Origin of the sequence: Jiella sp. M17.18 (genome assembly GCF_041027365.1) — a bacterium.
Taxonomy (GTDB): domain Bacteria; phylum Pseudomonadota; class Alphaproteobacteria; order Rhizobiales; family Rhizobiaceae; genus VKMB-3413.
The window spans coordinates 56694-110553 of sequence record NZ_JBFTEH010000009.1 but is presented as its reverse complement, the minus strand read 5'-3'; the positions used below and the strand labels follow the sequence as shown (position 1 = coordinate 110553).

The 53860-nt window shown below is 68.6% G+C and carries 54 protein-coding genes, 1 other RNA gene and 1 riboswitch (2 of these 56 only partly in view); of the genes, 25 read left to right on the top strand and 30 right to left on the bottom strand.

The annotated features are described in order from the left end of the window. Positions 1-560 carry the 5' portion of a LysE family translocator gene (locus tag AB5S17_RS17020; protein WP_369241527.1) on the bottom strand. It extends 85 nt beyond the left edge of the window, so 560 of the gene's 645 nt are visible here — the first part of the coding sequence; its start codon is at positions 558-560; its stop codon lies beyond the left edge, outside the window. A 164-nt stretch (positions 561-724) separates the two neighbouring features. Between AB5S17_RS17020 and bchI the strand changes: the two genes are divergently transcribed. The 3 genes from bchI to bchO all read left to right on the top strand — a co-directional run bounded on the left by bchI (position 725) and on the right by bchO (position 4691). Continuing rightward, positions 725-1750 carry a magnesium chelatase ATPase subunit I gene (gene bchI, locus AB5S17_RS17015; RefSeq protein WP_369241525.1) on the top strand — a complete coding sequence of 342 codons (1026 nt, stop codon included), beginning with the start codon at positions 725-727 and terminating at the stop codon, positions 1748-1750. Positions 1751-1881: 131 nt separating this feature from the next. Continuing rightward, the gene (locus tag AB5S17_RS17010; RefSeq protein ID WP_369241523.1) at positions 1882-3762 is read left to right on the top strand and encodes a magnesium chelatase subunit D; all 1881 of its coding nucleotides are present in this window, start codon (positions 1882-1884) and stop codon (positions 3760-3762) included. Further along, entirely contained in the window at positions 3759-4691 is a 933-nt protein-coding gene (gene bchO, locus AB5S17_RS17005) for an alpha/beta fold hydrolase BchO (RefSeq protein WP_369241521.1), read from the top strand. Before AB5S17_RS17010 ends, bchO begins: the two co-directional genes overlap by 4 nt. Here the strand turns inward: bchO and AB5S17_RS17000 are convergent. Then, a complete protein-coding gene (locus tag AB5S17_RS17000) occupies positions 4630-5121 on the bottom strand; it encodes a TspO/MBR family protein (RefSeq protein WP_369241519.1) in 492 nt (163 codons plus the stop codon). The genes bchO and AB5S17_RS17000 overlap by 62 nt on opposite strands. A 78-nt stretch (positions 5122-5199) precedes the next feature. Here AB5S17_RS17000 and AB5S17_RS16995 point away from each other — a divergent pair, with 78 nt between their 5' ends. Beyond that, positions 5200-5694: a lysozyme inhibitor LprI family protein gene (locus AB5S17_RS16995; protein ID WP_369241517.1), complete on the top strand. Its 495-nt coding sequence runs from the start codon at positions 5200-5202 to the stop codon at positions 5692-5694. A gap of 42 nt (positions 5695-5736) precedes the next feature. On the opposite strand, the gene phnL is transcribed toward AB5S17_RS16995, so the two are convergent. Further along, positions 5737-6447 (bottom strand): phosphonate C-P lyase system protein PhnL, encoded by a 711-nt coding sequence (gene phnL, locus AB5S17_RS16990; protein ID WP_369241515.1) that lies wholly within the window; start codon positions 6445-6447, stop codon positions 5737-5739. Positions 6448-6451: 4 nt separating this feature from the next. Then, positions 6452-7225, bottom strand: a complete 774-nt coding sequence (gene phnK, locus AB5S17_RS16985) for a phosphonate C-P lyase system protein PhnK (protein ID WP_369241513.1) — start codon at positions 7223-7225, stop codon at positions 6452-6454. Positions 7226-7294: 69 nt separating this feature from the next. Between phnK and AB5S17_RS16980 the strand changes: the two genes are divergently transcribed. Both AB5S17_RS16980 and AB5S17_RS16975 read left to right on the top strand, forming a co-directional pair. After that, the gene (locus AB5S17_RS16980) at positions 7295-7606 is read left to right on the top strand and encodes a BrnT family toxin (protein WP_369241670.1); all 312 of its coding nucleotides are present in this window, start codon (positions 7295-7297) and stop codon (positions 7604-7606) included. Beyond that, the gene (locus AB5S17_RS16975; protein ID WP_369241511.1) at positions 7539-7892 is read left to right on the top strand and encodes a BrnA antitoxin family protein; all 354 of its coding nucleotides are present in this window, start codon (positions 7539-7541) and stop codon (positions 7890-7892) included. Before AB5S17_RS16980 ends, AB5S17_RS16975 begins: the two co-directional genes overlap by 68 nt. A gap of 49 nt (positions 7893-7941) precedes the next feature. Here the strand turns inward: AB5S17_RS16975 and AB5S17_RS16970 are convergent, their stop codons facing one another. From AB5S17_RS16970 to phnG, 4 genes are read right to left on the bottom strand one after another with little or no spacing between them, the layout of a single operon-like run. Then, a complete protein-coding gene (locus AB5S17_RS16970; RefSeq protein WP_369241509.1) occupies positions 7942-8817 on the bottom strand; it encodes an alpha-D-ribose 1-methylphosphonate 5-phosphate C-P-lyase PhnJ in 876 nt (291 codons plus the stop codon). Further along, positions 8814-9929 (bottom strand): carbon-phosphorus lyase complex subunit PhnI, encoded by a 1116-nt coding sequence (locus tag AB5S17_RS16965; protein WP_369241507.1) that lies wholly within the window; start codon positions 9927-9929, stop codon positions 8814-8816. The genes AB5S17_RS16970 and AB5S17_RS16965 overlap by 4 nt, the downstream gene beginning before the upstream one ends. Before the next feature lie 5 nt (positions 9930-9934). Beyond that, complete coding sequence (gene phnH / locus AB5S17_RS16960) at positions 9935-10552, bottom strand: phosphonate C-P lyase system protein PhnH (RefSeq protein ID WP_369241505.1); 618 nt, start codon at positions 10550-10552, stop codon at positions 9935-9937. Further along, positions 10552-11025, bottom strand: coding sequence for a phosphonate C-P lyase system protein PhnG (gene phnG, locus AB5S17_RS16955; RefSeq protein ID WP_369241503.1), 474 nt, complete (start codon positions 11023-11025; stop codon positions 10552-10554). The genes phnH and phnG overlap by 1 nt, the downstream gene beginning before the upstream one ends. A gap of 111 nt (positions 11026-11136) precedes the next feature. Between phnG and phnF the strand changes: the two genes are divergently transcribed. Beyond that, the gene (gene phnF / locus AB5S17_RS16950; protein ID WP_369241501.1) at positions 11137-11850 is read left to right on the top strand and encodes a phosphonate metabolism transcriptional regulator PhnF; all 714 of its coding nucleotides are present in this window, start codon (positions 11137-11139) and stop codon (positions 11848-11850) included. 58 nt (positions 11851-11908) lie between these two features. On the opposite strand, the gene AB5S17_RS16945 is transcribed toward phnF, so the two are convergent. The 3 genes from AB5S17_RS16945 to AB5S17_RS16935 all read right to left on the bottom strand — a co-directional run bounded on the left by AB5S17_RS16945 (position 11909) and on the right by AB5S17_RS16935 (position 14788). After that, positions 11909-12952, bottom strand: coding sequence for a hypothetical protein (locus AB5S17_RS16945; protein WP_369241499.1), 1044 nt, complete (start codon positions 12950-12952; stop codon positions 11909-11911). A 127-nt stretch (positions 12953-13079) separates the two neighbouring features. Next, on the bottom strand, positions 13080-13979 hold the full coding sequence (locus tag AB5S17_RS16940) for a CehA/McbA family metallohydrolase (RefSeq protein ID WP_369241497.1): 900 nt from the start codon (positions 13977-13979) through the stop codon (positions 13080-13082). A gap of 239 nt (positions 13980-14218) precedes the next feature. Further along, positions 14219-14788, bottom strand: a complete 570-nt coding sequence (locus AB5S17_RS16935; protein ID WP_369241495.1) for a GcrA family cell cycle regulator — start codon at positions 14786-14788, stop codon at positions 14219-14221. A 384-nt stretch (positions 14789-15172) separates the two neighbouring features. Here AB5S17_RS16935 and AB5S17_RS16930 point away from each other — a divergent pair, with 384 nt between their 5' ends. The 5 genes from AB5S17_RS16930 (at position 15173) to AB5S17_RS16910 (ending at position 19173) form a co-directional block, all read left to right on the top strand. Beyond that, entirely contained in the window at positions 15173-16387 is a 1215-nt protein-coding gene (locus tag AB5S17_RS16930; RefSeq protein ID WP_369241493.1) for an aspartate aminotransferase family protein, read from the top strand. A gap of 13 nt (positions 16388-16400) precedes the next feature. Next, entirely contained in the window at positions 16401-17354 is a 954-nt protein-coding gene (gene argF, locus AB5S17_RS16925) for an ornithine carbamoyltransferase (protein WP_369241490.1), read from the top strand. Further along, positions 17347-18369, top strand: coding sequence for an Hsp33 family molecular chaperone (locus tag AB5S17_RS16920; protein ID WP_369241488.1), 1023 nt, complete (start codon positions 17347-17349; stop codon positions 18367-18369). The genes argF and AB5S17_RS16920 overlap by 8 nt, the downstream gene beginning before the upstream one ends. A 142-nt stretch (positions 18370-18511) precedes the next feature. Continuing rightward, complete coding sequence (locus AB5S17_RS16915; RefSeq protein ID WP_369241486.1) at positions 18512-18811, top strand: nucleotidyltransferase family protein; 300 nt, start codon at positions 18512-18514, stop codon at positions 18809-18811. Beyond that, entirely contained in the window at positions 18811-19173 is a 363-nt protein-coding gene (locus AB5S17_RS16910) for a DUF86 domain-containing protein (protein ID WP_369241484.1), read from the top strand. The genes AB5S17_RS16915 and AB5S17_RS16910 overlap by 1 nt, the downstream gene beginning before the upstream one ends. A 13-nt stretch (positions 19174-19186) precedes the next feature. Here the strand turns inward: AB5S17_RS16910 and apaG are convergent, their stop codons facing one another. Continuing rightward, on the bottom strand, positions 19187-19579 hold the full coding sequence (apaG, locus tag AB5S17_RS16905) for a Co2+/Mg2+ efflux protein ApaG (protein ID WP_369241482.1): 393 nt from the start codon (positions 19577-19579) through the stop codon (positions 19187-19189). Positions 19580-19680: 101 nt separating this feature from the next. Between apaG and AB5S17_RS16900 the strand changes: the two genes are divergently transcribed. Continuing rightward, positions 19681-20286 (top strand): CDP-alcohol phosphatidyltransferase family protein, encoded by a 606-nt coding sequence (locus tag AB5S17_RS16900; RefSeq protein WP_369241480.1) that lies wholly within the window; start codon positions 19681-19683, stop codon positions 20284-20286. 92 nt (positions 20287-20378) lie between these two features. Here AB5S17_RS16900 and AB5S17_RS16895 read toward each other — a convergent pair whose 3' ends face one another. Then, positions 20379-21575: an O-succinylhomoserine sulfhydrylase gene (locus tag AB5S17_RS16895; RefSeq protein WP_369241478.1), complete on the bottom strand. Its 1197-nt coding sequence runs from the start codon at positions 21573-21575 to the stop codon at positions 20379-20381. 57 nt (positions 21576-21632) lie between these two features. After that, positions 21633-21710, bottom strand: a riboswitch (SAM riboswitch). 77 nt (positions 21711-21787) lie between these two features. Here AB5S17_RS16895 and AB5S17_RS16890 point away from each other — a divergent pair. Beyond that, on the top strand, positions 21788-22873 hold the full coding sequence (locus AB5S17_RS16890; protein ID WP_369241668.1) for a 2'-deoxycytidine 5'-triphosphate deaminase: 1086 nt from the start codon (positions 21788-21790) through the stop codon (positions 22871-22873). Between the two features lie 132 nt (positions 22874-23005). Here the strand turns inward: AB5S17_RS16890 and AB5S17_RS16885 are convergent, their stop codons facing one another. Continuing rightward, the gene (locus tag AB5S17_RS16885; protein WP_369241476.1) at positions 23006-24235 is read right to left on the bottom strand and encodes an EAL domain-containing protein; all 1230 of its coding nucleotides are present in this window, start codon (positions 24233-24235) and stop codon (positions 23006-23008) included. A gap of 219 nt (positions 24236-24454) precedes the next feature. Here AB5S17_RS16885 and AB5S17_RS16880 point away from each other — a divergent pair, with 219 nt between their 5' ends. The 3 genes from AB5S17_RS16880 to AB5S17_RS16870 all read left to right on the top strand — a co-directional run bounded on the left by AB5S17_RS16880 (position 24455) and on the right by AB5S17_RS16870 (position 26693). Then, positions 24455-25720, top strand: a complete 1266-nt coding sequence (locus AB5S17_RS16880; protein WP_369241474.1) for a PAS domain-containing protein — start codon at positions 24455-24457, stop codon at positions 25718-25720. Positions 25721-25835: 115 nt separating this feature from the next. Next, a non-coding RNA gene (ssrS, locus tag AB5S17_RS16875) (6S RNA) lies at positions 25836-25992 on the top strand. 131 nt (positions 25993-26123) lie between these two features. Beyond that, positions 26124-26693, top strand: a complete 570-nt coding sequence (locus tag AB5S17_RS16870) for a 5-formyltetrahydrofolate cyclo-ligase (protein ID WP_369241472.1) — start codon at positions 26124-26126, stop codon at positions 26691-26693. On the opposite strand, the gene AB5S17_RS16865 is transcribed toward AB5S17_RS16870, so the two are convergent. Further along, entirely contained in the window at positions 26665-27336 is a 672-nt protein-coding gene (locus AB5S17_RS16865) for a CAP domain-containing protein (RefSeq protein ID WP_369241470.1), read from the bottom strand. The genes AB5S17_RS16870 and AB5S17_RS16865 overlap by 29 nt on opposite strands. An 88-nt stretch (positions 27337-27424) precedes the next feature. Here AB5S17_RS16865 and AB5S17_RS16860 point away from each other — a divergent pair, with 88 nt between their 5' ends. The 3 genes from AB5S17_RS16860 (at position 27425) to AB5S17_RS16850 (ending at position 29763) form a co-directional block, all read left to right on the top strand. Continuing rightward, entirely contained in the window at positions 27425-28069 is a 645-nt protein-coding gene (locus AB5S17_RS16860; protein WP_369241468.1) for a glutathione S-transferase family protein, read from the top strand. Beyond that, complete coding sequence (locus AB5S17_RS16855) at positions 28069-28890, top strand: TIGR00282 family metallophosphoesterase (protein WP_369241466.1); 822 nt, start codon at positions 28069-28071, stop codon at positions 28888-28890. The genes AB5S17_RS16860 and AB5S17_RS16855 overlap by 1 nt, the downstream gene beginning before the upstream one ends. A 192-nt stretch (positions 28891-29082) precedes the next feature. Next, positions 29083-29763, top strand: a complete 681-nt coding sequence (locus AB5S17_RS16850) for a hypothetical protein (RefSeq protein ID WP_369241464.1) — start codon at positions 29083-29085, stop codon at positions 29761-29763. A 99-nt stretch (positions 29764-29862) separates the two neighbouring features. Here the strand turns inward: AB5S17_RS16850 and AB5S17_RS16845 are convergent, their stop codons facing one another. The 8 genes from AB5S17_RS16845 to AB5S17_RS16810 all read right to left on the bottom strand — a co-directional run bounded on the left by AB5S17_RS16845 (position 29863) and on the right by AB5S17_RS16810 (position 37436). Next, on the bottom strand, positions 29863-30846 hold the full coding sequence (locus tag AB5S17_RS16845; protein WP_369241462.1) for an ABC transporter ATP-binding protein: 984 nt from the start codon (positions 30844-30846) through the stop codon (positions 29863-29865). Continuing rightward, complete coding sequence (locus AB5S17_RS16840; RefSeq protein WP_369241460.1) at positions 30843-31826, bottom strand: ABC transporter ATP-binding protein; 984 nt, start codon at positions 31824-31826, stop codon at positions 30843-30845. The genes AB5S17_RS16845 and AB5S17_RS16840 overlap by 4 nt, the downstream gene beginning before the upstream one ends. A 38-nt stretch (positions 31827-31864) precedes the next feature. After that, positions 31865-32431, bottom strand: coding sequence for a hypothetical protein (locus AB5S17_RS16835; protein WP_369241458.1), 567 nt, complete (start codon positions 32429-32431; stop codon positions 31865-31867). A 1-nt stretch (position 32432) separates the two neighbouring features. Beyond that, entirely contained in the window at positions 32433-33287 is an 855-nt protein-coding gene (locus AB5S17_RS16830) for an ABC transporter permease subunit (protein WP_369241666.1), read from the bottom strand. A 97-nt stretch (positions 33288-33384) separates the two neighbouring features. Next, positions 33385-34392 (bottom strand): ABC transporter permease subunit, encoded by a 1008-nt coding sequence (locus AB5S17_RS16825; protein WP_369241456.1) that lies wholly within the window; start codon positions 34390-34392, stop codon positions 33385-33387. After that, positions 34393-34911 (bottom strand): N-acetyltransferase family protein, encoded by a 519-nt coding sequence (locus AB5S17_RS16820; RefSeq protein ID WP_369241454.1) that lies wholly within the window; start codon positions 34909-34911, stop codon positions 34393-34395. Continuing rightward, positions 34908-35756, bottom strand: a complete 849-nt coding sequence (locus tag AB5S17_RS16815) for a hypothetical protein (protein ID WP_369241452.1) — start codon at positions 35754-35756, stop codon at positions 34908-34910. The genes AB5S17_RS16820 and AB5S17_RS16815 overlap by 4 nt, the downstream gene beginning before the upstream one ends. Before the next feature lie 78 nt (positions 35757-35834). Then, on the bottom strand, positions 35835-37436 hold the full coding sequence (locus AB5S17_RS16810) for an ABC transporter substrate-binding protein (protein WP_369241450.1): 1602 nt from the start codon (positions 37434-37436) through the stop codon (positions 35835-35837). Between the two features lie 329 nt (positions 37437-37765). Here AB5S17_RS16810 and AB5S17_RS16805 point away from each other — a divergent pair, with 329 nt between their 5' ends. Then, positions 37766-38404 (top strand): hypothetical protein, encoded by a 639-nt coding sequence (locus AB5S17_RS16805; protein ID WP_369241448.1) that lies wholly within the window; start codon positions 37766-37768, stop codon positions 38402-38404. A gap of 227 nt (positions 38405-38631) precedes the next feature. Further along, the gene (locus tag AB5S17_RS16800) at positions 38632-40122 is read left to right on the top strand and encodes an MDR family MFS transporter (RefSeq protein ID WP_369241446.1); all 1491 of its coding nucleotides are present in this window, start codon (positions 38632-38634) and stop codon (positions 40120-40122) included. 10 nt (positions 40123-40132) lie between these two features. Here AB5S17_RS16800 and choV read toward each other — a convergent pair whose 3' ends face one another. The 4 genes from choV to AB5S17_RS16780 all read right to left on the bottom strand — a co-directional run bounded on the left by choV (position 40133) and on the right by AB5S17_RS16780 (position 43645). Beyond that, entirely contained in the window at positions 40133-41185 is a 1053-nt protein-coding gene (gene choV / locus AB5S17_RS16795) for a choline ABC transporter ATP-binding protein (protein WP_369241444.1), read from the bottom strand. Further along, entirely contained in the window at positions 41182-42021 is an 840-nt protein-coding gene (gene choW / locus AB5S17_RS16790; protein ID WP_369241442.1) for a choline ABC transporter permease subunit, read from the bottom strand. Before choW ends, choV begins: the two co-directional genes overlap by 4 nt. A 92-nt stretch (positions 42022-42113) precedes the next feature. Next, positions 42114-43067 (bottom strand): choline ABC transporter substrate-binding protein, encoded by a 954-nt coding sequence (locus AB5S17_RS16785; RefSeq protein ID WP_369241440.1) that lies wholly within the window; start codon positions 43065-43067, stop codon positions 42114-42116. A gap of 116 nt (positions 43068-43183) precedes the next feature. After that, positions 43184-43645: an Lrp/AsnC ligand binding domain-containing protein gene (locus AB5S17_RS16780; protein ID WP_369241438.1), complete on the bottom strand. Its 462-nt coding sequence runs from the start codon at positions 43643-43645 to the stop codon at positions 43184-43186. A 130-nt stretch (positions 43646-43775) separates the two neighbouring features. On the opposite strand from AB5S17_RS16780, the gene putA reads away from it, so the two are divergent. Both putA and AB5S17_RS16770 read left to right on the top strand, forming a co-directional pair. After that, positions 43776-46859: a bifunctional proline dehydrogenase/L-glutamate gamma-semialdehyde dehydrogenase PutA gene (gene putA, locus AB5S17_RS16775; protein WP_369241664.1), complete on the top strand. Its 3084-nt coding sequence runs from the start codon at positions 43776-43778 to the stop codon at positions 46857-46859. Positions 46860-47266: 407 nt separating this feature from the next. After that, a complete protein-coding gene (locus AB5S17_RS16770; RefSeq protein ID WP_369241436.1) occupies positions 47267-48946 on the top strand; it encodes a formate--tetrahydrofolate ligase in 1680 nt (559 codons plus the stop codon). A 69-nt stretch (positions 48947-49015) separates the two neighbouring features. Here AB5S17_RS16770 and AB5S17_RS16765 read toward each other — a convergent pair whose 3' ends face one another. Together AB5S17_RS16765 and AB5S17_RS16760 are read right to left on the bottom strand one after the other, a co-directional pair. Beyond that, on the bottom strand, positions 49016-50428 hold the full coding sequence (locus AB5S17_RS16765; RefSeq protein WP_369241434.1) for an NAD(P)/FAD-dependent oxidoreductase: 1413 nt from the start codon (positions 50426-50428) through the stop codon (positions 49016-49018). A 252-nt stretch (positions 50429-50680) separates the two neighbouring features. Beyond that, positions 50681-52291 (bottom strand): glucan biosynthesis protein, encoded by a 1611-nt coding sequence (locus tag AB5S17_RS16760; RefSeq protein ID WP_369241432.1) that lies wholly within the window; start codon positions 52289-52291, stop codon positions 50681-50683. Between the two features lie 258 nt (positions 52292-52549). Here AB5S17_RS16760 and AB5S17_RS16755 point away from each other — a divergent pair, with 258 nt between their 5' ends. Beyond that, entirely contained in the window at positions 52550-53647 is a 1098-nt protein-coding gene (locus AB5S17_RS16755; protein WP_369241430.1) for an ABC transporter ATP-binding protein, read from the top strand. 37 nt (positions 53648-53684) lie between these two features. Here the strand turns inward: AB5S17_RS16755 and AB5S17_RS16750 are convergent, their stop codons facing one another. Beyond that, positions 53685-53860, bottom strand: the 3' end of a protein-coding gene (locus AB5S17_RS16750) for an ABC transporter permease (RefSeq protein ID WP_369241428.1). The gene runs 1531 nt beyond the window's last position; the window shows 176 of its 1707 coding nt (coding positions 1532-1707); the start codon falls outside the window, past its right edge; its stop codon occupies positions 53685-53687.

The window sequence follows — 53860 nt, the reverse complement described above, 5'->3', positions numbered from 1 at the left end:
GGCCGGCGCCGCAGCGCCGCGGCGAGCTTGTCGGCGGCAAAGATCATCGCGATGACGAAGGGCGTCGCGAAGGCGATGAAGTAGACGCCGAGGAAGAACAGCTTGCCCGCCGCGTTCGGATCGCCGGCATGGATGAACTGCGGCAGGAAGGTCACGAAGAACAGGATGATCTTCGGATTGGTGAGGTTGATGCCGATGCCGGTCGCCCAGCTCGCTCGGAGCGACCGCGCCTTCTGCCCGCCCTTGGCGTCGAGCTTGAAGGTCGATCCGGAGCGGATCGCCTGAACCGCCAGAAAGATCAGATAGCCGGCGCCGCAGACCTTCAGCACCAGGAACGCCTCCGGCGAGGCGGCGATCAGCGCGGAGAGGCCGAGCGCGGCGAGGCTCGTATGAATCAGCGAGCCGGTGGACGCACCGGCATAGGCGGCAAAGCCCGCCGCCCGTCCTTCCGCCAGCGTCCGGCCCAGAAACAGCGTCATGTCGGGGCCCGGCGTGATCGTCAGCACGAAGCAGGCGAGCGAGAAGGCGAGGAAGGTCGGAAGGTCGGGCAGGAAGGTCATGACCAATTATACGAAGCCGCCGGCGGCCGCCATAGTCCGGGAGCCGTGACCGAGGACTCGGCTGCGGTCGCCGCGCGCCCGGCCATCCTCCGGCCGGCAGCCTGTGGGCCCATGTGTCAAGCTGCGGCTTCTCATCGGCTGTCAAACCGGCTAGCCTCACGCCCATGAGGATCGCCTTTCCCTTTTCCGCCATCGTCGGGCAGGACCAGATGAAGCTGGCCCTGACGCTCGCCGCCGTCGACCCGTCGATCGGCGGCGTTCTCGTCTTCGGCGACCGCGGCACCGGCAAGTCCACCGCGGTGCGCGCACTGGCGGCGGTTCTGCCGCAGATGCGGGCGGCGGACTGCGCCTATCGCTGCGACCCCGCCCGGCCCGAGGAGGCCTGCGAGACCTGCCGCGCCCGGCTGGATTCGGGCGAGGCGATCGACGATCGGACCGTCCCCGTCCCGGTGGTCGACCTGCCGCTGGGAGCGACCGAGGACCGTATCGTCGGCTCGCTCGACCTCGAGCGCGCGCTCGCCGCCGGCGAGAAACGCTACGAGCCGGGCCTGCTGGCGCGCGCCCATCGCGGCTTCCTCTATATCGACGAGATCAATCTCCTCGAGGACCATCTCGTCGACCTCCTCCTCGACGTCGCGGCGTCGGGCGAGAACGTCGTCGAGCGCGAGGGCCTGTCGGTGCGCCATCCCGCCCGCTTCGTCCTCATCGGTAGCGGCAATCCGGAAGAGGGGGAGTTGCGGCCGCAGCTTCTCGACCGCTTCGGCCTCTCCGTGGAGGTGACGACGCCGACCGACCTTCCGACCCGCATCGCGGTGGTGAAGCGGCGCGACGCCTTCGAGCGCGACCCGGCCGGCTTTTCCGCAACCTACGCGGCCGAGAATGGCGCCGTGCGGGACGCGATCCTCACCGCGCGTGACCGGCTCGGCGATGTCGGGGTTCCCGACGCGACGCTGGAGAAGGCGGCGCAGCTGTCGATCCGGCTCGGCACCGACGGTCTGCGCGGCGAGCTGACGCTGATGCGGGCCGCCCGGGCGCTCGCGGCGCTGGACGGCGATGCGGTCGTCGAATGGACGCATCTCGCCCGCCTCGCGCCGCTGGCGCTGTCACACCGGCTCCGCCGCGATCCCCTCGACGAGGCGGGCACGGCGACGCGTGTCGAGCGGGCGATCGGCGAACTCGAGGCGGCGTGACCGGCCCCCGCCAAGCCGCGGCATCACCGCCCTCGCGTCGGGGCGCAGGGCCCGCGCCGCTGGCCCCTGTCCTAACCGGAACCGGCGCGGTGGCCGGGTTCGGGGGAGCCGGATCCGCAGCGGGCGACGCGATGGCGTCCGATGGCCGCACCGAAGCCGCGGTCACGGCCGCCGATCGCTGGCAGGAGGCAGTCGCCGCTCTCGCGCTCTTTGCCGTCGATCCCTCGCTCGGGCTGCGGCTCCACGCCCGCGCCGGCTTCGTGCGCGAGGCGGCGCTCGCCCTGCTGAAGACCCTTCTGCCGGCGGACATCCCGTTCCGGCGCATGCCGGCCGGGATCGGCGACGCCGCGCTCGTCGGCGGTCTCGATCTCGCCGCATCGCTCGACGCCGGCCGGCCGGTCGCCGAGCGCGGCCTGCTCGCCTCCTGCGACGGCGGCGTGCTGGTCGCCGCGATGGCCGAGCGCCTGCCCCCGGGGACGGCGGCCGTGCTCGCCGACACGCTGGACACCGGCGCCGTGCGGCTGGAGCGCGACGGTCTGTCGGCTAAGACGCCGGCGCGGCTCGGCATCCTCGCCCTCGACGAGGGCATGGAGGACGACGAGGCGCCGCCGCCCGCGCTCGCCGAGCGGCTGGGCCTCTGGGTCGACCTGGAGGGCGCCGATCCGCGCGGCATGGGCGACGAGGCACCGGCGGCCGAAGCGGTCTTCGCGGCGCGGCGGCGGCTTACCACGATCGCCGTCGACGATGATGCCGTGATGCTGCTCTGCCAGGCGGCGGCGGCCTTCGGCATCGCCTCGCTGCGGGTGCCGTCCCAGGCGCTGAAGGCCGCCCGGGCGGCAGCCGCGCTCGCGGCGCGCGACCAAGTCGCCGAAGCGGACCTCGACTGCGCCATCCGCCACGTCCTCCTGCCCCGGGCGACGCGGATGCCGGCGGGGCCGGACGAGCGCGACGAGCCGCAGGAGCCGGACCGGGAGAGCGAGGCGCCGCAGGACGCCGCGCCGCCCGAAGCGGGCGCGCAGGGGGACGCGCCGCAGGACGACGACGTGACGTCGGCGGACGGGCCCGATGACGTCACCGTCGCGGCGTCGGACGTTGCGCTCCCCGCGGACCTGCTCGACCGGCTGTCCGCACTGATGGCAGCCTCGCCTTCAGCCCATCGCGGCGCCGGCCGATCCGGGTCGTCGGCCAACAAGGCCCGTCGCGGCCGGATCGTCGGCACGCGCGAGGGCGATCCGCGGCGCGAGCGGCTGGACCTCGCCGCGACGCTGCGATCCGCCGCGCCCTGGCAGCCTCTGCGCCGACGGGAGGCGGGCAGAGCGCCCGCCGAGGCCCCAGCCGGTGCGTCCAAGGCCGCCGCGAGCGGCCGCATCCTCGTGCGCTCGTCCGACATCCGCGTCCGGCGCTATCGCGGCAAGGCCGAGACCGCGACGATCTTTGCGGTCGACGCCTCGGGCTCGGCGGCGCTCGCCCGTCTTGCCGAGGCCAAGGGCGCGGTCGAGCGCATCCTCGCCGAATGCTACGTCCGGCGCGAGCGCGTCGCGCTGGTCGCCTTCCGCGGCACGAAGGCCGACGTGCTGCTGCCCGAGACGAAGTCGCTGACCCGGGCGAAGCGCAGCCTCGCCGCCTTCCCGGCCGGCGGCGGCACACCGCTCGCCAGCGGCATCGCGGCGGCGCTGGCCCTGGCGCGAACATCGGCGAGAGACGGCCGCCGCCCGCTGATTGCGCTCCTCACCGACGGGCGCGCCAATATCGCCCGGGACGGTGCGGCCGGGCGCCCGGCGGCGCAGGCCGACGCGCTGGCCGCGGCAAGGGCCGTGCGCGCCGCGGGCATCGCGGCGCTGCTCGTCGATGTCGGCCAGCGACAGGGATCTGCCGCGCGCGAGCTCGCGGTCGCCATGGGAGCGACCTATCTGGCGCTGCCGCGGGCGGATTCGCAGGCGCTGTCGGATGCTGTCGGCGCGGCCTCGCGAGAGGCGTCCGGCTCGGCACGCCATACGGCCGCAGCGCGATGAGCCGGCCGCTGGAGTGGGCGCGCGACGGGCGGGACTGGCCGCACCGGGAGGCCAGCCGCTTCGTGTCGGCAGGGGGCACCAGCTTCCACGTCCAGATCCTCGGCGCCGGCGAGCCGCTGCTCCTTCTCCACGGCACCGGCGCCTCCACCCATTCCTTCCGCGACCTCGCGCCCCTTCTCGCCGCGGATTACCGCGTGGTGATGCTGGACCTGCCCTCCCACGGCTTCTCCGGCCGTCCGCGCTGGCGCCAGCCCTCGATCGCGGGGATGCGCGACCTCGTTGCCGAGGTGTTGGACCAGCTGGAGATCGCGCCGGCCTACGCCGCCGGGCATTCGGCCGGCGCCGCCGTGCTGTTGCGCATGGCGATCGACGGGCGGATCGCGCCGAAGCGCATCGTCTCGCTGAACGGCGCGCTGCTGCCGTTCCCGGGCGTTGCGGCGCATCTCTTCCCGGGCCTTGCCAAGCTGCTCTTCCTCAACCCCCTGGCGCCGCGCTTCTTTTCCTGGAGGGCGCGGCATGGCGATGCGGTGGCGCGGCTGATGGAGAGCACGGGCTCGACGATCTCGCGGGAGGGCCTTGCCTTTTACGAGCGGCTGCTCGCGAGCCCCGCGCATGTCGAGGGCGCGCTGTCGATGATGGCGAACTGGGACCTCGAAGGCCTGAGGCGCGACCTGCCGCGCCTGTGTGTGCCGCTGACCCTCGTCACCGGCACGCGCGACAGGGCGATCCCGCCGGAGGTGTCAGAGCGCGTGGCGCGGATGGTCGCGGATGCCTCCGTCGTCAGCCTGCCCGGCCTCGGCCATCTCGCCCATGAGGAGGCGCCGGACCGGGTGGCGGACGTGATGCGGGAGGCGTTCGCGCAAGGCCTCAGCCGATCGCTTCCTGCTGCCGGAACCGGCCCGGATTGCGCCGCCAGACCGAGTAGTTGAGGCAGGCGGCGATGCAGGCCCAGACGAGATAGGGCACGAGCAGCCAGGCCGCGACGGCGTCGATCGGCGCGAACAGGGCGATGTTGGCGGCGATCGCCAGCGCCATCAGGATCACGTCGGCAAACGCGATGTCCGGCCGGCGCATGCCGAAGAAGAATGCCGACCAGGCCGCATTGAGAACCAGCTGCAGCGCGTAGACCGCGAAGGGCAGGCCGACGAGGCCTGCCGTCCCGTAGACCCGCCAGCCGGCGACCGCGATCATCACGTAGAGCGCCGACCAGACGACCGGAAAGGCCCAGTTCGGCGGCGTCCAGCCCGGCTTGTCGAGCGTCTGGTACCACGGCCCCGGCTTGAACACCGCGCCGCTCATCGCCACGGCGAGGACAAGGGCGAGGAAGACGACGAAGCTGACGATCGAGGCGATGCTCATGACGAAGATTCCCGTTGCGCGGGTGGCGTGGCGCATGGCCTAGTGGGCCAGCCGTTCCGGCTGGAGGAGATCCCCGACATGCGCCGACAGTGCCTGACCTTATCGCTGCTCGCCCTGTTTGCCCATCCCGCCCTGGCGGCCGACACGGCCAAGGGCGATCTCCGCACGGTGAAGGCCTGCCTCGCCAAGGCCGGCGACGACCCGGCCTCCTGCATCGGCGTCGTCGCGAACCCTTGCGAGGAGACGCCGGACGGGCAGACGACGCCCGGCATCGACGAGTGCCTCGGCCGCGAGCAGGCGGCCTGGGACGTCATCCTGAACGAGAATTACAAGGCCTCGCTCGCCGACGCGAAGGATCTCGACAAGCGTCTCAAGGACGAGCAGGGCACCGAGCCGAGCGCCGCCGCGGCGCTCCTGAAGGCGCAGCGCGCCTGGCTCGCCTATCGCGACGCGGAATGCGACCGGATCTTCGAGATCAACAAGGAAGGCACGATCCGCACCAACGCCGCGTCGGCCTGCCAGAACGATCTGACGGCGAACCGCGCGATCGCGCTGCGGCCCGACCAGATGTGAGCCGGCGCGGCCGCAGCCGGACGCTGCGGTGCAGCGGTCCGCTCAGGCCGCCCTGCGCGCCGAAAAGGCGCTGACGTCGACGATGCGCGTCGCGATGCGGGCGCGCACCGCGTCGTCGTGGAAGATGCCGAGGATCGCCGTCCCCGCCGCCATCTTCGCCTCGATCATATCGCAGACGACGTCGCGATTTTCCGCGTCGAGCGAGGCGGTCGGCTCGTCGAGCAAAAGGATCGGATGGTCGGTGATGAAGCCGCGGGCGATGTTCACCCGCTGCTTCTCGCCGCCTGAGAAGGTCGCCGGCGGAAGCTCGAAGAGCGCCTCCGGCAGGTTCAGCCGCGCCAGCAGTTCGCGCGCCCGCTCGCGCGCGTCGGCGGGGCCAACGCCGCGCGAGAGCAGCGGCTCGGCGACGACATCGATCGCCGGGACCCGCGGGATCGCCCGCAGGAACTGGCTGACATAGCCGATGCGGGTCTTGCGCAGGTCGATGACGGTGCGCGGATCGGCGCCGGCGAGGTCGGTGGTCTGACCACTCTCGGGGTCGGTCAGGAGGATCGCCCCGGCGTCGACGGCATAGTTGCCGTAGATCATCCGAAGGATCGACGACTTGCCGACCCCCGACGCGCCGCCGAGGACGACGCATTCGCCCCCCGCAACGTGGAAGGAGACGTTCGCCACCACCGGCAGCCGGACGCTGCCGCGCAGATGCATGGTGAAGGACTTCTCGACGCCGCGGACGGAAAGGAGGGGAGACATCGGATCAGACCTCCGGGATCGAGGCGACGAGGAGCTGGGTATAGGCGTGGTGCGGGTCGTCGAGGATGCGATCGGTGAGGCCTTCCTCGATGACCCGGCCGTCCTTCATCACGATCATGCGCTGCGACAGGAGGCGCGCGACGGCGAGGTCGTGGGTGACGATCACCACCGACAGCCCCATTTCGGAGACCAGCGTCCGGATCAGGTCGAGGAGCCGTGCCTGCACCGAGACGTCGAGGCCGCCGGTCGGCTCGTCCATGAAGACCAGGCGCGGCCGCGTCACGAGGTTGCGGGCGATCTGCAGGCGCTGGCGCATGCCGCCGGAGAAGGCGACCGGCCGGTCGTCGATCCGGTCCGCCTGGATCTCGACGCGGTCGAGCCAGTCGAGCGCGGTGTCGCGGATGTTGCCGTAGTGGCGCTCGCCGACCGCCATCAGCCGCTCGCCGACATTGGCGCCGGCCGAGACCCGCATCCTGAGGCCGTCGCTTGCCTGCTGATGGACGAAGCCCCAGTCGGTGCGCATCAGGAAGCGCCGCTCGGCCTCCGAGAGGTCGGCGAGGTCGCGCACCGCGCCGTCCCGGAAGGTGTAGGCGACCGATCCGGAGGTGGCATCGAGGCGCGCCGAGATGCAGTTGAGCAGCGTCGTCTTGCCCGATCCGGACTCGCCGACCACCGCCAGCACCTCGCCGGGATAGACGTCGAAGGACACGGCCTCGCAGCCGATGCGTGCGCCATAGCGCTTGGTGAGGCCGCGGACGGTGAGGAGGGGGGTGGTCATCGGGCAAAGTCCCAACGGCGGTGAGGAGTCGAACGGTTGCAGCGTTCGCAGCCTGTGGTAGCGTCACGCATGACGCAAAAGCGCATCTTCGAGTGGCATGAGGCGAAGGCTCAGGAAAATCTCCGTCGTGGTCGTCCACCGTTCGAAGATGCCCTGGAATTCAGCTTCGCGACTGCGATTTTTCGCGAAGACACGCGCGCGGACTATGGCGAGGTACGAATTCAGGCCATCGGCTACATTGCTGAGCGCCTCCACGTTCTCATCTATACCGAGCGAGGCGACACAATTCGCGTCATATCCCTTCGCAAGGCCAATGACCGAGAGGTTCGGCGCTATGATCGTGAGACAGCAAGCCGTCATAAGGACGCAACCGACCGCTGAGGACTGGGCGGATGCGCGCCGCAAGACGAGCAAGACTCTGGAGGAGATGACTCCGGAAGAAGACGCAGCCATCACGGCCGATGCGCTCAGCGATCCGGACAATCCGCCAGTCGACGACAACGCCGAGTTCATGAGTTGGGACGAGATGCAGGCGCGGCTCAAGAGCCGCACGCGGGTTGCGGTCGACCGTGACGTCGTTGAGCGCTTCCGCCGCGCCGGCGACGACTGGGAGGAGCGGATCAATGCCATTCTGCGCGAGGCTGCACCGACAGACGCGGCGGAGTGACGGCTAGGCAGTTGCGCGACTGCTGGATCCATAAGGTCTGCGGGCCGGTTCATTGCCCCGCCTCGACATCGTCCGCCCCCACAAACCCCATCTCCCGACGCTCCTCGCAATGATCCGTGTCCGAGCAGACGAACATCCGCCCGCCCCGGTCGTCCGTCACCACCTCGTCGAGATAGACGTCTTCCGCCCCGCAGAGCGCGCAGGGGCGGTCGAAGGCCTGTACGGCGAAGGGGTGGTCCTCGAAGTCGAGCGAGACGACGTCGGTATAGGGTGGCAGCGCGTAGATGCGTTTCTCGCGGCCGGCGCCGAAGAGCTGCAGCGCCGGGGAGCGGTGCAGCTTCGGATTGTCGAACTTCGGGATCGGCGACGGGTCCATGACGTAGCGCCCCTCGACCTTGACGGGATAGGCATAGGTCGTGGCGATGTGGCCGTGGCGGGCGATGTCCTCGTAGAGCTTCACATGCATCAGCCCGTATTCGCTCAGGCTGTGCATCACCCGCGTCTCGGTCTCGCGCGGCTCGAGGAAGCGCAAGGGTTCCGGGATCGGCACCTGGAAGACGAGGGTCTGGCCCTCCTTCAACGGCGTCTCCGGGATCCGGTGCCGGGTCTGGATGATCGTCGCCTCGGTGGTCTTCGTCGTCGTCGCGACACCAGCGGTCTTGGCGAAGAAGGCGCGGATCGACACCGCGTTGGTGGTGTCGTCGGCGCCCTGGTCGATCACCTTGAGCACGTCGTGCGGCCCGATGATCGACGCCGTCACCTGCACGCCGCCGGTGCCCCAGCCATAGGGCATCGGCATCTCGCGGGAGGCGAACGGCACCTGGTAGCCGGGGATCGCGATCGCCTTCAGGATGGCGCGGCGGATCATCCGCTTGGTCTGCTCGTCGAGATAGGCGAAGTTGTAGCTGGGCAGGGCGGCGGTCATTCGGCGGCGTCCCGTTCTTTCGCATCCTCGTCCGCGGCATCGGTCGCTCGCGCCTTCTGCTCCCGCCGCATCCGCCTGACGAGATCCAGCTCGGCCTGGAAGTCGACGTAATGCGGCAGCTTCAGGTGCTCGACGAAGCCCGTCGCCTGGACATTGTCGGAGTGGGCGATGACGAATTCCTCGTCCTGCGCCGGGGCGGTGCGCTCCTCGCCGAACTCGTCGGCCCGCAGCGCCCGGTCGACAAGGCTCATCGCCATCGCCTTCCGCTCCGACTGCCCGAAGACCAGGCCGTAGCCGCGGGTGAACTGCGGCGGCTCCTTGGCCGAACCCTGGAACTGGTTGACCATCTGGCACTCGGTCAGGCGCACACGGCCGATCGTCACCGGAAACCCCACCTCCGGCATCTCCACCTCGACATCGACCATGCCGATCCGGACCTCGCCGACGAAGGGATGGGTGCGGCCATAGCCGCGCTGGGTGGAATAGGCGAGCGCCAGCAGGAAGCCCTCGTCGCCGCGCGACAAAGCCTGCAGGCGCAGGTCCCGGTCGGCCGGGAAGTCGAGCGGCTCGCGGGTGAGGTCGCCGGGCGCCTCGCTGTCCGCCGACTTGTCCGGCTCGATCAGCCCCTCATGGCCGAGGATGTCGGTGACACGGGGGCAGGACTCGCCCGGCCAGTCCCGCCGCGCGCCGTCCTCGACCGGCTCGTCGCCGGCCATGGCCGGGTCGATCAGCCGGTGGGTGTAGTCGAAGGTCGGACCGAGCAGCTGGCCGCCCGGCATGTCCTTGTAGGTCGCCGAGACGCGCCGCTCGATGCGCATGCGGCCGGTGTCGACGGGCAGCGACGTGCCGAAGCGCGGCAGCGTGGTGCGATAGGCGCGGATCAGGAAGATCGCCTCGATCAGGTCGCCCCGCGACTGCCGGACGGCCATGGCGGCGAGTTCCGGATCGTAGAGCGAGCCCTCCGCCATGGCCCGGTCGACGGCAAGCGCCAGCTGCCCGGCGATCTGCTCCAGGGTGAGGGCGGGCACCGAGCGGTCGCCACGGCGCCGGTCGGCGAGCAGACGATGCGCATTGGCGATGGCGGTCTCGCCACCTTTGACGGCCACATACATCGGCGTCAGGCCTCCTCGATCCGGGTGGTGCGGGGGAGGGCGAGCGCTCGGCTGCCGGCGCAGAGGATCATGTCGATTCCGCGGGGAAACTTCGCGCAGTTGGACCGCCAGTCCGCCAGGAAACCGGCGGGCAGGCCCTGCGGCGCGATCGTGGCGGTGGTCTCGATGCCGGGGCCGGCAAGGGTGAGGCCCGCGTCGCCGGTCAGGCTCGGCAGGCAGAGGATCAGCGTCGTCGAGCGGTCGGGATAGGCGTCCGTGCCGAGCGCGAACCGGCCGAGCGGCGGCATCGCCCGGGGATCGCAGATCAGGGCATAGCGGCCGTCCGCCGGCTCGGCCACGACGGGCGCGCCGGTGTGGAAGCCGAGCCAGGCGGCCATCGCCCCGCCGGCCGCCGCTTCGTCGAGAAACACCGGCGTGTCGGCGTCGGCGAGCGTCGCCAGCACCGCGCCCGCCGCCTCCGGCACCGGTCGCGGCGGCTGGGTGCGGCCGGCAAGGTCGACGATCGTGCCGGGCCGGGCGAAGGCGTTCATGACGGCCGAAAACACCGCCTGCGCGTCGAAAACGGGATCGGCGAAGCCGCCGGTCAGGGCTGCGTCGCCCGCAAGGTGCGATGTGTCCGCCATCAGTCGTCGCCCCTGACCATGGTGAAGAAATCGACGCGCGTCGCCTCGGTCTCCTCGGCGGCCTTTCGATCCGCTTCGGCCTGCGCGGCAAGGGCCGGCACGATGACGTCGGCTTCGATCGCCTCCCGCCAGTCCGGCCGCTGCCAGCCGGCGTCGAACAGCGCGGCAAGCCGGGCGTGGTCGAGGTCGCGACCGAGCACCATGGCGTGGCCGACCTCGCCGGTCGCCAGACGCACGCTGGCGCGCGCGACGCTCGCCTCGCCGAGATTGAACGGCGCCCCGCCGCCGCCGATCCGCCCGCGCAGCATCACCAGCCCCGCCTCCGGCCCGCGCAGCATCGCGGCCTGGGTATCGCCGGCGAGCCGGGTCCAGGCCGCGGCGAGGGCAGCCGGATCGGCCGCGGCGAAGGCCTCCATCGCCCGGCGCCGGCCGCGCGCAGCGTCCTCCGCCGCATGTTCGAGATGATCCGCCATGATTAGTCTACTTGATTAGACAACTAGATCTGATACGACAGACATAGCCCGGCGCCGATGACGCGACAATGACGTCTGCGAAAAAAGCCGGGCGATGCGGAAGGAGAGGCGATGAGCCAGAGCGCGGACGGGATCGCCCGCTGGCGCCGCGTGGCGGACGAGATCCGGGAGATGATCGGTGGGGGCCTAGAGAAGCTGCCGGTGGAGACCGAACTCGCCGCCCGCTTCGGCGTCAACCGCCATACCGTGCGCCGGGCACTGGCGGCGCTCGCCGCCGAAGGGCTGGTGCGCTCCGAGCGCGGGCGCGGCACCTTCGTGGAGCGCCTGCCGGAGCGGCTCGTCTACCCCGTCGGGGCGCGCACGCGCTTCACCGAGAACGTCTCGCGTCTCGCCCGCCAGCCGGCCGGACGGCTCATTGCGGCAACGCGCGAGGCGGCGGACGGCCAGCTGGCGCGGGAGCTGAGCTTGCGTCCCGGTGCGCCTCTGCACCGGCTGGAGACGCTGCACGTCGCCGACGCGATTCCCCTGTCGGTCGGCACCGCCTGGTTTCCGGCGGAGCGCTTCCCGAACATCGTCGCCGCCTATGCGGAGACCGGCTCGGTGACGAAGGCGCTCGCCGCCCATGGTGTCGACGACTACCGCCGCCACCAGACCCGGATCGGCGCCGAAAGAGTCGGCCGGGCCGATGCCGCGCACCTCGCCTGCCCGGCGGACGGCATCGTCCTGGTGACGGAATCGGCGAACTACGATCCTAAGGACGTGCCGATCCAGTTCTCGCGCAGCCGCTTCCTGGCCGACCGCGTCGAACTCCTGATCGACAGCTGAGCGGCAGAGTGAGCCGCAGCGCGCCGGACGAAGCGGATCGTCCGGCGCCTTCGGGCGATTACAGGCTCGCCTTGGCGTTCGCCTGGACGATCATCGGGTGGAAGGTGAACACGTCGCGCGAGTTCGGGTCGACGTCGACCTTCACCCAATGGACGTTAGGGCTGCCGAACGTCTCGACGCGGGTGAAATTCGCCAGCAGGTGGGTGGCGTTGATCAGCGGCTTGTCGATCTTGAAGTAGTGCGTGTCGCCATGGACCAGCACGACCTGGCCGTCGAAGGCCTTGGTCTGCTCGGTCAGGGCGTCGAGAAGGTTGGCGTAGCCGTCATAGCCGGGCAGGCGGCTCTCATCGGTGTCTTCCGTCTCCGGAAGATCGAAGCCCATGTCGGCCTGGATGACGATCATGATGCCCTTGTCGCCCTCGGCCTTGGCCTTGTCGAAGGCCTGCCGCAGCCAGTCGATGTTCGCCTTGTCGCGCTCGCGGTATTCGGCGTTGTCGGCTTCGCACTGCGCGGGCGTGCGGGCGCTCTTGTGCGTGCAGCTCTTCTCGCCGTCGACCTTGTTGTTGTTGCTGCCGGGCACGTTCAGGCCGACGAACATCGCGCCGCCCTTGGAGAAGCGGACGTTCTCGGCGAATTTCTTGCCGGGCTCGCCCTGATGCTCCGGGGTCAGCGTCGTCTTGCCGAAGCTTTCGGGCCTGGCGAACATCACCTGGCGCAGATGGTCGAGCCGCTCGAGGTTGTCGTAGCCGCCATTGTTGGTGCGGTGGCAGTCGGTCCACTCGTTGTCGCCGGGGACGTAGATCACCGGCTTGTCCAGGCTGTCGAACATCTTCGCCGCGTCCTCGTAGCTGGCGTCGGTGCACTTCGAGGAGCCGTCCTTGGTGTCGCCGTCATAGATCGAAAAGGCGATCTCCGAGGCGTTCATGTCGGCGATGAGCGCCGGGATCTTCGGCCCGTCCTTCGCCTTGGCATAGGGCATGTCGCCCCACAGGCCGACGGAATAGCCGGCGTCGGCGGCGAAGGCGGGAACGCAGGCGGCGCCGGCGAGGGCGACTGCCGCGACGGCGAGCCGCAGCCTCGCCGCGATGATGGTCGATGTCATGATGGTCTCCTGTGAGCATGGGCGTGGATGGACGCCGCAACTGCCCTATGGGAACATCATGTCAGGCATGCCACAGCCGAGCCGGGGCTGTCATCTCGCCGACAGGCTTTGGACAGGTTCGCAGCTCTCAAAGCCAGAGCGGGTTCGACCAAGCGCGGCGGCCGCCGGCATCGGTGACGACGACGCGGCACCAGTCGCCGGCCAAGCGGGTAAGGTCGATCTCCGCCTCGGTCAGGTCGCTGCCGACGACATCGACGGCGCGCGAGCCGCGCCCGACGACCGCGACGACGCTGACCGGCGAACAGGCGACGCGCAACCGGCCGCCCTCGACGGCGAGCCCCGCGATCTCCGGGCCCTGGGACGAGTAGAACCGCCCGGCCTTCATCGCCGCCAGAAGTGTTTCCGGCTCGTTCTCCTCGGCCTTGACCATCATCCAGCCGCCGAAGCCGTCGGCGATCCTAAAGTGCGCGTCGTCGGCGGCATAGGCGGCGAGCCGATGGCCGTCGTTCAGCAGCATGTCGAGGAAATAGCCGCTGTCGCCGCGGTCGCATTCGATCGCGCAGCCGGTGTTCCAGATCTCCACGGCATGGGCGAGGCCCGCCATCTGCCGGCCGTCCTCGATCGACAGCGACGACCAGTTGGGATGGGCGATGCCGAGGAAGGCGCCGGCCTCCACCGCGCGCCGCGCCAGCGCGACCGCATCCTCGTCCGGCTCCAGCGGCGCGAAGTCGTCGGGCAGGCCGCAGGCGAGGAGATGCCAGATCTCGCCATGGCTGTTCTGCGGCGCGTGGATTTCGGCGCCGAGGATCGTCGTCATCCGGTTGCTGCGCAGCTCCCGCGTGTCGGTGACGGGGAAGCCGAAGCGCTCCAGGAAGTGGTCGGAGAGGCAGAGGAAGTCGTAGCCGGCCTCCGCATAGGCGCGGCAGACGGCGTCCGGCGACAGCGCACCGTCGGAACGATCGGAATGGGTGTGGATGTTGCCGCGAAAGAAGCGGCCGGGGGCGGAGAAGGCGTCGCGTCCGGGCATTGAAGTGGGACTCCGTGCATGCGGATGGGGGCAGTCGCGGCGGAGCCGAGGGCGTCCGGGCGAGCGGTCGCCTCGGCTATGGCAAAGCTCCGCGTCGCTTCGATGACGGACGGTTCATGCGGCGGCAAGCCTGAGCCGATGTCGGTCCGCCGCAGGGGCGGATAGCAAAAGCCGCCGCGAACCGGAGCGCGCGACGGCTGGATGGAGCCCGCTTCGCAGCGGGAGCGTGGCGTGGCGCCTCAGCGCACGCGCCGCCGCTCCACCGCCTGGAAGGCGAGCTTGGCGTGATAGGTGCAGTAGGGCGAGGCGTCGCCTGAATGGTTGCCGCAGAAATGGAAGTCCGGCTGCAGGGGATCGCCGACCGGCCACTTGCAGGTGCGGTCGTTGAGCTGGACGAGGGTCAGCTTGCGCGCGATCGGCACGACCTCGCCGCTCTGGCGCTGCGGCTCGGCGTCGGCCTCGGTCTCGAACTCCGGCTCCATCTCGACCTTCAGCGCCGTCGCGCCGACGCTGCGCGGCATCGCGGGGCGCACCATGGTGGGCGCCGGCTGCGAGGCGACGACGCGCGGCATGGCGACCTCGACGACCTCTTCGCGCACGGTCTCGGCGACGACCGGCTGCGCCTGCGGCACCGGCTGGGGAGCGGCGACGCCGGGCGTCCTTGCCCGCGACTCCAGCTTCAGGCGATGTACCTTGCCTATGACCGCATTCCGGCTGACGCCGCCGAGCCGATCGGCGATCTGGCTGGCGCTGAGGCCTTCGGTCCACAACTGCTTCAACAGGGCGATGCGTTCGTCGGTCCAGCCCATGGACGAGCTCCTTCTGAGATGGCGGCCGGACGGAATCCTTCGGCCCCGCGCATCCAGGGCACGGGACAGGCACACAACATCTAGGGGTACACTAGGGTCCGCCGCTCGAAATCTAGTATCCGGCCCGAACATTAACGCATTGGCTGACTCTGTGACAAGAGTCAGTCGACCGGGCCAGAATCGCGCGCGAACTTTTCCCCAACCTTGTGGCACCGCGATTCGCGCCGGCAGCCGGGCACATTCCTTGCGCTTTCGTTGACACCTGGCGGCAACGGCGTGGTATAGCCATGGTTCCGAGACATCGGAGACTTCGACCAAAGCCTGCCCTGCGGCAGGCTTTGACGTTTCAGGAACCCGACGGGGATTGCCGAAAGAGCGACCATCATGCCCGAGACGACGCAAAATCATTCGCCGCTTTATCAGACCTATGCCCGCGCGCCGGTGGCGTTCGAGCGTGGGGAAGGCGTCTGGCTCGAGGCGACCGACGGGCGACGTTTCATGGACTTTTCCGGCGGCATCGCGGTGAACCTGCTCGGCCACGCCCATCCGCATCTCGTGGAGGCGCTGACGACGCAGGCCGGAAAGCTGTGGCACACCTCCAATCTCTTCGAGATTCCGGGGCAGCGCCGGCTCGCCGAGCGCCTGACGGCGGCGACCTTCGCCGACCGCGCCTTCTTCACCAATTCCGGTGCGGAAGCGCTGGAGGCGGCGATCAAGACCGCGCGGCGCTACCACTACGTCAACGGTGAGCCGGAGCGCTACCGCATCCTCACCTTCGAGGGCGCCTTCCACGGCCGCACGCTGGCCACCATCGCGGCCGGCGGCCAGGCGAAATATCTCGAGGGCTTCGGGCCCAAGACGCCCGGCTTCGACCAGCTGCCCTTCGGCGATCACGACGCCCTGCGCGAAGCGGCGGCCGGGCCCGAGGTCGCCGCCATCCTGATCGAGCCGATCCAGGGCGAGGGCGGCATCCGCTCGGTGCCGCTGCAGTGCCTGACCGGCCTGCGCGAGCTCTGCGACGAGCTCGGCATCCTCCTGATCTACGACGAGGTGCAGACGGGCGTCGGGCGCACCGGCAAGCTCTACGCCTACCAGCATTCGGGCGCCGCGCCGGACATCATGGCCTCCGCCAAGGGCATCGGCGGCGGCTTCCCGATGGGCGTGTGCCTGGCGACCGAAGAGGCGGCCAAGGGCATGACGCCCGGCACCCACGGCACGACCTATGGCGGCAATCCGCTCGCCATGGCGGTCGGCAACGCCGTGCTCGACATCGTGCTGGAGGACGGCTTCCTCGATCACGTGAACGAGGTTTCGCTTCAGTTCAAGCAGTCGCTGGCCTCGCTGGTCGACCGCTATCCGGACGTCCTGGAGGCGGTGCGCGGCCAGGGCCTCCTGATCGGGCTCAAGGCGAAGGTGCCGAACGGCGAACTCGTCGCGGCGCTGCGCGACAACGGGCTTCTCTCCGCACCGGCCGGCGACAACGTGGTGCGGCTGCTGCCGCCGCTCGTCGTCACCGCCGAGGAGGTGCGCGAGGGCATGAACCGGATCGAGGCCGCGGTCGAGGGTCTGTCCCTCGCCGGCCGGCGCAAGAGCGCGTAAGGAGCCCGATCCCATGACAGCTCCCAAGCACTTCCTCGACATCTCCGCCGTCGGGCGGGACGACCTGAAGGCGATCATCGCCGACGCGATCAGCCGCAAGGCGCTGGGGCGCGAGGGGCCGAAGCCGCTCGCCGGCAAGGTCCTGGCGATGATCTTCGACAAGCCCTCGACGCGCACCCGCGTCTCCTTCGACGTCGGCATGCGCCAACTCGGCGGAGAGACGCTGTTCCTCTCCGGCGCGGAGATGCAGCTCGGCCGCTCCGAGACCATCGCCGACACGGCGCGGGTCCTGTCGCGCTATGTCGACGCGATCATGATCCGCACCACCTCGCACGACCGGCTGATGGAGATGGCCGACCATGCGACCGTGCCGGTCATCAACGGGCTGACCGACGACACCCATCCCTGCCAGATCATGGCGGATCTGATGACCTTCCAGGAGAAGCGCGGGCCGGTGACCGGCAAGACCATCGCCTGGACCGGCGACGGCAACAACGTGCTCGCCTCCTTCGTCGAGGCATCCGCCCGTTTCGACTACGCGCTGAAGATCGCGACGCCCGAGGGCTCCGATCCCGACATGCGCTTCGTCGACTGGGCTCGCAAAGAGGGCGCCTCGATCCTAACTACCAGTGACCCGGTCGAAGCGGTGAGCGGCGCGGATCTCGTCGTCACCGACACCTGGGTCTCCATGGGCCGCGAGGATCAAGCCCGCGGCCACAACGTCTTCATGCCCTATCAGGTCAACGAACGCCTGATGGCGCACGCCAAGCCAGAGGCGCTCTTCATGCATTGTCTCCCGGCCCATCGCGGCGAGGAAGTGACCGATGCCGTCATCGACGGGCCGCAGTCGGTCGTCTTCGACGAGGCCGAAAACCGTCTTCATGCGCAAAAGTCGATCCTCGCCTGGTGCTTCGGCGCGATCGACGACGCCGCGCCGAACCTATCCGAGGGTGCCGTTCATGGCTGAGACGCCGCGCGCTCTCGGCGACATCGACCTCGCCGGCGACGATGCGGTCGTGCCCTTCGGGATCGAGGCGCTGGACGCGCGCGGCCGCGCCGTCCAGCTCGGCCCGATGCTCGACCAGATCCTCGGCCGCCACGACTATCCCGAGCCCGTCTCGCGCCTCCTGGCGGAGATGATCGTGCTGACCGTGCTGCTTGGCACGTCGCTGAAGTTCGAGGGCAAGTTCATCGCGCAGACGCAGACCGACGGGGCGGTCGACCTCCTGGTCGTCGACTTCTCGACGCCGTCGAGTGTGCGCGCCTATGCGCGCTACGACGAGGAGAAGCTCGCGGTGGCGGTCGATGCCGGCGCGACCACGCCCGAATCCCTCCTCGGCAACGGCATCCTGGCGCTGACCGTCGACCAGGGCGAGTACATGCAGCGCTACCAGGGCATCGTCGAACTCAACGGCGCCTCGATGGAAGAGGTGGCCGAGAGCTATTTCCGCCAGTCCGAGCAAATCCCGACGACGGTGAAGCTCGCCGTCGCCAAGATCGCCCGGCGCGGCGAGAAGGGCTTCGTCGAAAGCTGGCGGGCCGGTGGCCTGATCGCGCAGTTCCTGCCGGACTCGCCGGAACGCATGCGCATGCCGGACCTGCCGGGTGGCGACGCGCCGGAGGGCTCGGGCGACTTCGACGAGACCGACGAGATGGACGACGCCTGGCTCGAAGTCCGGGCTCTGGTCGACACGGTCGACGCCTCGGAACTGACCGATCCCGAGATCGGGGTCGAGCGGCTGCTCTACCGGCTGTTCCACGAGCGCGGCGTGCGGGTGTTTCCGGCCAACACGGTCCTCGACGACTGCTCCTGCTCGCGCGAGCGGATCAAGGACGTCCTGTCGAACTTCTCCGCCGAGGAGATCGACGAGAGCATCGAGGACGGGCGCATCCAGGTCACCTGCGAGTTCTGCGGCGAGGGCTACGAGTTCGACCCGGCGGAATTCGCGGCCGACGGCGACGACACGCATTCGCAGCACTGAGACGGCGGCGGCCGCGGATGGCCGCCGTGAACGGTCCGCCACCTCCCCGCGCTGCTGCGGCGCGCGGCGCGCGCCTTGATCCGTCCCCTCATCAGGCGCATTTTCATCCGAGCCGAGTGCGGAAACGTCGCGGGGGCTGCAGATGGACCGGGCCGAAGTCATTCGTCGCCTGAAGGCGTGTGAGCCGGAGTTGCGGGCGCTCGGCGTCGGCGCCCTGTATCTCTTCGGCTCCTACGCCCGTGACGAGGCGCGGTGGGATTCCGACATCGACGTGTTCGTCGATCCGGCAGATGCGGAGTTCGCCCGGTTCGACCGCTTCATGGGCGCTTACAACGCGATCGGCGACGCGTTGCCCGGCCGCGACATCGGTTATGGAACGCGGGCGGGGCTTTCGAAGTACATCCGCTCGGCCGCCGAGCGGGAAGCGGTCCGAGTCTTCTGATGGCGGCCTCGAAGACGCCTCTCGTGCGCCTGTTTCACATTCGCGACGAATGCGAAGGCGTTGCGCGCTTCATCGCCGGGTCCAGCCTTGAGGAGTTGGAGGGCGACTACATCAAGCGCAGGGCAACGGAACGCGCCATCGGAATCATCTCGGAAGCTGCCGCGGCCTTGCCGAGAGATCTCACGGATCGGTATCTCGAGATCGACTGGCGGGCGATCCGCGGCATGGGAAACGTTCTCCGACACGAATACCAGCATGTCGAGACGCCGGTTCTGCTGGACGTGGTGCGCCACCATCTGCCGGTTCTGGCCGCCACGGTCGCGCGGATGATCGCCGATCAGGAGCGATCGCCGAAACCGTGAAGCGCCCGCTCGCTCAGTTCAGCACCCGCGTCTCGGCCGGGACGTCCAGCGAGAAGGCCGGGATCTCCACCTCGAAGAACCCGCCGCCCGTCGCCTGCATCCGGTAGTGGCCGCGCATGAAGCCGGAGGGCGTGCCGAGCGGGCAGCCGGAGGTGTAGGTGAAGCTGTCGCCCGGCTTCAGCACCGGCTGCTCGCCCACGACGCCCGGCCCGCGCACCTCTTCGACATGGCCGTTGGCGTCGGTGATGTGCCAGTATCGTGATCTCAGTTGAACCGTGTCGCCGCTGCCGTTCTCGATCTCCACCGTGTAAGCCCAGACCCAGCGGCCGCGCTCGGGCTGCGACTGGTCCTGGAGAAAGGTCGGCCGGACGGTGACCGTGACCCCCTTCGTGATTGCCTGATACATGGCTGTTCGAGCGCCTGCCGGTTTGATGGGTGTAATAGAACGCCATTCGGGCGCGAAAGGTCAATTGGACCGGGCTTGATCGTGGCAAGACAGGAAATCGCGTGCTCGACAGCGTTCTGAGGAAGCGGATCGATCCGCCGGTCGAGCGTCTTGCGGCCGGTCTCGTCCGCCTCGGCGTCGGCGCCGACATGGTGACGGTGACCGGGTTCGTCATCGGCCTTGCCGCCGCAGTGGCGATCGCGCTCGATCAGCTGACGCTCGCCCTGTTCCTGATCCTCTTCTCCCGCCTCGCCGACGGACTCGACGGCGCCATCGCGCGGCAGACGGTGCCGAGCGACTTCGGCGGCTTCCTCGACATCACCTTCGACTTCGTCTTCTATGGCGCGATCCCCGTCGCCTTCGCGATCCTCGATCCCGGCGCCAACGCGCTCGCCGCCGCGATCCTCGTCGCCACCTTCTACGCCAACGGCGCCTCCGTCCTCGCCTTCGCGGTGATGGCGGAGAAGCGGGGCCTGGCCGAAGCGGGGCGGCCCGGCAAGTCGCTGCTGTTCACGACGGGGCTGGCGGAAGCCAGCGAGACGATCGCCGCCTTCGTCCTGTTCTGCCTGTTCCCGCAGTGGTTCCCCGTCATCGCCGCAGTCTTCGCCGCAATGACCGCCTGGACCTTCGTCTCGCGCGTCTGGCTCGCGGCGAAGACGTTCGGGTAGTCGGCGATCCCTTCTCCCGCCTGCGGGAGAAGGCCGCAGGCTGGCCCGCCGAGGCTTTATCTGCTCGCACGGCAGCGACTGAAACGGCCGCCTCACACCGCCGCCAGCGCCGCCTCGATGTCCTCGCCCAGATCGTCGGCGTCCTCCAGCCCGAGCGACAGGCGAAGCAGGCCGTCGCCGATGCCGAGTTCGGCTCGGGCCTCCGGCGAAAGGTTCTTGTGCGTCGTCGTCGCGGGATGGGTGATGAGGCTCTTGGCGTCGCCGAGATTGTTGGAGATCAGGATGATCTGCAGCGCGTTGGAGAAGCGGAAGGCGGCCTCCTTGCCGCCCTTCAGCTCGAGCGCGATGAGCGTCGAGCCGCCGGTCATCTGCTTCTTCGCGATCGCGGCGTCCGGATGGTCGGCGCGGCCGGGATAGAGCACCTTGGCGACCTTGCCGCTTTCCGCGAGGAGGTCGGCGATCCGCGCCGCGGTCCGCGTCTGCTGCGCGACGCGCAGGGGAAGCGTCTCCAGCCCTTTCAGCAGCGTCCACGCGTTGAACGGCGAGAGCGACGGGCCGGTGTGGCGGTGGTAGTCGTGGAAGAACTCGTCGATCCAGTCCTTCGAGGAGAGGACGATGCCCCCGAGGCAGCGTCCCTGGCCGTCGATATGCTTGGTCGCGGAGTAGACGACGACGTCGGCGCCGAGCTGCAGGGGCTTCTGGAACATCGGCGTGGCGAAGACATTGTCGACCACAACCCGGGCGCCCGCCGCATGAGCGATCTCCGCGACGGCTGCGATGTCGACGATCTCCAGCGTCGGATTGGCGGGCGTCTCGAAGAAGCACACCTTGGTTTCCGGACGGATCGCCGCGCGCCATTCGTCGAGGTTGCGTCCATCGATGATCGTCGAGGCGACGCCGGCGCGTCCGAGCACCGTCTCGATCACGTAGCGGCACGAGCCGAACATGGCGCGGGAGGCGACGATGTGGTCGCCGGCCTTCACCTGGCACTGCAGCGCGGCGGCGACCGCCGCCATGCCCGACGCCGTTCCGCGGGCGTCCTCGGCGCCTTCCAGCGCCATCATCCGCTCCTCGAACATGCGCGTCGTGGGGTTGGAATAGCGCGAATAGACGAAGCCGGGCTCCTCGCCCTTGAAGCGGGCCTCGGCGGCCTCGGACGTCTCGTAGACGAAGCCCTGCGTCAGGAACATCGCTTCCGACGTCTCGCCGAAGCCGGACCGGGCCGTGCCGCCGTGAACCATCGCCGTCGCCGGCCGCACCTTGCGCCGCTCGTCGCCCTGCTTCGCCATGTCGTCATCTCCGAACAACAAAAAACCGGCCGCGTCGCCGGGCCGGTTCGTCGAATGGTCATTCGTCAAACGGCCCTTTAGCGACTTGTTTAAAGTGGCTGCAAGCCGGCCGGCCAAATCACCACTGCGAGCTTTGCAAATAGACCCGATCCGGCTAGGCGTCAACAAACATGCGGGACAGCCCCGAGAGCCGGGAGAGACGAACGATGCAGCTGACGCGCGCAGGGATATTGCCGGACCGCGAGATCGCCGGCCTGTTCGACGAGAGCGCGATCCTCGCCGAGGCGCCGCGCGACGCCGACCAGATCCAGCCGGCGAGCCTCGATCTCAGGCTCGGCCCGGTCGCGTACCGGGTGCGCGCGAGCTTCCTGCCCGGGCCCGGCCAGTCGGTGGCGGACAAGCTGGCGCGGTTCTCGCTGCACGAGTTCCGGCTCGACGGCGGCGCCGTGCTGGAGACCGGCTGCGTCTATATCGTGCCGCTGCAGGAGCGCCTGGCGCTGCCCGAGGCCGTCAGGGCGACGGCCAATCCGAAGTCCTCGACCGGCCGGCTCGACATCTTCACCCGAGTTCTCACCGACGGCGCGCAGGAATTCGACAAGGTGCCGGCCGGCTACCGTGGCCCGCTCTACCTCGAAATCTCGCCGCGCACCTTCCCGGTCCTGGCGCGGCAGGGCTCGCGCCTGTCGCAGATCCGCTTCCGCACCGGCGAGCCGACGCTCTCGGAGGCCGAACTCGCCGAGCTCCATGCCCGCGAAGGCCTGACGACGGCGCCCGAGGCGAACATCTCCGGCGGCGGAATCGCGCTGTCGATCGACCTCGCCGGCGACAGCTCCGGCCTCGTCGGCTATCGCGGCAAGCGCCACACCGGCGTCATCGACCTCGACGACCGCGCCGCCTATCCGCTCGCCGAGTTCTGGGAGCCGATGCATCGGCGCGGCAGCGGCGAGATCGTGCTCGACCCGGACGAGTTCTACATCCTCGTCTCCAAGGAGGCGGTGCACGTGCCGCCTGCCTTCGCGGCCGAGATGACGCCCTTCGATCCGCTGGTCGGCGAGTTCCGGGTGCATTACGCCGGCTTCTTCGATCCGGGCTTCGGCCATTCGCCGGCCGGCGGGGCGGGGAGCCGCGCGGTGCTCGAGGTCAGGAGCCACGACGTGCCCTTCATCCTCGAGGACGGCCAGATCGTCGGCCGGCTCGTCTACGAGCGCATGACCGCCGTGCCGGAGCGGCTCTATGGCAGCGACCTGAAGTCGAACTATCAGGCGCAGGGACTGAAGCTGTCGAAGCATTTTCTCTGATCGGTTCCGCTGGCGCGGCCGGCTGGCCGGCGGACCGCCGATCACGCCCGACGGCCGGCGCATGCGGCCGCCTCCGAACTGGCCGGCGGAGCGGCGCGCCTCTCCCGCGTGAGGCGGATTCGCGCCCCGCGATCAGCGGCTTTCGGCCGCCGCGTCCCCGGCAGGCGAGAGCATCGCCAGTAGATCCGAAAACGGCATCGGACGGGCGAAGCGGAAGCCCTGTACCTTGTCGCAGCCGATCTCGGTGACCAGCCGCAGATCCTCCTCGTCCTCGATGCCCTCGGCGACGGTCGTGCAGCCGAGTTCGGCGCCGAGGGTGAGGACGCTCTTGCAGATCGCGAGCTTGGTGCTGTCGGAGGCGCAGCCGTGGACGAAGCTGCGGTCGAGCTTCAGCTCGGCGAACGGCAAGTCCCGCAGCCGGGCGAGCGAGGAGTAGCCGGCGCCGAAATCGTCGATGGAGAGTTCGACCGCGTAGAGCTTCAGCTGCAGCGCGACCTGGGCGACCGCCTTGAGGTTGGCCAGCGCCTCGTCTTCGGTGACCTCCAGGATCATGCCCGGCCACCAGCGCTCCCCGGAGACGTCGCGCACGAAGGCGGCGGGATCGGCCTCCGCGAGGAAGGAGGTGGGGACGTTGACCGAGAGTTTCAGCGGCGTCCCGCCGTCGGCCAGCGTCCGGCTGTCGGCGATCGCCTTCGGCAGCACGAAGGCGGTCAGGTCCAACAGGTCCTGCTGCGTCGCGCCGGTGAAGAGTTCGCCCGGCCCGACGATGGCGCCCTCTTCGGTGCGTCCGCGCACCAGCGCCTCGGCGCCGGTGAGCGCCTGGGTCGCCAGGGTGAAGGTCGGCTGGTACCAGACTTCCAGCCGGCCCTGCTGCAGCCCGTCGCGGACGGTCAGCCGCGACCGGGCCGCGACATCGCCGCCGGCCTGCCGGCGCTCGCGTGCAAGCGAGCGGCTGGCGAGCATCAGATCGACGGCGTGCAGCGCGTCGAGAATATCCGCCTCTTCCACCGGCTTCTTCAGCGCCGGCCCCATCCAGAGCCCGAGCTCGCTGCCGATCGCCGAGGCGTCGAGGAGGAAATCGAGCGGGCTGCCGCTGAGCAGGCAGACGATGCCCTCGTAGCGGGACAGCATGCTCTTGCGCATGATCTCGAAGGCGTCCGACCGGCCGAGCCGAATGTCGAGGAAGATCACCTGTGGGGCGAAGTCGTCGACCAGCGCCGGCAGGGCGACGTCGTCGGCGGCTGTGCGCGTCTCGATGCCGCGCTCCCTTAGCACGTCCTCGATCTGCGCGCAGATGAGGAACTCGTCGTCGATGACGACAGCGCGATGAACGAGGGGATCTTCGCGCGGGCTGAGAGGCATTTTCAGTCTCGAACTGGGGGCTGATCATGGGGAATGCGTGAAGCCGCTGGTTCCTGCAGGCCAAAACGCCTTGCAGGCTGCAGATTCCGCAATGGGAGGAAGCCGGCGGGCCGAGTAAGCCCTTTATAAACAGTACCATCGGCCCGATAGTACGTAAAGCTATGTTTTTTAAACCTTTGAATGACAACCTAGGGTCGGACCGTGAAAGGAGGCCGACTCATGGACCTGGCCGAGAAGGATCGACTGGCGAAGCTCGAGGCATTCAAGATCATGGGCACGGATCCCGAGCCTCAGTTCAACCGGCTCGCGCGCCTGGCGTCGCACGTGGTCGAGAATCCCATCTCCTGGATCTGCTTCCACGACACCGAACGTCAGTGGGTCAAGGCGCAGGACGGCGCGGAGATTCCGCTCGACATGCCCCGCGACCGGACCCTCTGCCGCCGGGTGGTTGACACGGCCGCCGGCTACCAGGTCGCCGATCTGGCCGAAGATCCGGGCAAGGCCGCCGCCTTCGTGATGGAGCGTTTCGGCCTGAGGTCCTATGTCGGGGTGCCGATCCTCGCGGACGGCTTCGCCATCGGCTCGGTCGCCGCGGCGGACTTCGAGGCCAAGCGCATCGACGCCGAGCGCGAGCGCATGCTGACGGACATCGCCGATCTGGTCATGACCGAGCTTCGCCTGCGCCGCTTCGAGGAGGCGAAGCGACCGCTCGCGACCGGGGAGCGCCGCTGGGGCGACAGCGGCAGTTCCGGCAAGCTGTTCCGCAGCCTCACGCGTGAGCATCTGCGCGTCCTGCAGGCGATCAACGACCCGATCATCGCCGTGAACCGGGCCGGCGAGATCGTCTTCGTCAATCCGGCCGCCGAGCGGATGCTGGCGCGGCCGGCGGGCAGCCTGGTCGGGCACTCCTTCGACCGGATCCGCCATCGGCCGGAGGGCGACGCCGCGGCCTGTCCGATCCGGAAGACCATGAAGGACGGGACCGAACGCATCATCCGCAACCAGCACTTCCTGCGCGGCGATGGGACCCCGTTCCCGGTCGAGATCGTGTCCTCGCCGATCCGTATCGGCGCCGAGGTCATGGGCACGATGGTGATCTGCCGCGATGCCTCCAAGGTCCAGGATCTGCAGGGCGTGAAGCTTCGGCAGGCGCTGAAGGAGATCGCCAAGCTGAAGCAGCAGATCGCCCGCTCCTCGGACGGGAGCCATGTGCCGGAGCTGCTCCCCTTCGAGCGGAACGCAGCGAACCTCAAGCCGCGCGTCCTGCGGGACCAGCAACTGGTCGAAGTCGCCTCCCATCTCCACGCCGCAGAGATCGAGCAGATCATGCGGGCGATGGCGCTGACCGGAAGCGTCATCGAGGGGCCGCTCGGGGCGGCCGCGGTGCTCGACATGCCGGCCCAGAATCTGCGCCGCAAGCTCGCGGCGATCGAGGCCGTCACCAAGCCCAAGCGCATCTCGCGCGTCGACCGCTGGACGGCCTGAGGCGGGCGAACGGCGCGAGGCGAAGCTTGCGCGGGGCAGGGGCGGAGAGCCTGTCCGCGGCGCGTGCGACGCAGACCCCTTCCGGTCGGCCCGATCCTCGCCTATATCTGGGTTCGGCGGGCTGCGCGGTGCGACAGGGGTAACATTTCCTCGGGGCCTTAGTCATTCCTTTGGGAGCTGTTCCTGACTCGGCTCGTGGGCCGGGACACACGGCGCCCACCTACTTTGTAGGTTCCCGGGATCGACTTCCCCATCGGCCGGGTGGCTCGCCAACCCTCCTCATCTTCGATCTGCTGCAGCCTCTGCGCCGGTGTGCCGGCGGTCGCAATGGTTCTTCCCGGGGCCCGGCCGGCGCTTGTGGTCCGGCGCGCGATGGTCCAACAGATTGTCAGGAGGCGAGCCGATGGACGATCTGAAGGACGCGAAGGCGCGGATCAGGCGCGAGGCGCTGGCGCGGCGCGACGCCATGCCGATCGATGTCCGCATCGAGGCCTCGCTCGCCGTCTGCGACGCGCTCGCAGGCGAGTTCCCCGATGTCCCCGATGTCGTCTCGGGCTTCCTGCCGATCCGCTCCGAGATCGATGTCCGCCCGGCGATGATGGCCTTCGCCGACCGGGGTGCGCGGCTCTGCGTTCCCGCCATCGTCGAAGGCCGGCTCGTATTCCGCCATCTCCTGCGCGGTGCCGAGCTGCAGCCGCAGGGCTTCGGCACCTACGCGCCGGGCCCTGACGCGGCCGTCCTCGATCCGGACCTGATGCTGGTGCCGCTCGCCGCCTTCGACAGGCGGGGCGGGCGGATCGGCTATGGCCGCGGCTACTATGACAGCGCGATTGCAGCCCTGCGGACGAAGGGGCGGGCGCCGGTGCTGGTCGGTGTCGCCTTCGCCTGCCAGGAGGTGGATTGCGTTCCGACGGAGCCGCACGACGTGCCCCTGCCGCTGATCGTCACTGAAGCCGGATGCCACCGGAACTGACCGGCAGGGTCGGGGTGCGCCGGTGCGTGTCGGGCGTGCCGAGGACCAGCGCCCAATAGGGCTGGCCGTTCGGGCCGGTCGCCGCGGCGAAGCCCATTTCGGTGACGCGCGGATTGAGGAGATTGGCGCGGTGGCCGGCGGAGTTCTCCCAGCCGGTCATCACCGCCGCGGTCGAGGCGTAGTTCCAGCCGATGTTCTCCGCCGCCGCGGCCGCGTCGTAGCCGGCGAGGTCGAGGCGCCCGCGCAGGTCGCCGTCGAGCGTATGGCTGAGTTCGCCCTTTGCCGCCATTGCCCGCGCCTGGCGCTCGGCCGCCTTGTCGAGCACGGCCGCGTACCGCACCGGCGGCAAGCCGCTCCTGGCGCGGAAGCGGTTCACCTCGGCGAGCGCGCCGCCGCGATCGACGCTGATCTCGTGCGTGCCGGAGAGGCTCACCGAACCGGGCGCCCCCGCGCAGCCGGCAAGGGTCGCCGCGAGGACAGCCGCAGCGAGGCCCCCGCGCAGCCGTCGGCCGAGGCCGAGCCGTCTCATGTCCGGCCGCCGCGTTCCGTTCATGGGTCCGTCCCAGTCCGGCATGCTCTGCCGGCGCGCATTGGTCTGCATCGTCGTTCCGCTCCTTGCGTTCCAGGCCATCTGCCGCAGCATCTAGCCCATCCTTCCTTCGCCGGGCTGGCGTCCTAGCTTGGCGAACGGGAATGGCTTACGGCGAACCACGGCTTTTCAAGGACGCGACATGATCGACCTCTACACCTGGCAGACGCCGAACGGGGAGAAGCCCATCCTCATGCTCGAGGAATGCGGTCTCGACTACGATCTCCACATGGTCGACATCTCGACCGGCGCGCAGAAGGCGCCGGACTTCCTCGCGATCAATCCGAACGGCAAGATCCCGGCGATCGTCGACCGCGACAACGGCCAGCGGGTGTTCGAGTCCGGTGCGATCCTGATCTATCTCGCGGAAAAGGCCGGCCGCTTCCTGCCGGCCTCGGGGCCGGAACGCGCCGAGACGTTCGGCTGGGTGTTCTTCCAGGTCGGCAATACCGGGCCGATGCTCGGTCAATGGCACCATTTCAACGCCTTCGCCGACGAGAAGATCCCCTATGCGATCGAGCGCTACCGCAAGGAATCGCTGCGCGTTCTCGGGGTCCTGAACGACCGCCTGAAAGAGCGCGACTACCTCGCCGGGGACTATTCCATCGCCGACATCATCAATTTCGGCTGGGCACGCTCCGGCGTCTCCGGGCTGAAGGACGAGGGCGCCGGCGATCTCGGGGCTCTGAAGGCCTGGATCGAGCGCGTCGGCTCGCGTCCCGCGGTGAAGACCGCGCTGGAAAAGCTCGACGCGGCCAAGCGCGCGGCCAAGCCGGTCGCGCCCTGATGCGCTTCCTCTTCCTCGGCGACATGGTCGGCCGCTCCGGCCGCAACGCCGTGTTCCAGCGCCTGCCCCGCCTCGTCGCCGACTGGAAGCTCGACTTCGTCGTGGTCAACGGCGAGAACTCGGCCGGCGGCTTCGGCATCACCGAGGCGATCTTCGAGGAGACGCTTGCCGCCGGCGCCGACGTGGTGACCACCGGCAACCACGTCTGGGACCAGCGCGAGGCGCTGGAATTCTCCACCCGTCACGACCGGTTTCTCCGGCCGGCCAATTACCCCCCCGGCGCGCCCGGCAACGGCTCCGGTCTGTTCGAGGCCAAGAACGGCGCCCGCGTGCTCGTCGCCAACGTCATGGGCCGGGTGTTCATGAGCCCGGACCTCGACGATCCCTTCGCCTGCGCCGACCGCCTCGTCGCCGCCTGCCCGCTCGGCGAACAGGCGGATGCCGTGATCTTCGACTTCCACGCCGAGGCGACCAGCGAGAAGCAGTCCTTCGCGCATTTCCTCGACGGGCGCGTCTCCGTCGTCGTCGGCACGCACACCCATGTGCCGACCGCGGACCACCAGATCCTCGTCGGCGGCACGGCCTACCAGTCCGACGCCGGCATGTGCGGCGACTACGACTCCTCCCTCGGCATGGAGAAGGAGGAGCCGCTGAACCGCTTTCTCACCAAGGTGCCGCGCGGGCGGTTCGAGGCGGCGCAAGGGCCGGCGACCATTGCGGGCCTTGCCGTCGAGATCTCCGACCGCACCGGTCTTGCGGAGAAGGTCGCCGCGATCCGGCTCGGCGGACGTCTGTCGGCGAGCGTTCCCGATTTCTGGTAGCGGTCGAGCGTCGGGAGCGTTTCACGAACCGGTGATTGTTGCGCAAAGGCCGCAGACCGCGTGCCAAAACGGCGTAAGCGTGGCCGTCGGCACAATCAGAACCAAATGGCGGCGTATGGTGAGGCTCGCATCGGATAGCCTGCTCTATCCTGTGCCGCAGGCCTGCTCCCATTACAGAAGACGCTAATCTCGATGAAAATCGTTTCCACCCTTTGCGCTGCCGTCCTGGCGGTGGCGACTCTCGGAGGCTGCACCTCCACCTCCACCGCTTCGAGCCAGACCTACGGCTCGCCCGCGAGCGAACTGGCCGCGACCGGCAAGACCGTCGGCTTCGTGCCCTATTCCGGCAAGAGCGCGGTCGGCATCCTCGCCAAGCCCTATTTCATTTCCTTCCGCGGCCGGAACGCGCTGAGCTACGGGCATTCCTTCGTGGTGTTCGGCGAGCTCGATTCGCGCGGCAACGTGCCCTACAACACCAAGGGCGTGCTGATCCCCTCGATGACCGAGGTCGCGGGCCTGCATCCGGCCTCGACGAGCAACGTGCCCTATGCGCTCGGCCACCTGATCGCGGTCCCCTCGGAGACCGGCCCTTCCGACGGCGACACCGAACTCGGCTATCTTGAAGCCGAGATGACGATCCCGCTCTCCCCCGAGGAGTACAAGCGCGTGGTCGCCTATATCCGCAAGCTGCAGCGCACCAGCCCGCTCTGGCAGGCCGAGATCTACAACTGCTCGTCCTTCACCAACGACATCGCGTCGTTCATGGGGCTGCACACGGCGAACCATCTGCTGTTCCCGCCGAACTACATCATGGCGCTGCGGCGCGCCAATCCGGGCGTCAAGACGCTGCCGGGCGTCACCTACAAAGGCTGACACGGATCCGGCCGGGCGCGGGATCTCCCCGCACCCGGCGACCGGCATCTCGGGCGGGTGCCGCGAGCAGGCGGCGCAGCCGCGCCATGAACTGATCGGTCAGTTCGCCGCCGGCAGCCGTCCCTCGTCCACCGCGAAGCACGCCACGTCGGTCGGCCCGTGCTGCTTGAGCAGCGGCAGTTCGCTGCGGCAGCGGTCGTTGGCGAAGGGGCAGCGCGGGTTGAAGGGGCAGCCGGGCGGCGGGTTGAAGGGCGAGGGGAGCTCGCCGGTCAGCTTGATGCGCTGGCCCTTCGACTTCGGGTCCGTCGCCGGCGTCGCCGAGAGCAGCGCGCGCGTATAGGGGTGCAGCGGGTTGGCGTAGAGCGCGTCGACCGGCGCGATCTCGACCGGGCGCCCGAGATACATCACCATCACCCGGTCTGCGACATGCTTCACCACCGAGAGATCGTGGCTGATGAAGATATAGGTGAGGCCCAGCCGCTCCTGCAGGTCGGCGAGGAGGTTCAGGATCTGCGCCTGGATCGAGACGTCGAGCGCCGAGACCGGCTCGTCGAGGACGAGGATCTTCGGCTCCAGGATGATCGCCCGCGCGATCGCGATGCGCTGGCGCTGGCCGCCGGAGAACATGTGGGGGTAGCGGGCATAGTGCTCGGGGCGCAGGCCGACTTCCGCCAGCGCCGTCTCGGCCCGCTTGCGCCGCTCGGCCGCCGACAGCTGCGTGTTGATCTTCAGCGGCTCCTCGATGATCGCGCCGACCTTCTGGCGCGGATTCAGCGCGCCATAGGGATTCTGGAAGACGATCTGCACGGTGGAGCGGAGCTTCTTCTGGTCGCCCGTGCCCTTGCCGGTGATGGTGACGCCGTCGATCGTCAGCTGCCCTTCGGTCGGCGTCTCGATCAGAGTCAGCATGCGGGCGAGGGTGGACTTGCCGCAGCCGCTCTCGCCGACGATCGCCAGCGTCTCGCCCTCCTCGACGGCGAAGGTCGCGTCCTTGACGGCCTTCAGGCCGAGCGGCTTCTGGAACAGGCCGCGGCGGACGTCGTAGACCTGGCTCACATCTTCGGCGGTGACGATGGCGCTCATTCGGCGGCACTCACTTCTGCGGGCACGTTCAGGGGGTAGTGGCACAGCGCCTCGCCCAGCGCCGGCGGCTGGCGCGGCGGCACGATGGTGCGGCAGCGGTCGTCCGCCTTCGGGCAGCGCGGGTTGAACAGGCAGCCGTCCGGCCGGTCCCCCTGGCCGGGCACCACGCCCGGAATGGTCGGCAGGCGCGAGCCGGTGGAGCGCTCGGGGATCGCGGCGAGCAGCGCCGAGGTGTAGGGGTGATGCGGCGCGTCGAACAGCGTCGCGACCGGCTGGCGCTCGACCTGCTGGCCGGCATACTGCACGATCACCCGCTCCGCCGTCTCGGCGATGACGCCCATGTCGTGGGTGATCAGGATCATCGCCATGCCGCGCTCGCGCTGCAGGTCGAGCAGAAGGTCGAGGATCTGCGCCTGGATGGTGACGTCGAGCGCCGTCGTCGGCTCGTCGGCGATCAGGAGCTTCGGCTCGCAGGCGATCGCCATGGCGATCATCACGCGCTGGCTCATGCCGCCGGAGAGCTGGTGCGGAAACGCCTTCATGCGCCGCTCGGGCTCGGAGATGCCGACCTTCTGCAGGAGCTCCAGCGTGCGCTCGTAGCGCTCCTTGCGGCCGAGGCCGAGATGCACCTTCAGCGTTTCGCCGATCTGGAAACCGACGTTGAAGCAGGGGTTCAGGCTGGCGATCGGCTCCTGGAAGATCATCGCCATGTCCTTGCCGACGATCTTGCGCCGTTCGGAGGCGGACATCGCGCGCATGTCGCGGCCCTCGAAGCGCATCTCGTCGGCCGTCACGGTGGCCGACGGCGGCAGGAGGCCCATCAGGCCGAGCATGGCGACGGACTTGCCGGAGCCGGACTCGCCGACGATGCCGAGCACCTCGCCGGGCTCGACCGTGATGTCGACGCCGTCGACCGCCTTGAACGGGCCGGAGGCCGTGTCGAAGGTGACGGACAGGTTGCGGAGGGAGAGAAGGGGCATGCTCTTACACCGGGAGGCAAAAAGGCATATATTGCGCTTTAAGCAGGATCTGGAGATTTGTCATGGTCGGCCCCATTCGTCCTCTGGTTTGAAGCCACGCGGCTCCGCTGAGGCACCGTTGCGCCTGATTCGGCGATGAAGGTTTCCAACGCGTTGAGCGCTTCGCCAGCCGCTACTTTCTGATCAGCTAACGCGATTAGGAGATTGCGACGGTACCGCCTGCGTTCTTCCGGGCTCTGGCCGCTGTACGCCTGTGACCCCAGGAAGTCGGTCAGCATGTTAGATTGTTCGGCCAAGCGGTAATACAATACGATTTGGTGAATCACCGGCTGCGGCAGGATAGAAAGATCTGCCTTCAGTGCATCGAAGACAAAGTCCGTCCGGTCGGATGGGCCGGCCGGCAGTTCGTTTTCCAGAAGGTAGGCTGCCTCGGCTTCGCTATTCTGGTCATCTGCCGCACTTTGCCCCGCCGAGATCTCGGCGTGGAGTGCGAAGACCATGTCGATCTGCCGGTCCCGCCTGCGGTGCAGATCGAGCAGACGCTCCAGGCCCTTGCCGAGAAACGCGCCGAGCAGGACTCCGAGGAGGCCGACGAAGGCAGCCATCTCAGCTCCGCTTCATCTTCGGGTCGAGCGCGTCTCTGAGGCCGTCGCCGATGAGGTTGATCGCCAGGACGGTGATCAGGATGGCGAGGCCGGGGAAGGTGACCACCCACCAGGCGCTCTGGATGAACTCGCGGGCCTCGGCGAGCATCGTGCCCCATTCCGGCGTCGGCGGCTGCGCGCCCATGCCGAGGAAGCCGAGCGCTGCGGCGTCGAGGATGGCGTTGGAGAAGGACAGCGTCGCCTGGACGATCAGCGGGCCGAGGCAGTTCGGCAGGATCGTCACCACCATCAGCCTGAGCGGGCTCGCCCCGACGACCTTGGCGGCGGTGACGTATTCGCGCCGCTTCTCGCTCATCACCGAGGCGCGCGTCAGCCGGACGAAATGCGGCTGAAGGACGAGCGCGATGGCGATCATCGCATTGGTGAGGCCGGGGCCGAGCACCGCGACGAGGACGAGGGCGAGGAGCAGCGAGGGGAAGGCGAGGATGACGTCCATCACCCGCATGATGACCGTGTCGACCCAGCCGCCGACATAGCCGGCGACGAGCCCGATGGCGATGCCGACGCTCACCGCCACCACCACCACGACGACGCCGATGAACAGCGAGTAGCGCGAGCCGTAGATGAGGCGCGAGAGAATGTCGCGGCCGATCGCGTCGGTGCCGAGGAGATAGGTCCAGCTGCCGCCCGTCTGCCAGACCGGCGGCACGAGCTGCGCATTGTTGTTGGTCAGATCCGGCGAATGCGGCGCGAGCAGCGGCGCGGCGAGCGCCGTCAGCACCACGAGAGCGAAGACGACGAGGCCGAGAACGGCGCCGCGGTTTTCGGAGAAGTAGTACCAGAACTCCTCCAGCATCTGCCGCCGCGGGCTCTTGCGCTGGATCGGATCGGGAAGGTCGGTGCCGACGCCCTCTTCGGCTTCCTGGGCGGTGATATGGCTCATCGCGAGTCTCCTATTTCGCCCGGACGCGCGGATTGATCACGCCGTAGAGGAGATCGACGACGAGATTGACGAGCATGATGATCATCGCGATCAGCAGAAGTCCGCCCTGGACGACGGGGTAGTCGCGGCGGAACACCGAATCCACCATCCACTTGCCGATGCCCGGCCAGGAGAAGATCGTCTCGGTCAGGATCGCGCCGGCCATCAGCACGCCGACCTGCAGGCCGATCGTCGTCACCACCGGGATCAGTGCGTTGCGCAGTGCGTGGACGCCGACGACGCGGGCGCGCGCCAGCCCCTTGGCCTTCGCGGTGCGGACATAGTCCTCGCCGAGCACCTCGAGCATCGCCGAGCGCGTCTGCCGGGCGATGACGGCGAGCGGAATCGTCGCCAGCACGATCGAGGGCAGGATCAGGTGCGACACCGCCGAGCCGAAGGCGCCCTTCTGGCCCGAGAGGAGCGAATCGATCAGCATGAAGCCGGTCACCTGGGGGAAATAGTAGAGCAGCGAGATGCGGCCGCCGACCGGCGTCCAGCCGAGCACGCCGGAGAACAGGATGATCAGCAGCAGGCCCCACCAGAAGATCGGCATGGAATAGCCGACGAGGGCCGCGCCCATGATACCCTGGTCGAACCAGGAGCCGCGCTTGACCGCGGCGAAGACGCCGGCCGGCACGCCGAGGCCGACGGCGATGACGATGGCGCAGAGCGAGAGTTCGAGGGTCGCGGGGAACAGCGTGAAGAACTGCGTCGCGACGCCGCGCTTGGTGACGATCGACGTGCCGAAGTCGCCGTGGAAGAGACCCCAGAGATAGGAGAGGTACTGCATGTAGAGCGGCCGGTCGTAGCCGAGCTCGTGCATGATGGCGGCATGGCGCGACGCGGCCATCACCCGCTCGCCGGACATCAGCGCGACCGGGTCGCCCGGCAACAGGCGGATGAAGGCGAAGGCGACGATCGACACCCCGATGAAGGTCGGGATCAGGACCAGGACGCGCGACAGGAAGAAACGAAGCATTCAGCTGACCGTCTTGGGCGCATGCAGCGCCTTTTCGTAGCGAAGGATGGGGATGACCATCTCCCCGTCCTCCGTCTCGACCGGATAATCCACCTTGGCCGCGAAGCGCCAGCCCCGCTTCTCGTAGAAGCGGCGCGCCCGCGCATTGGCCTCGTTCACCACCAAGAAGGCGTTGTCAACGCCGCGCCGCGCGAGAAGCGCTTCCGCGGCGTCCATCAGCGCCCCTGTGACGCCGCTGGTTCCCCGAAAGGCCGGCGCGACGAAGACCTGTTCGGCCTCGTCATGGTGCAGGCGGACGAAACCGGCGACCGCGCCGTCCGCTTCGGCGACGAGCACGTCCTCCAGCCGCTCGCCGGACCGGCGCTGGAAGGTCTCCCATGTGCGGTGGCGCATCAAGGCCTCCGGCACGTGCCCGAGATGCGCCTCGCGCCAGCCCTCGTACCAGATTGTGGCGATGCCCGGAACGTCCTGCGGCCGGGCGGCGCGGATCGGGAACGCCGAGGCAGGCTCGGGCGTCATCGGTCGCGCCCCATGCGGCGAAGCGCGATGCGGCTCGCATGCGAGCGCACCGCGTGGGCAAGCACCTCGAACAGCGGCGCCCCGTCGTCGTAGCCCGGCGGCGCCAGCGCGTCGGGACGCTGCGCCTGCAGCATCTCGCCCTCGGCGGCGAACCCGCCGTCGCGGGAGACGGCGATCGCGAAGCCGCCGACCGAGCGGACGAACTCGAATGCCTGCAGATCGGAGGCGCCGTCGCCGACATAGACCAACTGGTCGAAGGCGACGCGCAGATCCGCCTCGCTCTTGTCCGCATTGGTGCGCGAGGGCGCGTTGGCGCCGTCGGTGTCGATGCCCTTGGCGAGCGCCTGGATGTAGCGGACCTTTTCGGGATGCGAAATCATGCTGCGCACGCCGCGCACGGCGCCGCTCTCCTCGACGTCGAGCCGCGAGCCGAAAGTCCGGTCGAAGGCGCTCGCGACGGGATGCGCGCCGAAGACGTCGCGGTAGCCGGAGGAGACGATGGCGAACTCCAGCTCGACGGCCGGATCGACCGCGCGCGCGACTGCGCGCAGCCGCTCCGGCATGGTCTCCGCCCCCGCAAAGCCGCGCGTCGTACGGCCCGCCTCTTCGACATCGGCGATCGTGACGGTCTTGCCGGCCGCGACGCACATGCGGCGCAGGCCCTCGAACTTCGCCAGGATGTCGTCCCAGCCATTGTCGCCGAGCGGCCGGTAGAAGTCGGACTTCCAGGTGTCGACGTTGAAGCCCATCACGGCGACGAGCCGCTCGAAGCTATCCTCGCCGAGCGTCCAGTCGAAGTCGAAGGCGAGCAGGATGCGCTGCTGGAACGGGTGGGTCGCGGTCATCGCCGATATCGGACCTCATAATGGAGAAGGGGCGGCCGGAGCCGCCCCTTCGATCGGTTCGCAGGAAGAGCTAGGCCCTTACTGCTCGATATCCACGCCGTCGAAGCGGTGATAGCCGAGCGGATCCTGCACGAAGTTCTTCACCGACTTCTGCATCGGCATGAAGACCTTCGAGTGGTCGATGGTCAGCCAGGGCGCCTGCTGCTTGAAGATCACCTGGGCCTTTTCGTAGAGCTTGGCGCGCTCGGCCTGGTCGGAGACCTCCTTGGCCTTCTTGGTCAGCGCGTCGAAGTCCTTGTCGCACCACTGGGCGCGGTTGTTGCCGCCGACGCCGTCGCAGCCGAGCAGGGTCGAGAGGAAGTTGTCGGGATCGCCGTTGTCGCCGGTCCAGCCGAGCATCACGGCGCCGTCGCGGTCCTTGGCCTTCGACTTCGTCAGGTACTCGCCCCACTCGTAGGAGACGATCTGCGCGTCGACGCCGATCTTCTGCAGGTCCGCCTGCATCAGCTCCGCCGCGCGGCGCGCGTTCAGCATGTAGGGGCGCGACACCGGCATCGCCCAGATCTTCATCTTCAGGTTCTTGACGCCGGCGTCCGCCAGCATCTTCTTGGCCTTCTCCGGATCGTACGGATCGTCCTTGATGGCGTCGTTATAGCCCCACATCGTCGGCGGGATCGGGTTCTTGGCCGGCGTCGCCGCGCCCTGGAACACCGCGTCGATGATCGCCTGCTTGTTGATCGCCATGTTGAGGGCCTTGCGGACCTCCGGCTTGTCGAACGGCGCCTGCGTCGTGTTGTAGGCGAGATAGGCGATGTTGAGGCCGTTCTGCTCCTCGACCTTCAGGTTCGGATCGGCCTTCAGCGACGCGACGTCCGCCGCGTTCGGATAGGGCATGATCTGGCACTCGTTGGCCTTCAGCTTCTGCGCGCGCACCGAGGCGTCGGTGGTGATCGCGAAGATCAGGTCGTCGATCGGCTGCTTGCCCTTGTAGTAGTCCGGGTTCGCCTTGTAGCGGATGACCGCGTCCGGCTGATAGGCGACGAACTGGAAGGGGCCGGTGCCGAGCGGCTGCTGGTTCAGCATCTGCATCTGGTTGTCGGCCTTGAGCTTGTCGGCATATTCCTTCGACATGATCGAGGCGAAGTCCATCGCGAGATCGGCGATGAACGGGGCTTCGGGATGCTTCAGCTTGAACTTCACCGTCATGTCGTCGACCTTCTCGATCGACTGGATGAGGTCCGGGAAGCCCATGCTCGCGGCGTATTCCCAGCTGGCGCCGTTGACGTACTGGTTCCACGGGTTCTTCGGGTCGAGCTGGCGCTCGAAGGAGAAGATCACGTCGTCGGCGTTCATCGTCCGGGTCGGCGTGAAGAAGTCCGTCGTCTGGAACTTCACGTTCGGCCGCAGCTTGAAGGTGTACTCCGTCCCGTCCTTGGAGATCTTCCAGGACTCGGCGAGACCCGGCTCGGTCTCGGTCGATCCGTGCTTGAACTCGACCAGGCGGTTGTAGACCGTGCGCGAGGCGGCATCGAAGGTGGTGCCGGCGGTGTAGAGGCCGGGATCGAAACCTTCCGGCGACGCCTCGGAGCAGTAGACCAGCGTCTTGGCCTGAGCCGAAGCCGCGGAACCGAGCGCCAAGGCGAGCGCGCTCGCGGCGAGAAGCCGGGTGACGAGTTTCATGAATGACACCTCCTGTCAGGATCGCGGATTTTTCTCATCCGCTGAAGGCCGGCATCCGACACATTTTGCCGCGACATGGCAAGGGCGTCCGGCGCGAAATTCGTCAGTTTCATGGTCATTTCCCGTTTTGGCTAATGCCTGGGCAGGTGCCTGCGGGAATGGGGCTTGCGGGACCGAGCGAAGACGAACATCGCCGGTTTGCAAGATGGCGAAGCGTAATGACGGCTTTATGATTCGGCCCATCCCTTCTGGCCGGTAGTCTTCGCGTCGACCGGCCGGGTTATGCCCGGCTGGTTGGCCGATCCTCTTCGAATGATCAGGAGCCTTCCGTGTCGCTTCGCATCTTCGGTCGGTATGTCTCGGTCGCGGTTCTGGCTGCCCTTTCTGCGCTCCCTTCCGGCGTGCTGGCCGATGACGGCGCCACCAGCCCTTCGGCGACCCTGCCCACACCCGCCGACCCGTCGAGCGGCAGTCGCGATGCCCGTCGCGACAGGCTGTTCGAGGCCCTGCGCTCGGCTCGCAGCGAGGCGGCCGCGAGAGCCGCCGAGAGCGCGATCTGGCAGATGTGGATGCAGGCGCCGGACACCGAAACGGGGCGGCTGCTGGCCGAGGCGATGCGGCGGCGCGAGAGCTACGACTTCGCCGGCGCCCGCGAGCTGTTGGACGAGGCCGTCGCACGGGCGCCGAACTATGCCGAGGCCTACAACCAGCGCGGCTTCGTCCGCTTCCTGCAGGACGACGATGACGGGGCGCTGGAAGATGTCGACCGGGCGATCGCGCTCGAACCGAGGCATTTCGCCGCCATGGCCGGCCGGGCGCTGATCCTGATGCGCCAGGGCCGTGCCGAGCTGGCGCAGCAGCAGCTGCGCGCGGCACTCGCGATCGATCCCTTCCTGAAGGAACGGGCGCTGCTGGCACCGAGCCCGGAGAACCCGCCCCTGGCGCCGCGGCCGGGGGTGGATCTCTGAGCGGTTCCGGCCCGAGCGGCGGCCGTTGGACGGCGTGCACGCGTCCGTGAAGCAGCCGCTTCATTACCGGCTTGTCAGCTTGCCCCGGCGGGCCTATGGCAGCGTCGCAAGACTCCCTTAGCGATACCCTTTCCAAGGCTCCGGACCGCGGGCGCGACGCCCTGTCTCTCCCGGCCTCGCCCGCCAGCCGCCCACCGGCGACGCTGCCCACCATCGGTCCGACCCAAATGCCTGAAAATCAGACGCTGCGCCGTCCCTTCATCGTCGCCTCGATCATGGCCGCGATGACGATGATCGCCATCGAAGCCACCATCGTCTCGACGGCGATGCCGCAGATCGCCGGACAGCTCGGCGACCTCCACCTCTATTCCTGGGTCTTTGCGTCCTTCCTCCTGACGCAGACCGCCATGACCGTCGCCTTCGGCAAGCTCGCGGACCTCTACGGCCGCCGGCCCATCCTCCTGCTCGGCATCGCGATCTTCCTGGTCGGCTCGATCCTGTGCGGCTTCGCCTGGTCGATGCCCTCGCTGATCGCCTTCCGGCTGATCCAGGGGGTGGGGGCCGGCGCCATCCAGCCGGTCGCGATCACCGTCGTCGGCGACATGTACACCGTCGAGGAGCGGGGCAAGGTGCAGGGCTGGCTCGCCTCCGTCTGGGGCATCGCCTCGGTGGTCGGGCCGCTCGCCGGCGGCCTGATCATCCAGCACGTCTCCTGGGCCTGGATCTTCTGGATCAACGTGCCGATCGGCATCCTCGCCGCGGCCGGCTTCATCGCCTTCCTGCACGAGGGGATCACGCCGCAAAAGCGCAAGATCGACGTCCTCGGCGCAACGCTCTTCGCCATCGCCGTCGCGGCCCTGATGGTGGCGCTGACGGAGGTCGGCTCCTCGGCCGCCACCGTCGTCGTGTCGCTCGTCGTCGCCGTCGTGACCGGGACCCTGTTCCTCGTCCAGGAGCGGCGGGCGAAGGACCCGATGGTGAGCATCTCCCTGTGGACGCGCCGCTCGATCGCCACCACCAATGCGGCGACGCTGCTCAGCGGCATGACCGTCATCGGCCTGACGACCTTCCTGCCGATGTATGTGCAGGGCGTCCTCGGCTATTCGCCGCTCGTCGCCGGCTTCACCTTGACCGCCATGGTGCTCGGCTGGCCGATCGGTGCGACGGTCGCCGCGCGCAACTTCTCCCGCTTCGGCCTGAGGCCGATCCTGCTCTTCGGCGCGGCGCTCCTGCCGCTCGGCGCGGTCGTCTTCGTCTTCCTGCGGCCGGGCACGCCCGCGGCGGTCGCGGCGGCGGGCTCGGTCGTCATGGGCTTCGGCATGGGCTTTTTGACCAACGCCGCGATCGTCATCATCCAGAGCGCCGTCGGCTGGAACGAGCGCGGGGCGGCGACCTCCTCCAACATCTTCGCCCGCAATCTCGGCTCGACCCTTGGCGCCACCGCGCTCGGCGCGGTGTTCAACGTCAGCCTGACGAACAGCGGGCACGGCGTAAACTTCGACCGCATCCAGCGCTTCCTCGACCAGCCGGGCCAGATCGTCGCCGATCCGGCGACGCAGGCCGCGCTCGCCCATTCGCTGAACCTGACCTTCTGGGCGATGTTCGCCGTCTCCGCGCTGACACTGGTGCTGTCGCTGATGGTGCCGAAGAAGGGCGACGCGCCCCGGCCGGAGGTGGCCGAGGCGGCGGCGGAGGCGCCTGTGGTGATGCTGGAATAGAGCCGGCGCTCTATTCCCGGTGCCGTTCCAGCGCGTCGACGATGTCCTGCGCCGAGATCTGGCCGAGGATCTGGCCCTTCTTCGAGACGACGACGGTGCCGCGGCTCTCCGAGACGACGGCCATCACCTTCTTCAGCGGCGTCTCCGGTTCGGCCATCTGCGCGACATGGGCCGGGGTCGAGCCCGCCTTGTCCTTCGGCAGGGGCTTCATCACGTCGCCAGCGGTGAGGACGTTCAGCGGGTTCATGTGGGCGACGAAGTCGGAGACGTAGTCGTCCGCCGGCCGGAGCACGATGTCCTGCGCCGTGCCGACCTGGACGATGCGGCCGCCCTCCATGATGGCGATGCGGTTGCCGATCTTGAAGGCTTCGTCCAGATCGTGGCTGACGAAGATGATGGTCTTCTGCAGCCGCTGCTGGAACTCCAGGAGCTCGTCCTGCAGGCGCGAGCGGATGAGCGGGTCGAGCGCCGAGAAGGGCTCGTCCATCAACAGGATCGGCGCGTCGGTGGCGAAGGCGCGGGCAAGGCCGACGCGCTGCTGCATGCCGCCGGAGAGCTCGCCCACGCGGTTGTCCGCCCAGTCCTTCAGGCCGACGAGTTCGAGCTGGTTCATCACCCGCTCGCGGCGCTTGGACTTTGGCTCGCCGGCGAGTTCCAGGCCGAGGCCGACATTGTCGGCGACTGTGCGCCAGGGGAGCAGCGCGAACTGCTGGAACACCATTGCCACCTCGTGGCGGCGCAGGTCCCGAAGGCGCTTGGCGCCGCAGGCCCTCGGATCCACCTCGCCGCGGCCGGTGTCGACCACGACGCGGCCGCGGGTGATCGGGGCGAGGCCGTTGACGCCTCTGAGCAGCGTCGACTTGCCGGAGCCGGACAGGCCCATCAGCACGGCGATCTCGCCCTGCTGAATGTCGAGACTGGCATTGGTGACGCCGAGCGTGGCGCCGGTCTCTTCGCGGATCTCCGCGCGGGTCTTGCCGGCATCGGCGAGCGGGAGGGCCTTTTCGGCGTTCTTGCCGAAGACGATCGAGACGTTCTGGAAGGAGACGATGGGATTGCTCACCGGCCGGACTCCTCGACGCGGAAGAAGCGATCGAGGATGATCGCGAGGAGGACGATGGCGAGGCCGGCCTTGAAGCCGTCACCGACATTGATGGCGTTCAGCGCGCGCAGCACCGGCACGCCGAGGCCTGGCGCGCCGACGAGGGCCGCGATGACCACCATCGACAGCGAGAGCATGATCGTCTGGGTGAGGCCCGCCATGATCTGCGGCAGGGCGTAGGGGATCTCGACCTTGAACAGGCGCTGCATCGGTGTCGCGCCGAAGGCGTCGGCGGCTTCGATCAGCTGGCGCGGCGTCGAGGCGATGCCGAGCCGGGTGAGGCGGATCGAGGCCGGCAGCGAGAAGATCACCGTCGCGACGAGGCCGGGCACCATGCCGAGGCCGAACAGGATCAGCGCCGGGATCAGATAGACGAAGGTCGGGATCGTCTGCATCAGGTCGAGGATCGGGCGCAGGATGATGTAGACCCAGTCGCGCCGTGCCGCGGCGACGCCGAGCGGTACGCCGACGACCATGCAGACGGTGGTCGCCGCCAGCACCAGCGACAGCGTCTGGGTGGTCTCCTCCCAGTAGCCGAGATTGATGATCAGGAGCAGGCCGCACAGGGTGAACAGCACGATGCCGATCGAGCGGCGTGCGAACCAGGCGATGGCGCAGAAGACGGCGACGACGATGAAGGGGTGCGGCGCCTGCAGCACATAGAGGATGGCGTCGACGAAGGCGCCGAAGACATTGGTCAGCCCGTCGAAAAAGAAGGTGAAGTTGGCCGTCAGCCAGTTGGTGAACGCCTCGGCGTAGTCGCCGATCGGCAAGGGGTGGTTTTCAAGCCATTCCACGGAGAACGCGATCCTCTTCGAAAACGGGTCTCGACATTATGAAGAAGGCCGGCAGAACCGGCCTTCTTGCAAGCGGTTTTTCAGACAGCCGATCAGGACGAGATGCCGAGCGAGCTCTTGACCGCCGCCAGGCCGTCCTTGCCGTCCATCGTCTTGACGCCGTCGAGCCACTTGTTCAGCGCGCCCGGATTGGCCTTCAGCCACTCGGTCGCGGCCTGCTTGGGCTCTTCCTTCTTGTCGAGGATCTTGCCCATGATCTGGTTTTCCATGTCCAGATTGAAGGTCAGGTTGTTCAGGAGCTTGCCGACGTTCGGGCAGTCCTGGACATAGCCCTTGCGGGTCACGGTGTAGACCGTCGCGCCGCCGAAGTTGGGGCCGAAATATTCGTCGCCGCCGGTCAGGTACTTGATGTCGTAGTTGGTGTTCATCGGGTGCGGCGCCCAGGCGAGGAAGACGATGCCCTTCTTGGACTTGGTGGCGCGGGCGACCTGGCTGAGCATGCCCTGCTCCGAGGACGCGACGAGATCGAAGCCCTTGAGGTCGAACTTGTCCTTCTTGATCATGTCGAGGATCTTGGCGTTGCCCTCGTTGCCCGCCTCGATGCCGTAGATCTTCCCGTTCAGCTGCTTCTTGAACTTGTGGATGTCGGAAAAGTCGTGCAGGCCCTTGTCGTAGAGGTATTTCGGCACCGCCAGCGTGTACTTGGCGCCCTCGAGGTTCTTGTGGACGCGCACGATCGAGCCGTCTTTGACGTACTTTCCGATCGCCTCGGTCTGGGCCGGCATCCAGTTGCCGAGGAAGACGTCGATATTGTTGTTGGCGAGCGAGGCGAAGGTCACCGGCACCGAGAGGATCTTGACGTCGGGCTTGTAGCCGAGGCCGGTCAGGATCTTGCTGGTGACGGCCGTCGTCGAGGTGATGTCGGTCCAGCCCACGTCCGACAGGCGAACGGTCTTGCAGCTGGCGGCGTCCTGCGCCTGGGCCGGAAGGGCCATCGCGAGAGCCGCGAACAGCGACAGACCTGCAAGGCTACGGGAAAGCTTCATCGAGATCTCCTTGTTGAAACGCTCCGCCCGGACGGCCGGACGGACACGTGCGTTCGATTGATTATTGCGTCAATCAACGAAGGACGCAACATTTTGCGGCAGATTTATCTGGCTGCCTAAAACGCGATCGCAGACGTGTTCTTCACCTCTTCCATCACGGCATAGGTGTGGGTCTCGCGTACGCCCGGCAGCACAAGCAGCTTTTCGGAAAGGAACGCGCGATAGGCGGACATGTCTTCGACGCGAGCCTTGATGAGATAATCAAAGCCGCCGGCAACCATATGGCACTCCATCACATCGGCAAGGGCGCCCACCGCCGCCTTGAACTCGGAAAAGACTGCGTCCGAGGTGCGATCCATCTTCACCTCGACGAAAACGATCATGCCGCGTCCGAGCTTGGCGGGGTTGAGCCGCGCGACCGTCCCGAGGATGAAACCGTCGCGCGTCAGGCGCTTGACGCGTTCGGCCGTCGCGGTCGGCGACAGACCGACACGCTCGGCGAGTTCCAGATTGCTGAGCCGCCCGTTCGCCTGCAGCGCGTGGAGGATCTTTCGGTCCTTCTGGTCGATTTCCATCATACTCCCCGAAAATTCCCGGCCGGCGGAGCATATCCCCCGAAGCAGCGCCTGTCTTTGGTGAGAAGCACGGGGCGACCTTTGCTAAAGGATCCTCCAGCCCAGCCCTTCAGGAGCCGCTTCCATGACCGCGATGCCCGCCCCCTTCTCGGCCCCTTTCGCTCCCGACGATGCCGGGGCGGTGCGGGCGCTGCTCGCCGCCTCGGACGGCTGGACCCATGACGAGGCGGCGGTCGATGCACGGGCCCGGCAACTGATCGAGGGGATCCGCAAGGGCTCCGGCGGGATCGGCGGCGTCGAGGACTTCCTGCGCGAGTTCGGCCTGTCGAGCCGCGAGGGCCTGGCGCTGATGATCCTCGCCGAGGCGCTCCTGCGGGTGCCGGACGCCGCGACGCAGGACCGGCTGATCGAGGACAAGATCGGCACCGGCGACTGGGAGAACTACGAGGGCGGCGACGACCGCATGTTGACCGCGGCCTCCGCCTGGGCGCTCGGCATTTCGGCCCGGATCGTCAAGCCGGGCGAGACGCCGCAGGGCGTCCTGAAGGGCCTCGTGCGACGGATCGGCGCACCGGCGGTGCGCCAGGCGACCCGCCAGGCGATGCGCTTCCTCGGCCGGCACTTCGTGCTCGGCGAGACGATCGAGGATGCGCTGGAGCGCGCGCGCGCCTTCGAGAAGAAGGGCTACCGGCACTCCTACGACATGCTGGGCGAGGGCGCCCGCACCGCCGCCGACGCCGAGCGCTACTTCCAGTCCTATGCCGGCGCGATCGAGAAGATCGGCCGGAAGGCCGGCAACAAGGCGCTGCCGGACCGGCCGGGGATCTCGGTGAAGCTCTCGGCCCTGCATCCGCGCTACCAGCCGACGCAGCGCGAGCGGGTGATGCGGGAACTGGTGCCGAAGGTGGCGGCTCTGGCGAAGCTGGCGCAGAGCTACGACCTGAACCTGACGATCGACGCCGAGGAGGCCGAGAGGCTTGAACTCTCGCTCGACGTCATCGACGCCGTGGCGAAGGACTTCGACTTCAAGGGCTGGCAGGGCTTCGGCCTCGCCATCCAGGCCTATCAGAAGCGGGCGCTCGCCGTCATCGAGCACATCGACCGGCTGGCCGAGGCGCGCGGCGTCCGGATGATGGTGCGGCTCGTGAAGGGCGCCTACTGGGACACCGAGATCAAGCACGCCCAGGAAAAGGGCGTCGACGGCTATCCCGTCTTCACCCGCAAGCCGGCGACGGACCTCTCCTATCTCGTCGCGGCGAAGTCGCTGCTCTCCCGCCGCACCCGGCTCTATCCCCAGTTCGCCACCCACAATGCCCTGACGGTCGCGACGATCGTGGAGATGGCGGGCGACGACCTCACCGGCTTCGAGTTCCAGCGCCTGCACGGCATGGGCGAGGCGCTCTACGAGACCATGCGCCGGACGTTGCCCGCCCCCGTCGCCTGCCGGATCTACGCCCCGGTCGGCGGCTACCGCGATCTTCTCGCCTATCTCGTGCGGCGGCTGCTCGAGAACGGTGCCAACTCCTCCTTCGTCGCGATGGTCGGCGACGAGGCCGTGCCGGTGGAGAAGCTGCTGGTGCGTCCGCGCGACGTGCTCGCCGGCGGCCCTGCGCGCCACCCGAAGATCGGCCTGCCGCAGGATCTTTTCGGCGACCGGAAGAACTCGAAGGGGATCGAGTTCGGCGACCGGCGCGCCGTGGCAGGCTTCCTCGCCGAGCGGGACCGGACTCCGGCGAAGGCGCTGGAAGCCAGATGCGGCTTTGCCGCCGGAAGCAGCGAGCCGGTGGAGGTCCGCTCGCCGGTGGACGGGCACGTCGTCGGCCGCAGCCATCACCTGTCTGCCGAGGCGGCGTCGGCGCTGGTCGCCGAGGCGGCGAAGCATGTCCGGGCGACGGAAGCCGTCAAGCCCGCCGAGCGCGCCGCCCGGCTGCGCAAGGCTGCCGAGCTGATGGAGGCACGCACCGGCGCGCTGATGCAGCTGCTCGCCTCCGAGGCGGGCAAGACCATCGACGACGGCATCGCCGAGATCCGCGAGGCCGTCGACTTCCTGCGCTTCTACGCCGCCGAGGCGGAGCGGCTGTTCGCGGCGCCGAGCCTGATGCCGGGGCCGACCGGCGAGGAGAACCGCCTCGTCTACCGCTCGCGCGGCGTCGCGCTGTGCATCTCGCCGTGGAACTTCCCGCTGGCGATCTTCACCGGCCAGGTCGCCGCGGCGCTCGCCGCGGGCAATGTCGTCATCGCCAAGCCGGCGGAGCAGACGCCGCTGATCGCGTCGATGGCGGTGGATCTCCTGCACGAGGCGGGGTTCGCGAAGGAGAGCCTGTTCCTCGCGCCCGGCGACGGCGCGACCGGCGCGGCGCTCGTCGCGCATCCTACGACCGCCGTCGTCGCCTTCACCGGCTCGACCGAGACGGCGCATGCGATCAACCGCGCGCTCGCCGCCCGCAACGCGCCGATCGCGCCGCTGATCGCCGAGACCGGCGGCATCAACGCCCTGATCGTCGACGCGACCGCGCTGCCCGAGCAGGTCGCCGACGACGTCGTGATGTCGGCGTTCCGCTCGGCCGGACAGCGCTGCTCGGCGCTGCGCCTCCTGTTCGTGCAGGCCGACGTCGCCGACAGGATGGTCGAGATGATCGCGGGTGCCGCCGCGGAGCTGACCATCGGCGACCCGCACGACCTTGCCACCGACATCGGCCCCGTCATCGACGCCGAGCAGCACCGGATGCTCGCCGACCACGCGGCGAAGATGGCGCGCGAGCAGCGCGTCGTGTTCGAGGGCGCGCTGCCTGCCGGTCTGCCGCCCGAGGGGCACTGGTTCGCGCCGCGGATCGTCATGGTCGACCGGCCGGAGGCGGTGGAGCGGGAGGTCTTCGGCCCGATCCTGCATGTCGTGCGCTGGAAGGCGGGAGAATTGGAGAAGGTCTGCCAGGCGATCGAGCGCACGGGCTACGGCCTGACGCTCGGCATCCACAGCCGCATCAACGACACCGCGCTGTTCGTCGCCGAGCGGCTGACCGTCGGCAACGTCTACGTCAACCGCAACATCATCGGCGCCATCGTCGGCTCGCAGCCCTTCGGCGGCTCCGGCCTCTCGGGCACGGGGCCGAAGGCGGGCGGCCCGAACTACGTCGCGCGCTTCGCTCGCGAACAGGTGATCTCGGTGAACACTGCGGCAGCCGGCGGCAATGCCAGTCTCATTGCTATGGAGTCGTAGCAAACGGGTGACAGCATCCTCCCGCGAATGTGGTATGTTTGGCCGTCGAGGGCGAGGTTGTTTGCGATGGCCGTCTTCCTCCCAACCGGCCATCCGTGATCTTGACCTCTTCGACTTCGTCGTCTGGCGTTTCTCCTCCCGACGCCGCGTTGCGACGATCATGGAATGAAGAGCCCGGTGCCGATGGCGCCGGGCTTCTCTCTTTCGAATGGCAGGCTGCTTGCGCCGGCAAGGCCGACGGCCGGGGAAGACTTGGTTCGCCTCGCTGACGTCTCGGTTGAACTGGAGGCCTCTTCGCCGCCAGAGTTCAAGTCGCAGCGGACTCTTGATGACGCGGCCTGCGCCTGTGGCAATCGCCTGCCGTCTCCCCTATGGTCCGTCGATCATCCGCCAAGCGACATGAGGCCATGACAGACGTTCCTTCCGATATCGCCATCGCCAGGGCCGCCAAGAAGCGGCCGATCCGCGACGTCGCCGCGACTCTCGGCATCGGCGAGGCCGACCTCGTCCCCTATGGCCACGACAAGGCGAAGATCTCGGCGGACTTCATCAAGTCGCTTCAGGGGCGCCGGGACGGCCGGCTGATCCTCGTCACCGCCGTCAACCCGACGCCGGCGGGCGAGGGCAAGACGACGACCACGGTCGGGCTCGGCGACGGGCTGAACCGGATCGGCAGACAAGCCGCGATCTGCATCCGCGAGGCCTCGCTCGGCCCGAACTTCGGCATGAAGGGCGGCGCGGCCGGCGGCGGCTACGCGCAGGTGGTGCCGATGGAGGAGATGAACCTCCACTTCACCGGCGACTTCCACGCCATCACCACGGCGCACAACCTCCTCGCCGCGATGATCGACAACCACATCCACTGGGGCAACGAACTCGGCATCGACTCGCGCCGCGTCACCTGGCGGCGCGTCATCGACATGAACGACCGGGCGTTGCGCGACATCGTCGCCTCGCTCGGCGGGCCGGCCAACGGCTATCCCCGCGAGACCGGCTTCGACATCACCGTCGCCTCGGAAGTCATGGCGATCCTCTGCCTCGCCGAGGACCTGAAGGACCTGGAGAGGCGGCTCGGCGACATCATCGTCGGCTATCGCCGCGACAGGAGGCCGGTGACCGCGCGCGACCTGAAGGCGGACGGCGCCATGGCCGTGCTCCTCAAGGACGCCATGCAGCCGAACCTCGTGCAGACGCTGGAGAACAACCCGGCCTTCGTGCATGGCGGCCCGTTCGCCAACATCGCGCATGGCTGCAACTCCGTCGTCGCCACCAAGACCGCGCTGAAGCTCGCCGACTACGTCGTCACCGAAGCCGGCTTCGGCGCCGATCTCGGGGCGGAGAAGTTCTTCGACATCAAGTGCCGCAAGGCGGGCCTAAAGCCGGACGCGGCGGTGATTGTCGCGACGGTGCGGGCGATGAAGATGAACGGCGGCGTCGCCAAGGCCGATCTCGGCGTCGAGAACGTCGACGCGGTGACGGCGGGATGCGCCAATCTCGGCCGCCACATCGAGAACGTCAAAAGCTTCGGCGTGCCGGTGGTCGTCGCGATAAACCACTTCGCCTCGGACACCGAGGCCGAGATCGCCGCGCTCAAAGCCTTCGCGCAGGCCAAGGGCGTCGAGGCGATCCTCTGCCGCCACTGGGCCATGGGCTCGGCGGGGATCGAGGACCTGGCGCACAAGGTCGTCGAACTCGCCGATTCCGGCGCCGCGGACTTCCGGCCGATCTATGGCGACGACCTCTCCCTGTTCGACAAGATCGAGACGGTGGTGAAGCGGATCTATCGCGGCGCCGAGGCGACGGCGGACACCTCCGTGCGCCAGCAGCTGGCGGCCTGGGAGGAGGCCGGCTACGGGCGCCTGCCGGTCTGCATGGCGAAGACGCAGTATTCCTTCTCGACCGACCCGACGCGGCGCGGTGCGCCGGAGGGATTCTCCGTGCATGTGCGCGAGGTTCGCCTGTCGGCCGGCGCCGGCTTCGTCGTCGCGATCTGCGGGGAGATCATGACCATGCCCGGCCTGCCGTCGAAGCCGGCGGCGGAGACGATCCGGCTGAACGACGAAGGGCAGATCGAGGGGCTGTTCTGAAGCTGTGGAGCGAGCCGCAGCGCTCGCTCCACCACTCGCCCGGACTGATGTCGCAGCCGGAGGGCCGGTTCAGGCGGCGTCGGCCTTCGAGTTCTTCCCGACGGCGTCCGCCATCCGCTCGCTCATCGCCCTGAGGCCCGCAATGCCTTCGGCCTCGCTGCGGACCATCGCCTGCGGCTCGCCGACATAGGCCGCAACGTCATCGTTGCGGCGAAGCGTGCGGAAGTAGACGTCCTCCATCAGAATGTGCGCGAACTCGCCGTTGCGGCCGATGCTGTAGAGGCCGTCGACGCCCGTGGTCTGCGCGAAGCGCTGGCGCTCTTCCTCGTAGTCGAGATGGTAGACGGGGTAGGAGATCGGCGTCTTCATGATGCCGCCGGCGCCGAGATATTTGCCGCGCAGATGCGGGTAGAGTTCGCTGAGGCCGTCGAGGCAGATCTCGGCCAGCTTCTCGTCGGACATGGTCCAGTGTTCGTCGCCGACCTGGCAGCCGATGTCGAAGGTGATCAGCGTCTTGCCCTGCGGCGCCAGCCACGGCATCGAGATCGGCGTCTCGGTCAGCCGGAAGAAGGGCAGGTCGCGGCGCGGCACCCAGAGCATGGTGTCGGGCAGATGGTGGCGCCCGTCGAAATGCAGGTTGACGAAGATCATCGGCCGGTAGCGGAAGCGCGCGAGATGGTCGAGCGCGTCCGTCCCCTCCATCAGCTTCGGCAGGACGTGGACCGGCGCGGTGGAGATCACCGCCGATGCCTCGATCGTCTCGCCATGGACGCGCACGCCCTTCACGGCTCCGTCCTCGACCAGGATCTTCTCGACCGGCGATTCCAGCCGGACGAGATGGCGGACCTCGGCAAGCGTCGGCTCGAGCAGCTTGGCGATGCCGCCTTCGGGGTAGACGTGGTAGATGCCGGCGCCCTCCCGCCGCTCGTGCGAATAGCCGATGCAGACGGCACGGCCGGTCATCCGCGCGGACGCCTTGAGGTAGAGCGTCTTCAGCGCGCCGTTCATCATCTTGTTGCCGACGGCCGGCGACAGCCGGTCGGCCGGCGCGCCCGACCAGGCCTCGGCCAGCGGGATCGCGACCTCTTCGGCGAGCGCGTCGCCATAGCTCTGGCGGAACCAGTCGGCGGCGGTCGCCGCCTCGCCGTGCTGGAGCCTCGCGGCGAGAGCGCCGCGGGCGAAGCGCGGGGACCGCATCAGGCCGAAGGGATAGCCGTAGCTCTTGCCGCCAAGATGGACGGCCTCGCCATAGTGCTTCACGGTCCGGCAGATATGGCCGGCACCCAGCGCCTTGGCGAGGCGATTGTTCACGAAGTGCGCGCCGAAGTCGTAGGTGAAGCCGGCGGGGTCCTTGAAGGAGGACATCATGCCGCCGACCGCCTTGCCGGCCTCGAAGACGATGACGGAAAAGCCGCGCCGGTTGAGGTCGGCAGCAGCGGTCAGGCCGGCGATGCCGGCTCCCAGTATGGCGATCGGCTTCATCTTTCGTCCCTTCGCAAGCCTCCGCGGATGCCATCGGCCGGTCGGCCGGCATGTGAGCGGAGCGCGCATCATGCGCGAGGACGATCTGTGCGCGAGTTCCTTAAGGCGGCATTTCCGCATCACGAAAACTTGGCCGCCGACGGCGGAAAACCCTCAGATATCGTTGCGAAAGCCTTAACCGCAGCCGTCGGTCGCCTGTCGGACGGCGGATAAACCGGGACCGAGGGCGACGCCCGCCCCGCGAGCCGAGGCCTATGCGGCGGTGTCCTGACCCGGGATGTACTGGTAGAGCCAGGTCTCGGTCAGCGCGGCGTCGCCGCGCTTGAGATAGGCGCGCAGGTCCACCGGTTCCGGGTTGTCGGTCTTCAGGTCGAAGATCAAACGCCAGGCGGTGTCGACCTTCACCGAATAGCAGTCGACATGCGAGAGCTCTCCATGCGAGGCGGTCACGACCGCCTCCACGCCCTTGGCATCCCGGGGGAGTTCGGCGACCGGCCCGCCGTCGAAATCGACCGCGAACTTCATGACACCCTTCGGCCGGGGCTGGCCGGGAATGCCGCCTCGGCCGATCCGGGTCGCTGTGACGACACCGTTCTGCGGCGGATGCGGCTGGTCCTTGCCCCAGGTGAGGCGATAGGCGAGCGCGATCTCGTCGCCCTTCTCGACCGGCTTGTCCGAGACCCAATAGGCGACGATGTTGTCGTGGATCTCGTCGTCGGTCGGGATCTCGACGAGCTGCACCGCGCCGCGGCCCCAGCCGCCTTTCGGCTCGACCCAGACGCTCGGGCGTTTGTCGTAGAACACGCCGTCGTCCTGGTAGTGGTCGAAGTCGCGGTCGCGCTGCAACAGGCCGAAGCCCTTCGGGTCCTCGTCGGAGAAGCTCGACGTCATCACCTGGGGCGGATTGTTGAGCGGCCGCCAGATGCGCTCGCCGGCTCCCGTCCAGATGGCGAGGCCGTCGCTGTCGTGCACCTCGGGGCGCCAGTCGGTATGCTCCGGCTTGCCGGTCTGGGAGTACCAGAACATCGAGGTCAGTGGCGCGAGCCCGACACGCGCGATCGGCGCGCGGGCGTAGAAGCGCGTCTGGATGTCCATCACCACCGGACCGTCTCTGCCGACATCCATGCGGAAGGCGCCGGTCATGCGCGGCGAGTCCATCATGCAGGTGATGACGAGTTCTCGGCCGGGCGTCGTCGAGCGCTCGAGATAGTATTCGGTGAAGCGCGGAAACTCCTCCGGTGTCGGCATGGCGACGTCGAGGGCGACGGCACGCGCCGACAGGCCGTACTGGTCGAGTTCGCCGCTGGAGCGGAAATAGGCCGCGCCGAGGAAGGCCAGCCAGTCGCTCTTCTGGTCCGGCGTCATCACCCGGAAGCCGGCAAAGCCGATGTCGTCGGGCAGCGCCTGCGCCGGGCTGTCCGCCGGCATCTCGAAGAGGTCGGGATCGTAGATCAGCTGGCGCGACTGGTCGCCGTCGACGACGTGGATGCCGACCGGCAGCTCGAAATACTGGCCGAGGAAGAACATGCGCACCGGCGCCTTGCCGCCGGCGACCTCGAGCGTCGCCTCCGGCTTGTACCGGATCTTCCAGTTGGCGTCGTAGTCGATCCGGTCGAGCACCGCCTTGTCGCGCGGCGTCTCCGGCATATAGGGCTGCATCGCCATACGCCGCGCCCGGTCGGCGAGGATCTCGAAGGAGAAGGGCTTGGCGGGCTTGAACTTCAGCAGCTGCTCCTTGGCGAAGGCCCGGTGGGCCGTGGGCAGGAGCCCCAGCGCCGCCGCGGCGCCGAGAAACTTGCGGCGCGACAGCCCGCGGCCCCCGGACGGTGCATCGTCGCCGAGGAAATGAGTCTTCCGCTGCATCTTGGTCCCTTCGAACGTCCCATGCGGGGCGATGGCCGTCCCGCTCATGCTGTTGCCGACAGGCTCCCGCACCTGTCCGAGGCTGCGACGGCACGCGGCCGTCGGGGCTGCAATGCCAGAACTTCTTTGGCGAAAGTGCGACATTTGCAACGGTCTCGGACGACAATTCGCGCCGGATGGTTTCGCTGCTCTCGACCCGCCGTCCGGCGCTCCGTAAGACGTGCGCATCGACCGACGGTGCGTGACGAGGAAGTTCAGGTGGCTGCGATAACGCTGAAGGCCGTGACCCGGCGGTTCGGGACGAACGCCGCGGTTTCAAACGTCTCGCTGGACATCGCCGCCGGAGAGTTCGTCGCCCTGCTCGGCCCCTCCGGCTGCGGGAAGACGACGCTCCTGCGCCTCATCGCGGGCTTCGAGCAGCTGTCGGAGGGCGAGATCGCCTTCGACGGGCGCTGCGTCGCCGGGCGCGGGACGCATGTGCCGCCGGAAGAGCGCAACGCGGCGATCGTCTTCCAGTCCTACGCCCTCTGGCCGCATATGAGCGTCGGCGAGAATGTCGGCTATCCGCTGCGGGTGCGCGGCGTTCGGGGAACGGCCCGCGCGGAGAAGGTCGCGGCCGCGCTGGCCGCGGTCGACCTGACCGGCTTCGAGGGCCGCCGCCCCGCCGACCTCTCGGGCGGCCAGCGCCAGCGCGTCGCGCTCGCCCGCTGCCTCGCCATGGACCCGGCGATCGTCCTCCTCGACGAGCCGCTCGCCAATCTCGACGTCAACCTTCGCGCGGCGATGGAGGACACCTTCCGCGAATTCCACGAAAAGACCGGCGCCACCATGGTCTATGTCACCCACGACCAGGCCGAGGCGATGGCGATGGCCGACCGCGTCGCGGTCATGGAGAAGGGCCGGGTGCTGCAGGTCTCGGCACCTGAGACGCTCTACCGCGAGCCGGCGAACGAGACGGTCGCGCGCTTCGTCGGCAATGGCCGGGTGGTCGACTGCCGGATCCTTGGGGAGACGGACGGCGGCCACGCGGAGGTGCAACTGTTCGGTGCCCGCCTGGTCGTCCGCTGCGCGCCCGGAGCCGCCCATGGGCGCGACGGCCTGCTCGGCCTGAAGGCCGACGATCTCGTCGCCGGCGACGCCGGCGGCTTTGCCGCGAGGGTGAGGAAGGCGACCTTCAAGGGCTCGCATGCGATCCTCGAGGTCGAACCCGATGCGGCGCCCGGCACCATCCTGCCGGTGCGGTCCGACCGGATGCGGCCCGTCGCAAGCGCGGTACAGGTCGCCGTCACGGATGCCTGGCTGCTGCCCCGCGGGGAAGCGGACGACGCGACCGAGGGCGCTGCCGAGGCGGCCTGAGCCGCAGCCGCGTCAGGCGCCTGATCGCCCTGCCCCGTCAGTTGGTCCAGGGCAGGACGCCGCGCGGCAGCAGGCGGGCGAACAGCGCCGTGACGCCCATGATCGCGACGATCACGGCCACCGTCACCGCCGCGACCGCCGAGGCGAGCACCGTATAGCCGCCGTCGTCGAGGTTGAAGACGACGACGCCGAGCGTCTCGTTGCCGGCCGACC

What these genes read in the sequence shown, in the direction of transcription:
- AB5S17_RS16765 (WP_369241434.1), bottom strand. Translation starts at nt 50,428, where the DNA reads ATGAAGCCGATCGCCATACTGGGAGCCGGCATCGCCGGCCTGACCGCT.
- AB5S17_RS16920 (WP_369241488.1), top strand. Translation starts at nt 17,347, where the DNA reads ATGGCTGAGACGCCGCGCGCTCTCGGCGACATCGACCTCGCCGGCGAC.
- AB5S17_RS16865 (WP_369241470.1), bottom strand. Translation starts at nt 27,336, where the DNA reads ATGCTGCGGCAGATGGCCTGGAACGCAAGGAGCGGAACGACGATGCAG.
- AB5S17_RS16760 (WP_369241432.1), bottom strand. Translation starts at nt 52,291, where the DNA reads ATGCAGCGGAAGACTCATTTCCTCGGCGACGATGCACCGTCCGGGGGC.
- AB5S17_RS16830 (WP_369241666.1), bottom strand. Translation starts at nt 33,287, where the DNA reads ATGCTGGAGGAGTTCTGGTACTACTTCTCCGAAAACCGCGGCGCCGTT.
- phnG (WP_369241503.1), bottom strand. Translation starts at nt 11,025, where the DNA reads ATGGCGGATCATCTCGAACATGCGGCGGAGGACGCTGCGCGCGGCCGG.
- apaG (WP_369241482.1), bottom strand. Translation starts at nt 19,579, where the DNA reads ATGTATCAGGCAATCACGAAGGGGGTCACGGTCACCGTCCGGCCGACC.
- AB5S17_RS16935 (WP_369241495.1), bottom strand. Translation starts at nt 14,788, where the DNA reads ATGGGCTGGACCGACGAACGCATCGCCCTGTTGAAGCAGTTGTGGACC.
- AB5S17_RS16785 (WP_369241440.1), bottom strand. Translation starts at nt 43,067, where the DNA reads ATGAAGCTTTCCCGTAGCCTTGCAGGTCTGTCGCTGTTCGCGGCTCTC.
- AB5S17_RS17000 (WP_369241519.1), bottom strand. Translation starts at nt 5,121, where the DNA reads ATGAGCATCGCCTCGATCGTCAGCTTCGTCGTCTTCCTCGCCCTTGTC.
- putA (WP_369241664.1), top strand. Translation starts at nt 43,776, where the DNA reads ATGCCCGCCCCCTTCTCGGCCCCTTTCGCTCCCGACGATGCCGGGGCG.
- AB5S17_RS16980 (WP_369241670.1), top strand. Translation starts at nt 7,295, where the DNA reads ATGACGCAAAAGCGCATCTTCGAGTGGCATGAGGCGAAGGCTCAGGAA.
- AB5S17_RS16820 (WP_369241454.1), bottom strand. Translation starts at nt 34,911, where the DNA reads ATGACGCCCGAGCCTGCCTCGGCGTTCCCGATCCGCGCCGCCCGGCCG.
- phnF (WP_369241501.1), top strand. Translation starts at nt 11,137, where the DNA reads ATGAGCCAGAGCGCGGACGGGATCGCCCGCTGGCGCCGCGTGGCGGAC.
- AB5S17_RS16940 (WP_369241497.1), bottom strand. Translation starts at nt 13,979, where the DNA reads ATGCCCGGACGCGACGCCTTCTCCGCCCCCGGCCGCTTCTTTCGCGGC.
- AB5S17_RS16845 (WP_369241462.1), bottom strand. Translation starts at nt 30,846, where the DNA reads ATGAGCGCCATCGTCACCGCCGAAGATGTGAGCCAGGTCTACGACGTC.
- AB5S17_RS16850 (WP_369241464.1), top strand. Translation starts at nt 29,083, where the DNA reads ATGAAAATCGTTTCCACCCTTTGCGCTGCCGTCCTGGCGGTGGCGACT.
- AB5S17_RS16840 (WP_369241460.1), bottom strand. Translation starts at nt 31,826, where the DNA reads ATGCCCCTTCTCTCCCTCCGCAACCTGTCCGTCACCTTCGACACGGCC.
- AB5S17_RS16810 (WP_369241450.1), bottom strand. Translation starts at nt 37,436, where the DNA reads ATGAAACTCGTCACCCGGCTTCTCGCCGCGAGCGCGCTCGCCTTGGCG.
- phnL (WP_369241515.1), bottom strand. Translation starts at nt 6,447, where the DNA reads ATGTCTCCCCTCCTTTCCGTCCGCGGCGTCGAGAAGTCCTTCACCATG.
- AB5S17_RS16945 (WP_369241499.1), bottom strand. Translation starts at nt 12,952, where the DNA reads ATGACATCGACCATCATCGCGGCGAGGCTGCGGCTCGCCGTCGCGGCA.
- AB5S17_RS16915 (WP_369241486.1), top strand. Translation starts at nt 18,512, where the DNA reads ATGGACCGGGCCGAAGTCATTCGTCGCCTGAAGGCGTGTGAGCCGGAG.
- AB5S17_RS16870 (WP_369241472.1), top strand. Translation starts at nt 26,124, where the DNA reads ATGGACGATCTGAAGGACGCGAAGGCGCGGATCAGGCGCGAGGCGCTG.
- AB5S17_RS16910 (WP_369241484.1), top strand. Translation starts at nt 18,811, where the DNA reads ATGGCGGCCTCGAAGACGCCTCTCGTGCGCCTGTTTCACATTCGCGAC.
- argF (WP_369241490.1), top strand. Translation starts at nt 16,401, where the DNA reads ATGACAGCTCCCAAGCACTTCCTCGACATCTCCGCCGTCGGGCGGGAC.
- AB5S17_RS16995 (WP_369241517.1), top strand. Translation starts at nt 5,200, where the DNA reads ATGCGCCGACAGTGCCTGACCTTATCGCTGCTCGCCCTGTTTGCCCAT.
- AB5S17_RS16835 (WP_369241458.1), bottom strand. Translation starts at nt 32,431, where the DNA reads ATGGCTGCCTTCGTCGGCCTCCTCGGAGTCCTGCTCGGCGCGTTTCTC.
- AB5S17_RS16770 (WP_369241436.1), top strand. Translation starts at nt 47,267, where the DNA reads ATGACAGACGTTCCTTCCGATATCGCCATCGCCAGGGCCGCCAAGAAG.
- AB5S17_RS16815 (WP_369241452.1), bottom strand. Translation starts at nt 35,756, where the DNA reads ATGACCGCGACCCACCCGTTCCAGCAGCGCATCCTGCTCGCCTTCGAC.
- AB5S17_RS16860 (WP_369241468.1), top strand. Translation starts at nt 27,425, where the DNA reads ATGATCGACCTCTACACCTGGCAGACGCCGAACGGGGAGAAGCCCATC.
- AB5S17_RS16780 (WP_369241438.1), bottom strand. Translation starts at nt 43,645, where the DNA reads ATGATGGAAATCGACCAGAAGGACCGAAAGATCCTCCACGCGCTGCAG.
- AB5S17_RS16930 (WP_369241493.1), top strand. Translation starts at nt 15,173, where the DNA reads ATGCCCGAGACGACGCAAAATCATTCGCCGCTTTATCAGACCTATGCC.
- AB5S17_RS16885 (WP_369241476.1), bottom strand. Translation starts at nt 24,235, where the DNA reads ATGCCTCTCAGCCCGCGCGAAGATCCCCTCGTTCATCGCGCTGTCGTC.
- AB5S17_RS16895 (WP_369241478.1), bottom strand. Translation starts at nt 21,575, where the DNA reads ATGGCGAAGCAGGGCGACGAGCGGCGCAAGGTGCGGCCGGCGACGGCG.
- AB5S17_RS16965 (WP_369241507.1), bottom strand. Translation starts at nt 9,929, where the DNA reads ATGTATGTGGCCGTCAAAGGTGGCGAGACCGCCATCGCCAATGCGCAT.
- AB5S17_RS16800 (WP_369241446.1), top strand. Translation starts at nt 38,632, where the DNA reads ATGCCTGAAAATCAGACGCTGCGCCGTCCCTTCATCGTCGCCTCGATC.
- AB5S17_RS16975 (WP_369241511.1), top strand. Translation starts at nt 7,539, where the DNA reads ATGACCGAGAGGTTCGGCGCTATGATCGTGAGACAGCAAGCCGTCATA.
- AB5S17_RS16825 (WP_369241456.1), bottom strand. Translation starts at nt 34,392, where the DNA reads ATGCTTCGTTTCTTCCTGTCGCGCGTCCTGGTCCTGATCCCGACCTTC.
- phnK (WP_369241513.1), bottom strand. Translation starts at nt 7,225, where the DNA reads ATGACCACCCCCCTCCTCACCGTCCGCGGCCTCACCAAGCGCTATGGC.
- phnH (WP_369241505.1), bottom strand. Translation starts at nt 10,552, where the DNA reads ATGGCGGACACATCGCACCTTGCGGGCGACGCAGCCCTGACCGGCGGC.
- bchO (WP_369241521.1), top strand. Translation starts at nt 3,759, where the DNA reads ATGAGCCGGCCGCTGGAGTGGGCGCGCGACGGGCGGGACTGGCCGCAC.
- AB5S17_RS16970 (WP_369241509.1), bottom strand. Translation starts at nt 8,817, where the DNA reads ATGACCGCCGCCCTGCCCAGCTACAACTTCGCCTATCTCGACGAGCAG.
- AB5S17_RS17010 (WP_369241523.1), top strand. Translation starts at nt 1,882, where the DNA reads ATGGCGTCCGATGGCCGCACCGAAGCCGCGGTCACGGCCGCCGATCGC.
- AB5S17_RS16880 (WP_369241474.1), top strand. Translation starts at nt 24,455, where the DNA reads ATGGACCTGGCCGAGAAGGATCGACTGGCGAAGCTCGAGGCATTCAAG.
- bchI (WP_369241525.1), top strand. Translation starts at nt 725, where the DNA reads ATGAGGATCGCCTTTCCCTTTTCCGCCATCGTCGGGCAGGACCAGATG.
- AB5S17_RS16855 (WP_369241466.1), top strand. Translation starts at nt 28,069, where the DNA reads ATGCGCTTCCTCTTCCTCGGCGACATGGTCGGCCGCTCCGGCCGCAAC.